The following is a 55,068-nucleotide window of genomic DNA, read 5'->3' on the forward strand; positions in this document are numbered from 1 at the left end:
CGACAAGCGTGGCCGGGTCATTGGTTTTGGTGGCCGCGTGCTGGGCGATGCCCTGCCAAAGTACCTGAACTCCCCGGAAACCGACATTTTCCATAAGGGCCGCCAGCTGTATGGCCTTTATGAAGCGCAGCAAGATAACGCTGAACCGCCGCGCCTGCTGGTGGTCGAAGGCTATATGGACGTGGTCGCCCTGGCGCAATACGACATCAACTATGCCGTCGCGTCGCTGGGCACCTCCACTACGGCTGACCATATTCAGCTGTTGTTCCGGGTGACCAATAACGTCATCTGCTGTTACGACGGCGATCGCGCGGGACGCGATGCCGCTTGGCGCGCACTGGAAACCGCGCTGCCGTATATGACCGACGGGCGGCAGCTACGCTTTATGTTCCTGCCCGACGGTGAAGACCCGGATACGCTGGTGCGTAAAGAGGGTAAAGCAGCATTTGAAGCGCGGATGGAGCAGGCACAGCCGCTCTCCACGTTTCTCTTTAACAGCCTGATGCCGCAGGTAGATTTGAGCACGCCGGATGGCCGTGCGCAGTTGAGTACGCTGGCCCTGCCGCTGATTACTCAGGTACCGGGCGAAACGTTGCGCATCTATCTGCGTCAGGAGCTGGGCAAAAAGCTGGGCATACTGGATGACAGCCAGCTTGAACGTTTAATGCCAAAACAGGCCGATAACGGCACGGCACGTGCCGCTCCGCAGCTAAAACGCACAACCATGCGTATACTGATAGGACTGCTGGTACAGAACCCTGAGCTGGCGCCCAAAGTGCCGTCGCTGGCGGGTCTGGACCACGATAAGTTGCCTGGACTTGGCTTATTTTCAGAATTGGTCAACACTTGTCTGTCACAGCCAGGTCTGACCACCGGGCAACTTTTAGAGCACTATCGCGGCACAAAAGCGGCTGCAACCCTTGAAAAATTGTCGATGTGGGACGATATAGCAGATAAGGATATCGCTGAAGAGACCTTCACCGATTCGCTCAACCATATGTTTGATTCGATGCTTGAACTGCGCCAGGAAGAGTTAATTGCTCGCGAGCGCACACACGGTTTAAGCAGCGAAGAGCGCCGGGAACTCTGGATGTTGAACCAGGAACTGGCGAAGAAATAAGAGAAAGACAAAAGTATTTAACGGCTTAAGTGCCGAATATCGATCGGGAAGCCCCCGACAGCCGCACTGAGAGGCAGCGGCAAAAATATAAGTACGCCCTCGCTTTAAATGTTGGCAGCCGTATTGCCGACACCAATCAAACGAATAAGTGTGGATACCGTCTTATGGAGCAAAACCCGCAGTCACAGCTGAAACTTCTTGTCCAACGCGGTAAGGAGCAAGGCTATCTGACCTATGCCGAGGTCAATGACCATCTGCCGGAAGATATCGTCGATTCAGATCAGATCGAAGACATCATCCAAATGATCAATGACATGGGTATTCAGGTGATGGAAGAAGCACCGGATGCCGATGATCTGTTGCTGGCTGAAAACTCCAACAACACTGATGAAGATGCTGAAGAAGCCGCTGCACAGGTACTGTCCAGCGTAGAATCTGAAATCGGACGCACGACCGACCCGGTTCGCATGTACATGCGTGAAATGGGTACCGTTGAACTGTTGACCCGCGAAGGCGAAATCGACATCGCAAAACGCATTGAAGACGGGATCAACCAGGTTCAGTGCTCCGTTGCCGAATACCCGGAAGCCATCACCTATCTGCTTGAGCAGTACGATCGCGTTGAAGCGGAAGAAGCGCGTCTGTCCGATCTCATCACCGGCTTCGTCGATCCAAACGCTGAAGAAGATATGGCGCCGACCGCCACCCACGTTGGATCTGAACTGTCTCAGGAAGAGATGGATGACGACGAAGACGAAGATGAAGAAGACGACGACGACAGCAGCGATGACGACAACAGCATCGACCCTGAGCTGGCGCGCGAGAAGTTTGGTGAACTGCGTACCCAGTACGAACTGGCTCGCGACACGATCAAAGCCAAAGGCCGCAGCCATGCTGCCGCTCAGGAACAGATCCTGAAGCTGTCTGAAGTGTTCAAACAGTTCCGTCTGGTGCCTAAACAGTTCGACTACCTGGTTAACAGCATGCGCGTGATGATGGATCGCGTACGTACCCAGGAACGCATCATCATGAAGCTGTGCGTTGAGCAGTGCAAAATGCCGAAGAAGAACTTCATCACCCTCTTCACCGGTAACGAAACCAGCGAAACCTGGTTCAACGCCGCTATCGCGATGAACAAGCCGTGGTCTGAAAAACTGCACGACGTGAAAGAAGACGTGCATCGCGGCCTGATGAAACTGCAGCAGATTGAAGAAGAGACCGGCCTGACCATCGAACAGGTGAAAGATATCAACCGTCGTATGTCCATCGGTGAAGCGAAAGCCCGCCGTGCGAAGAAAGAGATGGTTGAAGCAAACTTGCGTCTGGTTATCTCTATCGCCAAGAAGTACACCAACCGTGGTCTGCAGTTCCTGGATCTGATTCAGGAAGGCAACATCGGTCTGATGAAAGCGGTAGATAAGTTTGAATACCGTCGTGGTTACAAGTTCTCCACCTACGCAACCTGGTGGATCCGTCAGGCAATTACCCGCTCTATCGCAGATCAGGCGCGCACCATCCGTATTCCGGTGCATATGATTGAGACCATTAACAAGCTCAACCGTATTTCTCGCCAGATGCTGCAGGAGATGGGTCGCGAGCCGACGCCAGAAGAGCTGGCCGAGCGCATGCTGATGCCGGAAGATAAGATCCGTAAAGTGCTGAAGATCGCCAAAGAGCCTATCTCCATGGAAACACCGATCGGTGATGATGAAGATTCGCATCTGGGTGATTTCATTGAGGATACCACCCTCGAGCTGCCGTTGGACTCTGCCACTACCGAGAGCCTGCGTGCCGCAACGCACGACGTACTGGCTGGCCTGACCGCCCGTGAAGCGAAAGTGCTGCGTATGCGCTTCGGTATCGATATGAACACCGACCATACGCTGGAAGAAGTGGGTAAACAGTTCGACGTAACCCGCGAACGTATCCGTCAGATCGAAGCGAAAGCGCTGCGTAAACTGCGCCATCCGAGCCGCTCTGAAGTGCTGCGTAGCTTCCTGGACGACTAATCCAGGCACACAGCAAAAAGCTCCCAAACGGGAGCTTTTTTTTTGTTTTTTCCCTCGTCCCTGGAGGGGCTCTGAACGCAGAGGGCTCACAGCCCCCGCACCACCAGCGCCTCATCCAGCTCCCGATACGCCTCGACCAGCTTATCCAGCGTCGCACGGTTTAATCCACTCGGGTTTGGCAGCACCCAGACCTGCGTCACGCCAATCATCACGCTCTGCTTACCCCACTGCACCCCACGCTGACTAAAAGCCTGCTCGTACGCCTGCTTGCCCAGAATCGCCAGTGCGGCGGGCTGGTAGTCTTCCATTTTCTTAATCAGCTCGCGCCCCCCACTGCGCAGTTCATGCAAATTGACCTCGCTGGCCTGCACCGTGGGCCGTTCTACCAGCATGGTAATGCCGCAGCGTGTATCCAGCAGCCGTTGTTCCTCTTCCGGTTTGAGTTGCGTATCGGTAAAGCCTGCCTGGTGTATGACCTTCCAGAAGCGGTTACCCGGATGGGCGAAGTGGAATCCGGTATGGGCCGACGACTTACCCGGATTGATACCGCAGAACACAACGCGCAGGCCTGGCGCAAGAATGTCGTTGATCATTATTACTCCCGATAGATGAATCACTATAGAAGTATAAAAGATTGAAAATACGTTGTTTATAAAAACAGCAGGCAGGCGCGTATGGCTGGATTGCGGCGGGGAGTTACATTATAATCCTTCGCCACGGCCCCTTAGCTCAGTGGTTAGAGCAGGCGACTCATAATCGCTTGGTCGCTGGTTCAAGTCCAGCAGGGGCCACCAAATTTTAGCTTTAAAATCATGATCTTGAGCCACTCTAGCGAGTGGCTTTTTTATTGGGCTGAATCAGAGTGGCGATGAAATGGCGATGTATTTTTTTTACCGCCGCTCAATGCAGACGAAAACAATCAAGTTTTAGCTTTTATTTATCCCCTTAAAGGGATAATTGCGAATTTATACCCCGCAAGGAATATTAAAAAAAAACCCGCACAAGGCGGGAGTTTTTTATAACCAAGTAAACTGGCTTTGACCCGTTCGGGTCGGGTGAGGTGGTGCCGGAACGACAATACCCGGAGTGGCAATATATCGCTCAACTGACTCCATTGTGACAAATGTGCAGCTGCAATTAATATTTGTGCATTGGTGATATCGTTCTTTGGTATTTTCGCTTAGGTAACGACTACTGCGCGCATGTGCAGCGTGCTGACACTTCGGACAATGGAACATAATGCGCCTCGAAATTCACTTTTAGTGAATGTATGATACTCACTTTTTCACCATTTGAGAATGATTTTATTCCCTTGCCTCTTCCGAATCGTAATCGACATCCGATAATTTAACCTCAAGCTCTAGAGACGTCGTGAAACCACCATTACTGAGGGAGTGAGTTACTTTAGTGATTATCCACGATTGCTCGTCTATGACGCGCTTAAAGCCCGTAACCCTTACAGGCGTCTCAGGGTAGAGATCGGCGCGACCCATCGCGAGACTAATCGAAAACTCCGCAACGCCCCGCTGCAATTTATCCCACTTTGCCTGAGCCGCTCGCATGGCCTGTGCTTTGCTGGCAAAAATTGTTGTCAGCGCGAACACGTTATCGGCTTCCCCGGCCATGTATTCGCCCTCTCGCGCTTCCGGCTCCTTCGCGGGTGTCTTCGCTTTCGGGTGAGCAACGGCTCCGTTTTTCTTTTCCTTCTCCTTGCGCCTGAGTTTGACCTTTTGCGCCTGCGGTTTTGGGTCTTTTGTGTGCAGCCATTTTGCAGTTACGCCCGTATACGCGCCCCGGTCGGCTATCGAAAACTGGTGACGGTCGCCATCACTGCGCGAAATTGTCACCAGTGGGATAGCCTTACCGCTCGCCGTAACACCGCGCCCGGCTTTGAGTACAAGCAGCTTACCCGCCTTGACTGACACCTCGCCGCCGTTGCGCTCAGCGAGCCGGGTCAGAAATTTGACGTCAGACTCCTGCGACTGGTCAACATGCGGCACTGGTATATTTGCCAGCTCGGGTGCGACGCTCGACCCCAGCTTATTACGGGCGGCGATTGCCTCAACCACGCCGCCGAGCGTGGTGTCATGCCATGATTCTTCCCGGCGGGAGTTAAGGGAACCGCGAAAATCAGCACTACGCGCGCGAACAGTAACGGTATCGGGCGCGCCTCGATGTTCGACTTCATCAACGATAAAGCTACCTTTTCCCACCAGGGCAAATCCTTTCCAGCCGAGAAACAGCGTCAGCACCGCGCCCCGGATCGGCAGTTCGACCAGCCCGTCGGCGTCATCGAGCTCGATGTCGAGCTGGTCGGCTTCAAAGCCCCGGTTGTCGGTAAGCGTCAGGCTCTTTAATCTGTCACTGATATTTCCGGTAATGTCCTTGCTGTTTATCGTCAGCATAAACGCCGGGGTGAGCACCCCACCGGCGCTGTTTGTCAGTGCATCCAGCATTTCAAACCCCCATCATGCCTGTTACTTTGGTCGCCATTTCTCCCGCCTTACCGACAAGAGATTGCACCTGTTTACCAATATCTCCGTATAGCGCCGCCAGTGACGGATCAACGCGGGTGAGTGTCATCGTGAAATCAATTTTTCGTGCGGTGCCGTCAGAGAAAAACAGACTGCCCGTCTCACTGATTTTGTTAATGACGTACATCCCGTAAATTATCCCGCTACCATCAAGAAGCGGCCACGCTCGCCCCTCTTCGGCCATCAGCCTGACCGTGGTCATTGTCATCTTGCCGCCGGTCATTTCGGGATACAGCACCCCAGCAAGGGTAATTGTTTCCTCACCGTTCCCGAGAAACTGATAGGCGTCTCGCTGCCCTACACGTGGATTTGACGGCCAGCGGTATTCCGTATCGCGCTGAAGGGTCTGAAAGGGCAGGGTCTGGCGCATAAAGACAAACATGCCTAACGTGAGCATCATTCTGTTTTGCCTCCTTAGCCGTCGTGCATCATGCTGGCGCGGGTGCGTGCCCGTTTATCGCGCTCATGTTTTTCGAGCGCGTCCTGCAACTGGCGGTCAAGCTGGTTGCCCGGCGCAACGCCGCCCTGAAGCGTGATGTGATAATCGTTTGTACTCTGGTCAACGTATGAGCGACCGGCCGGAGCTGTGACAGGTTTATATGCCTGATAGCCTGCAGCCTGGCTGGTTGCCGGGATATAACCACCGCCCTGTGTTACAGCACTGGCTTTTGAGGCAGTCTGGTCAAGCGTGCCCGACTCCTTATTGATGACCCCGAGCTTTTCGAGCACCCAGTCGATCCCGCTTCGCAGCTTGTTAAAAGCATTGAGCGGAAACAGCAGCGCATCAGCCAGCGCTTTACCAAACATCACGCCTGTTTCCCGGCAACTGTTGAGGGTGTCCTGCGTCGATTTCACCGGCGCTATCAGGTTCGTGAACCATTGCCACGCCGCCTGAAGCTTTTGCCCCAGCCAGTCAAACACCGGCCTGAGCGGGGCGAACAAATCCGCGACCGGCGCGAATGCCACCCGTAACCCCTCAATGACGCCCCCGAAAAAGGCGCTGATGGGCTCCCAGTATTTGCGAATTAACAGCGCTCCGGCGACGATAGCCGCGACAACGGCCACCACCGGCCATGAGATCGCACCGATAGCCGTGACGATAGCGCCCCCGGCAATACTGAACCCGGTCGCGAGTAATCCCGCCCCTGCAATCAGTGCGTTGATACCCGCCATTACCGGCCAGATAACCAGCCCCACGCCACCGAGCACCGCCGCAAGCCCGGCGATCGCCCCGGCTATCATGACCAGATTTGAGGTCAGGACAGGATTAGCACTTACCCAGGCATTCAGCTTATCAAGCCATGCGCTGGCGCTTTTCGTCAGGTTGCGCAGGTGGGTATTCATCCCGGTAAATACGTTAAATCGCAGGCCTTCAAAAGACCCCTGCAGGCGAGCCACATCGCCCGAGAGGTTATCGCGCAGGGTTTTACCCATGCTTTCGGCTACGCCGCTGACGTCGCCGAGCTGGTTTTTAACCCCGGCCAGCGACCCGAGGAAAGCAGGTATCTGTTCAATCGATAAATCCTCTATTGGTGTGCCAAAGAGGGATATCGCCGCGTTTGCCCGTTTCGCCGGATCTTTTATGGCAAGCAGGCCTTTCGCCGTTTTCTGCATTGCCGCGCGCGCCTTGTCGCCGCCAGTGGCAATGTCGCGCGACATCTTCGCGGCACTGAGTCCGATTTGTTTATAAGCGGCCACGCTTTTTTTAGACATATCCGAGCCACGGATACTGAATTCCTTGATGGCATCGCCGGTTTTGTCGAGCGCGAACTTGCCCTGTTTCGACATATCGACCAGCAAAGACATCGCCTCCGCGCCGGTGAATCCCATGTTGCGGAAGTGGGTCGAGTATTCGTGAAGGATTTCAGGTAACTCGCCGCGCATTTCAGCGGATACGCGCTGCATACCCGAGACAATCAAATCAAGCGCCTCGTCGCTGTTGGCCGCAAGCCCGTTTTTCATCATGATCGCGGCAATCTGGATACTCTCGGCGGTGTCGGTGCCAAAAGTGGTCTGCATGTCCAGTGCCTTACGGGTGATGCGGTCGAGCTCTGCCTCACCCACGGTGCCGAGCGTACCGAGCGTGCTGCGTACCGCTGACACCGCCTCTGTGATTTTCCCGATATCCTCGCTTACGCCCGAGGCGTTGATACGCTGAATGACGTCGGTGTACTGCGTGCCTTTCGCGGCGTCTTCACCCTGACGGGCTGCAATCATTGCCCCGCTTTGCTGCGACTGAATTTCGGGCGCCATCAAACGACTACCGGCATACAGGACGGCGGTTCCCGCCCCGAGTGCGGCGGCGCTGACGTTTCGCACGCTCGCCGCCGCTGCCTTGCCGCGCTCGTACCGCTGGCTAACCGCGTTCAGCCTTTCCTGTTGCTGGCTGACGCGCGCCAGTGCCTCGCGCTGGCGGTCGATGCTGGCCGTCGTTGCCACGATGCTGTTTCGCAGGGTGCGCCCGGCGCTGGACAGGTTGCGGGTATCGATGCCGGATTGCTGCAGCTCGATACGCTGTCGCTGCACGGACTGGCGCAGGGAGTTATATTTTTCCTGCATACCCGCCGCGCTGCGTTTAGCGCTCTCAAAGGCTTTGACCTGCGCCGCCGTCGGGCTTGCCGAGTTTCGCATCTGTACGCCCAGCGCCTCGGCCTCTGCTTTCGCCTTTTTCAGCGCCTCGCCGGTGACGGCCAGTTGGCCACTGACGGTACGAAATCCCTCGATACGGCGCGCCTGTGCGTTCAGCTCCTTCAGCTCATTCTGTGAGCCACGGATATCACCCGCCAGCGTTTTGCTGGCGGTTTGCACCGCCTTAAAGGGTCGCGTCGCCTGGTCAACAGCCTTGAGTAATACCTGTAACTTAACGTTTTCACTCATTCGTGTGTCCGCTTCGCTGGAGCGCTTTATCGCGCCATGTGACGAGCTCGGTCAGGCTCAGGGGATACAGCTCTGATGGCGGCCAGTGGAAAATAACGGCTACATCCGCCATCAGGTCATCGACCGATAATTTTGCAGGGAAATCTAACGTGCCGAGCTCGGCGACAAAAAACCGACCACCTGACCGGCCAGCGCAACGAGGTCAGGCAACTCCATAGCGGCGACCTCCTGCTCGGTCAGCATCGGGGCAGTCATGCGGGGCAGCACTTTAATCAGTGCGTCCACTTCGGAGTTAGCGACGGCGGCAAGGCTGACGCCGCGCAGGGTTCCGGCATTGGGTTTAATCAGGGTAATTTCAGCAACCAGCTGGTCGCCACGTTTCAGGGGTTTTTCCAGGGTAACAACGTTTTCTTTGTTCATGATTATCTCGGTTCAGATTCGTGTGAGGTTAACCGGCCAGCACCGCTGACCGGCAGATTTTTACAGGCCGATATTACGGCGGTGCTGCTCCAGTCGGTCGACGCCGTTCACCTTCTCAATCATGTTGATGGTGTCGATTTCAACCAGCTCTTTACCGTTCATCGTCAGCTTGTAGTAAGTGCAGATAACCGGGATTTTTGACTCGGTATCTTCTCCCTGCTGACCTTCGCCGCTGTCGATTTCCTTCTGACGGCCACGCATGACCACTTCGACCGCGACAGTTTCGCCGGTGTCGTCACGCTGGTAAGAACCGGCGAAACGGATCGGCACGGCATCCGCACCCGTTGCGGCGTAGAACGACCAGATCACTTCATCCGGGAAACCGCCGAGTGACCACTCCATCGAGAGCGCATCGTCATCGAGACCGAGGTCAACCGGTGCCGAGCCATTCATACCCGCCCCGCGATAGTTTTCGAGCTTTCGGGTCAGCTTTGGCAGGGTGACGGTCTTCGCCACCCCCTGATAGCTGTAGCCGTCTAAAAAGACGTTCATCAGTTTGAGCTTGCGCGGCATTGCCATTTAGTCAGGCTCCTTATTTGCTGTTGACCGAAGACACCAGATTCGCCAGATATTTATCTGTAATGCGCTGGCGCAGGGTCAGGTTTTCGAGAGGGGGGACCGGCGTGTAGTCGTAATCGATAAACAGCTTTCCGGCCTTGAGCGTCTCCTTATCGTTGGCCTCTTCATCAAACCAGCAGGTAGCATCAACGATGTACCCGTTTGTTTTGAGTTCGCGGAATTTGGCATTGATGCCGTCAACGATGTCGCGAATTAACGTCGCGGTAATAGGTTTATCGACCGCCCACATGTGCGCATCGGCCATCGTGTCGGCGATAACCTGCGCGGTTCGGGTGTAGTTCTCAAAAAGGAATAACGGATCGTCTGAACAGGTGCGGTTGCCCCAGAAGCGGAAACCATCCTTTCGAATCAGCGTGGTGACGCCGGCCTCGTTGAGCAGGTCGGCATCGGTGCCCGGCTCCTGCAAATCCCAGAAAACTGATGCACTGATGCCGGTGACGCCATTCACGCCAACGTTTGACAGCGTTTTATGCCAGCCCTGCTCCTGGTCGATTTTGGCACGCAGACCCAGCGCGCGCGCCGTTGCATAGGCAGTAACCGTGACGTTAGTGACCGTATCCCATGCGAGGAAATCCGGCCAGATGACCATCAGTTCGCGCTGGCTGAAGTTATCGCGGTATTTAATGGCTTCAGACAGGGTTTTACATCCCCATGCACTGACGTAACCAAAGGCGCGCAGTTTCTGACAGACGGGCGCAAGCGCGGTTGCCACCTCCAGCGAATCCAGACCCGGCACGCCAAGAATGCGCGGCTTAACGCCGGTGACGGCTTCGGCAGTGAGCAGGGCTTTCAGGCCGGTATACTTTCCGCTTTCATCCGTTGTGCCGATGATGTTGGAAATCGTCTGCGCGAGCGCTTCTTCCGGGTCTTCGCTGTTACCTTCTTCAACACGTACCACAACGGTGACGGGTTTTGACTGGTCAGCAATGGCCTGTAACGCCGTGGCGAGCGTGCCTTTTTCCCCGGCTTTTGCGATGGCACTTTGCATGCCGGTAATCAGTACCGGTTCATTGAGCGGAAAGGTCGCGGGATCGGCATCGCTGGCCGTGCAGACCATGCCGACAATCGCGGTTGAGACGGTGGAAATAACGCGCGTGCCGTCGTTGATTTCGACAACCTGCACGCCATGATGAAAGTCACTCATCCATTTAACTCCGTAGTAAAGGGGTGAGTGTCATTCTCCTGATAGTGTAAATGACCGTCTAACCGTGAGGGTTCGGCGGTGTCTGGCACAACGACGAGGCGGGATTAGTAGCCGGGAATTTCCTGTAAAGCGTGGATATGCCTATGTCGAAAATCATCGCGACACGCTGGCGTGTTTCTCCAGCGGCAATCAGCCGCCCGGCCTGCGCCCATTGTTCGTGGGTTAATTTTGGCCGCCGTCCTCCGATGCGTCCCTCGGCACGTGCAGCCGCCAGTCCCGCACGAGTGCGTTCGACGATTAACTCGCGCTCCATTTCAGCCAGCGCGCCCATAACATGAAAGAAAAAACGCCCCATCGGTGTACTGGTATCAATGCTGTCGGTCAGGCTGCGAAAATTTATCCCGCGTTCCCGAAGTTCTTCAATCAAAATGACCAGATTTCGCATGCTGCGCCCAAGCCTGTCGAGTTTCCACACTATCAGCGTATCGCCCTCTGAAAGGGTTCGCAGGAGTTTTTTCAGGCCGGGGCGGTCGGCGGATTTACCGCTCATTTTATCTTCGAAAATTAGCTCACATTTTGCGCTCTCAAGCGCTTTTCGCTGTAGAGCTGTGTTCTGGTCATTTGTTGATACGCGTACGTAACCTATAAGCATCGTTAAACATCCGGTAAAAGGCTGTAATGATGCCATTTAAAAACCGAGTGATCATTTAATAAAGAGGTGGGGGGCAAACAAATATGATTAACAAGTTGCTTTGCAACCCACCAATATTAATCAACCTCCCTCATAATTTCGTCATTTTAAATTCATCTCTATCAAGGTGCACTCTATCAATTCTTATTGAGTGAGTGTGTAGTTTTTTGTATGCCCTTACTACATTGTGAATTTCCGAGATGCTGGATTCATCCATTTTTAGGCCACAATAAACGCGATGAAGTTGATTCTTACGAAATGGATATAAGCCTGCCGCCCCCAGCTTGAAACAGCGCATTTCCTGCTCATATGACCAGGCTGTGTCTTTCGTCAATATCATATTAAGCGCAATATCATGAGTAACTTCGCCATTTGAATCATATCCTACAGGCCTTTTTTTACTATAAAGTACCGGCAATGGATATAGAATATCTGAGCGGTCATATTCTTGTGCACCTAGCGCCTTGATAGTTGTGTTAACTTCTTCCGTTACCCTAAACTCAAGCACACAACCTTTGTGATTGTCAGCATAATGTGCCCATAAAGGAAGGATGAACGGAGATTTGCTAAAGCATGTAACAGACCAATTTTGCAACAACCCTGCGCGCATATTTTCAGCATTGATTATATTAATCAACCGTTTCTTTTCTTTGCCATATGCTTTTGGTTTAATACCAATGTGATTTAAGATCATTTTATAGTTTTTACTTCTTCCTTTTAACGGGAAGGTTGGCGCTATATCAAATGGATCATTAAAATGTAAGGGGTTTGAATAAAACAATGTCCCATTGCTTATGATAGATATCGCCGCCTCTTTACTTACATATTTGTAGAAAGAAAATACCTTATCCATTTCGTTCGCCGCATTAGTTATCATAAATACTTACGATAACCCGATATAACCCATAGAGTAAACTACCGATTACGAGCCATGCCTCACTCTCACTCTCAGAAACCTCGGTTTAAGAGAAGGCGCAACACTGGCCGCTTCAACCGTATCCCACGGAAATGCAGGCTACTCGATTGAGCCCTGTGCAGATGGGAGGGTAATTATCAAGCAATGGGGACAAGGGCTGGCTGGTACAGGGGGGTCGAGTGGAGAGGGGAACACGATACCTTTTCCGATTGCGTTTCCTACAGCGTGTGAAAATGTTATTGCGATATATGACAACGGCAGCACAACAATACCGGTCGCCGCAACCAGTGATTACACCAAAAATTCTTTTAAGCTGAGATGCTCAGCGCCAGGCGGCTCATTTAATTTTCGTTGGGAGGCACGGGGGTACTGATGGAAAATTATTACTACAGTCCGAAAGAAAACGTTTTTTACCCAACTTCAATCCGTACGCTGTACGAACGGGCTCGTTCATGGCCTTCTGATTGCTTTCCCGTTGATGATGCAATTTTTGAGGAATTCAGTGATATTCCGAAAGGTAAACAGAGAATTGTTGGTAAGGATGGGATGCCAGCTTTAATTGACATCCCAATAACGGAGTAAAATATTATCAACCTGGCATAGATGGCCAATCTATATCTGGCGCACTGGAAGTATCAACTGCTTCCAGCGCATCCAGATAATCCAGCCACTCGTTATATAGTTCCTTTTCGGCGTTAGTCAGTCTATCCAGAACCGCCTTACCAGGCAATTGCTTACTGTTAATATAATCATTGGCATCATCTGTAAGCCTTTTCTTTTCCGCATAAGCGGCTGCAATTATTTCTTCCTGCGTCGGGGGTGGATTGAGTATTTTCTCAACCTCCTCCTGAGTTACTGGCTTTTTATTACCAATAAACTCGTCCTGTGATCCATCTTCTTCGTAAGCAAAAATTTCCCCGCTTTCATCTCGAAAATATTTCATTTTTACCTCAACTCATTCCAGCGTAACAGACCAATCAAATTCGATACTCTATAAGTACTGCCATTTGGAATAACGGTCGGTACCGATGAGCCTGAGCCTTGCCCTCCAGTGAGCGCTGGGCTTGAGTTAAAACCTGCCTCAACACCATCGACATCAACAGAAATACGTGTCGCAGTAGGATTAGTTGCCTCGGCATAAGCTGTAGGGACAATGAGAATTGGTTTGCCCGTTGTGTTTGTGTAAGTTACGCTGGCCTGACGCTGTCCTGTTACATTCGTCCATTTCTGCCCAACCCCCAGACTGTTAAATGCAGCCTCTCCCAAACCGAGGTATTCGAGAATCCCGGCAACTGACTTACCTGACAGGTCTGTTAGTGTGCTATTTAGTGGCTGCTTTCCTGCGAGGGCTTTATTCATCGTCGCGGCAAAGTTCGGATCATCACCCAGTGCGGCAGCAAGCTCATATAACGTATCCAGCGCAGCGGGTGCAGATTCAACGAGTGCAGCAATCGCTGCTTTGACAAAGGCTGTTGTCGCAATCTGCGTATCATTAACCGTCTGCGCCGCTGTTGGTGCCGTTGGCTTTCCTGATAAGGCTGGATTAGCAAGCGGGGCTTTAGGTGCTAAAGCTGCCTGCACAAAAGCTGTGGTCGCAATTTGGGTACTATTGTTACCTGCCGCCGCCGTTGGTGCTTTCGGCGCACCTGTAAGGGTCGGGCTGGCCTTTGGTGCATATTGCGAATGCGGGTCAGCCGCCGCAAGGTGCTTCTCCATAAGGTCATCAACATACAGTTTGAGCTCAAGAACCTTATCTTCGACATATTTGCGCGTCGCCAGCACGATGGCCGGGTCGATTTTCAACGTTACCGCTGAGGTACTCGATACAATCAGAATCATACGGATGGTTTGCGTTCGTCCACTCCCCTCCTGTAATTTCGGCTTATACGTTTCCGGGCAGTTCGCCACCGCAATCAGATCACCGTCATCGTCGTAGAGACCAATTTCACGTATCCAGAAACCGCCCTCATTTTCGGGAATGATTTGCTCAGCGATAATCTGGCTGGCGTTGTCAGGGTCAACACTCAGCTGATTCAACGGCGCGATACGTTTCTGATTCACGAGCTTTGTTTGTGCCGGGTCTGGCGTAGGCAATGCGCCATTACCGTCACCGACCGCTAATTGTGTCAGGTTCAGCTTAGTTCCGAGCGCGGTCGCATTCGCCAGTTTTGCCGCGCCGTGATTGGTCAGTATGGCGAGATATTTCGCTGTCATGCGTTAACTCTCAGGTTATCGATTAAATGAATGGCCGAGGCCGGGAAATAATCACCACCGACGACAATCTCCTCGGGGGTGTAGGGGTAAACCGTCAGCGTTTCGCCGAGATAGCAGCCTGCACCGAAATACATCTCTCCTGATGTACTGAGACTGATAGCAAGCCCGGTTAAATGTCGGCTCGCGGGTTTAGCGTCGTTAATCAGGCGCTCAAGCTCCTGATACATTTCGTCTGTAATGCCGTTATCGAGCACCCCAACAACCAGGCGGAAAGTACCTGGCTCCTCGTTGAGTTGCCACCACTCCCGCACATCAATCAGAAAGCCGAGTGGCTCGACCACACGGCGCAATGCACTAATGGTGCCCTTGTGCTGATGGACGTAAAACGAGGAGGCGATGACGCTGCGCTTTGTTGCTTCCGGCCAGTTGAAATCCCACCGGTCAACGGACAGCGCCCACGCGAGATAGGGCAAAAGGTTTACCGGGCAGGTTCGCCAGTTCCACAGAGTGCGCAGTGGTACCGGCACGCGGCTAATTTCAGCCGCCGCTTTCGCTGCGGCCACTTCCAGCGCAGAGGAGCCAACCGGCAAAAGGCGGGAATCACTCATCAGTACCCCCTGCAGTAATCAGGTAATCCGTACAAAAGGAGGCCTGATGCTGACCGAGCACGATGTCGCTGACAGGGCTAATCAGCTCGACGCGCTGCACGCCCTCAACGTGCAGGGCTGCATAAATGGCAGACTGGCGGATATCACGCCCGAGCCGGTGCTGTGTGGTGATGTAGTTTTTTAACTGCAGTTCTGCAGCCTGGCGGATTGGCTCTGCTTCCGGACCGGGGTAAAAGTAGAGCAACGCATCAATCTGATACGGTACGATTTCAGCGGCCTGAACGGTCACGCGATCCCCTACGGGTCGTACGTCGTCAGCATTCAGCGCTTTTTCAACCACGGCCAGCAGTTCAGGGCTTGCCGTGCCGTCGCTTTCACGCGACAGCACCGTGATGGTCACGCAGGCTGGTGAGGGGCTGAAAACTGAAATATCAGCGACTCTCCCGTCTGCACTACGCCCGTGATACTCATACGCGCCAGTCGGACCGGCCACGCTCAACCCCTCAAACGCCTGTTGCGCGCGCAGGCGTAAATCGGTGTCAGACTCCATCACCGCCGCCGTGGGGGGGATAGTGCTGTCATCAGCCGGGGTAATGGTCAGACGCGCGGTATTGTTGTTCCCGGCCATGTTGTCGAGGTCGTTTTTAATGGCATAGGCCAGCATGTTGGCGCGTGCGGCATCATTAACCCTCTGACGCCAGATAACCTCCCGGTAAGCATTTTCTTCCAGGTATTTGACCAGCGGATCGGATTCAAGCGCCAGCGTGCGTGCAACGGCTTCCTGTTGCTCTTCAGGAAAAAGAGAAATCAGCGTGGCCTTTCGCTCGGCGAGAATGATTTCGAAGTCGAGCTCTTCGACAACATCCGGCGCGGGGAGCTGGCTGAGATCGATAATTGGCATGGCATTACCTCACAGGAATGGTTAGTGAAAGAGGCTCGCCGGTGTCGGCGTTCTCGCCTGTCAGATTGACCACCATTTTTCCGTCAGGCTGGCGCACGGTCTCCACTGCTGTCAGGCTTACGCGCGGCTCCCACTTCAGGACGGCCATATAAACCGCGACCTTGATTTGCAGCTCAAGCGCATCGGTCTGCGGCTGGTCAATCATGTCGAACAACAGCGAGCCATATTCACGACGCATGACGCGCGAGCCGACAGGCGTGCGCAGGATGTCGCTGAGGCTCTGGCTGATGTGTTCGGTATCGGTAATTGTCCGGCCATCGATTCGGCTCATGCCGATATAACGGGCTATCATAATGGGGCTCCAGTCTCACCGCCGCTGTCGCCGGGATGTTTATGGGTATGCAGCACCTTGCCATTTGAAGACAGATTGCCGCCGCTGTGCTCGATGTTGCCCTTCATCGTCCCGCCTTTCTTCACCTCAATCGAGCCGGTGATCAGCTTGTTAGTGCAGACTACTTCCGGCGTATCCAGTGTGATGCGGGTGCTCGCTTTGACCAGTACCAGTGGTACGGTTGTCGTAATGGATTCAGATGCCGTGATGTCGGCGGTTTTAATACCGCTGACGGTCAGCGCGCTCGTCTCTGGTTCGTACTCGATAACTGCTCCGTCAGGGAAAGCAATATGCAGGGCATCAGCCGAGGCAGACGGCGCGGGGTAGTCATCCGAAAAAATGGCTGGCAGCACGAAAGCGGTATCGAGCTCACCGCCCACAGCCAGAATAATGACCTGCTCGCCCACCGAGGGCGCCCACCACGTGCGCGAGCGCCCGGCGCGTTGAGTCAGCCACTGAAGCCAGTCGGTCTGTATTCCACCCGTCTGCACACGACAGCGCCCGGCATCAAGGTCAGTTTCGACAATGACACCGGTGCGAATCATGTTACGCAGAGTGCGCGCGAGTTCCTGAAGAGTTGCGAGAGTATTCATGACGGAAAGGATGCCGCCGGGGAGTTCCGGCGGCAATCGGGGCGGGTTTTACCACGGCTGGCACAACGTTAACCGGCGAGGTATTTGATAATCATGCTCTCGACGAGCTGTTGGTCATTGTCTGAAAAGCCGAGTAACTGGCGCTCCGGATACTGCACGGCGGGGCTACTGCGCCCCGGCTTATCCTTAAGCCCTGACTGGTGAACACGCGCAATGCGTTGCACCTTCCCGGTAAACTCCACCGCCGCCGAACTGTCATCGCCGCTGGCTTTCATGTACCGACTTGTACGCAGCTTTGCGAACATCTCACGTTTGACGCGGCCTTTTTTGCCCTTAATCGGCTGACGTTTTCTCGGCGTGTACGCTGAGCCATCCGGCGCCGTCTGCGATTTGATGCGCTGCTGTTGTCGCTGGCGCATCTCCTTAGCAATATCAGCCGTCAACCGGCGACGGCCAGCCGGTGACAGTGACGCGATTAATGCCTCCAGACGCTTTTCAAACGGTGTCAGGTCACTCATCCCACTTACTCACCAGTTCGCCATTGATATAAAGCTCCATTGGACGGGTGACAGGTTCGGGCGGCGCTGGTTCCGGGATGTTTTCTACGTGTAGCGCGCTCTCAACCTGTTTAACAATGGTGCGCTCGGTCAGCAACAGACTGATGCTGACATCGAAGCTGTTATCCATATTGATATCCGCATACCACGTAAAGCCTTTTTTGCGACCTTCCTCAGACGTCATGATGTCGGGCTGATGCTCGCGCAGCCATGCCAGCACCGGCACGAGCAACAAATCAAAATCACCTGTGAAATCCGTTACCACCACGTTGAGTGTGTACTGCTTTTCAAAGGACAGTGAAGCGGCCAGCGTGGAATTGATTTTCCCGTTATCGATAAACAGGCGTAGCGTTTCCGGGTTTTTGCTCAGCACCGGCACCGATTCGGTCAGGGCTTTGCGCAGGCTGTCGGGTTTCAGCATTGAGTTCGTCCTGGCATTGTTTGACGGTTTCAACCTGTAGCGCGCAGCTCTCTAACGCGCGCTCAAGGTTGCGGATATCGGCGCTTAAGTCACCGTTGGTTTTCGGGTCGCTTCCCGGCATCGGGCAAAGGCTGACTCTCGGGCACCCGTTGTAGACAATCACCGGCTGAGGCGCAGGCGTTTCGGACGTGCAGCCGACGCACAGCATCAGGCAGGTCAGCGCTATACCAGCGACGAAAGACTTCATTTTCATTAAGTAACCTCGTAACAGTTTGTTCCCGCAACGCTTCACGCTCTCTGGCCGCGTTCAGCTTCTCTCGCAGCTGAACCTGCGCCATTTCGTTTTTATCTGCCCTGGCATTCGAGACGCTGAGCTGATTTTTCAGCATGCCGATGGTTCTCTTTTGCGTACTGGCGACGTCGTTTGCCTTGTCAAAAGATGACTTCAGATTGCCGTTTTCATGCCGCATCCACAGCAATCCCAGTACGGCGAGCACCAGTAACACCACCAGTGTCTTCATACCGCCACCCCGCCAGCGCTGCGCCAGACCGTCACCAGTTTTTCAAGGCTGTGCTCATGCTGGCCATAACCGGCACCGGGCAGAGACGCCCAGATATTGCGGCAGCGGGAAATCGCACGTTCGATTCGCCCCTGTCGTAAGTCTTCCAGCGCGCCACGCTCACGAATCAGCTGTATAGCGAGCTTATCCTGAGACAGTGGGCTGAAATCAGGCAAATCGAGCTGTTGCTGATAGTGCGGCCAGTACAGATAGAGTTGCTGGTATCGCCCGGATGCCGTGGATTTCTCGCCGCGTCGGTTGAACACCTTTGCCGGGCGACCCTGCGCAAAGGGATGATCACGGTAATCCGTGAAGACCTCTGGCTTGCCATCCATCCCGGTGACAATGACGTCATAGCCGCGATTTTTGGTCAGCGGGTGCGTGGCCGTTCCTTCGGCATAAGCCAGCATGTCGAGGAATGCCGCGATATTCTGGTGAGTATTAATGACCGGCATCGTTGCCCCCTTTGAGCGATTTAATTTTTCGCTGGATAGCGATTTCAACCACCTGATAACCGGCAATACCGAGCATCGAGCCAATCCCACATACCGCCGTAAGCGGCATATCAGGGAATTGCACCAGCACCACCCCCGCCACCATCGATACAAAACCTCCGAGCAACATGCGCCCGATAAAAAGGCGAGGCGTGACGGGCTCACCACCCGCTAACACTTTGCCCACCACTATCATCACGCCGATCACGAACAGTGACAGGACGCCTTTTTCACCTTCAGTCATTTCTCACTCCCACAGATTGATAGTTTCAGCGACGGGGGAAGACTGCACGTCAGGCAGCTCGACGGCGGTTCCATGCGGCAGAATCGCGCCCAGCTCCGCAAGCCCCGGATTCGCATTGAGCACCGTCTCAACAGCCCCCTCAGTGCGCCCGTAATACCGGGCGCAAATGGCGTCAAGGGTGTCTCCCTGAAGTGCGCGAATCAGCATCAGATTTGCCCCACGATACAGCGCGACTTGCTCTGAATGCTGGCGACAGCCCAGCGCATATCCCGCCACATTTCATCGATAGTGCTGTCGATGCTGTCGGCTTTTTTGTCACCTTTGGCGCTGGCATCCACGCCCCTGTAACGCTCGTAAAGCGTTGCGGCCGTCATCGAGCAAACGGCGTTGAAGTAGTGGAAGACCCGCACGCTTTCGCCGTCGAGCTTATCGGTCGGCACGTCTTCCAGACGCTGATAGCCGGTGTCCTGCTGGTACTCGCGCCACGCGCTCAGCTCGGCGTTGGTTTCGGCCATGGCGGTCTTAATCGCGCGGCGCAGGCGAACCGCCGAAACGGTTTGTTCAAGGCGCATTTCATCCCGCACCCGCTTCGGATCGATGTCAGGGAAAAACGGTGTGTTCTGGATGATTTGCTCTTCTTCTGGCACAGGCGGAATAACCAGCTGCTCACGCTGTTGCGCCGGGGTATTTATTACAAGTGTCGTCATGACAACCTCGGGTAATAGGTGGGCGGTGGACGCCGGTCGCAGTCAGGGCAATCAATACCCGCATTGACCGGCGTGCCGCCCGGCTCGGGGAGCGTTCGGTTAACCTGCGGCTTTTGCCGCTTTAGGTGGACGTCCGCGCCGCGCCGCTGGCTTAGCGGCTACTTTGCGCGTGCGTGTTTTAGTCTGTTTTGGCGTGGTCCCGGGCTTTGGTTGCAGCGCCCGAGTAAGTTGCTCGATATCCTTGCGCACCCCGATAGCCCCCTCAAGCTGAATGGCGCGTTGCAGATGGGTCAGCGCGTCAGCCTGACGCCCCGCATCGCGCAGCACATAGCCGGTAATCTTGTGCAGCTTCGCGCGCACGATATCCGGCATATCTGCTTTCTCTGTCAGGTCGATGGTATCGAGGAGCCAAGTCAGTGTTACCGGCTGGTTTGCGGCTCTTTGTCGATGGGCGGACAGTGCTACTTCCTCAGCCAGCACATAGGCCGCGTGCCGTTTCCCTGTCGGCATGGTCAGGCCGTACTGCATGGCATAACGGGCAATTTCCAGTGCGCCGGGGATATCGTCTGCATCGAGTCGCCAGATCATGACGGTCATGACGATATCGTCCTGCGCCCCCTTGCCGCCGTTCAGGACGCCGTTCACCCACGGCGAATAGAACGGCAGGATCTCGCGTTTTTTATCGGCTTTACGCTCTTTTGAATGGATCGCTGATAGCGTCCGACGGTCTGCGGCCAGCTTAACCAGCATCTGCTCGTAAGCATTTGCATTGCGCAGCGGGGCAGCATCCCGCCGCGCATTTTCAGTGGCCGAGACCCGCATCATGTGACGTGCTGCGGGGCTCATCATGGCTTACTCTCCGTCGGTCTGCTGGGAAGGCACTCCAGCGCTTTCTGTTTTGGCAGTCGCGGCGAATTTACCCAGGGTGATATTTTCAATCAGGCAACCGGCGGCGTACGCTTCAACTACGTAATCGATATTCATTGATTCGTAGTTCTCGATGCGGTCTTTTTTCGGCTCCTCAATGATGGCGCGGCGGTGCGCGTCATCCATGAAGTAAATCGACAGGTTATCGAGACGCGTCACCATCAGCGCATTAGCCGGGAAATACGGCACGCGCACGGCTGGCAGGTTGCCGATTCGCTTCTGACTGATAATGATGTCTGCTGCCAGTGACTCGCTGTTGTCCTGCGACTTATTGACGATTGGGAAATATTTATCAGCCAGCAGTTTGCGACCGGTGATAACCACGAGCTCCGGGTCATCCTGATAAATCTCGTCAATCAGGTTGGTTGTTGCATCCATCACCAGCGCATCAAGGTTTTCGTAATCACCCTTTTCACCCACGCGGATCACTTCCGAAACGACGTTGCCATCATCATCGGTCACTTTTGACATAACGCGTTTTGGCGCGTCGCTGCGGTATTTCTGCAGCCAGCCCACCGCGACATCCTGCAACATCGGGTTTTGCTTACGGTTGGATGTTTCAGCACGTTCAACCCCGTTGAAACCAGCCATGATGAAATCGAGCGACTGGCGCTTGATAATCGCGTCACGAATACGGGTCTGGAAGTCCTGGAATCGCGCCCACAGATCGAGCTGCTTGTAGCGGATATGGAAATCAAAGTTAATCTGTGCGCACTCGTATTTATTGGACTCCAGCGCGGTAAAGTCGGCGGTTTTACGTTCGTCATCGCCTGCGGTATCGGCGGTGCTGGCAATGGTGCCGTTTACACCCACGCCGACCTTCTCGCCCTTCAGTTCGTCGACCGGCACGATGTTGATTTTGGTCAGAAACGCGGAGGACATCTGCAGGGTGTTCATCAGAGTCTGCGTGACCGACGGCTCGACGGTGAATTTCTTCGCCACGTCGTCGGTAGAAACGCCGTTCAGCTCCGCGACGCGGCTCAGGTAGGCATTGAATTTAAAGCGGGTATCTTTACGCATTGTTATTCCTTGTATTCACAAAATGGCTATGCCCGGACGCCACGCGCCCGGCGCGTTATCAGCAGTTAGTCAGCAGCTCATCGCCGGTGCCGCCCTTCGATTTCTCGCGGCGCGGCTGGCTCAGGCTTTCGGTGTTATCAAGGGAGCTTTTCAGGGAGCTAAACGCCTGCGCGTTTTCTTCAGCCTTGCTGGTGACGTCCTTTTTGAGCTGTGCAAAAGCGGTCTCCAGCTCGGTGACGCGTTTGTCGGTTTCGGTGAGGTTGGTTTGCACCTGCTCGGTGACGGTCATCACCGCTTCATGCACATCGTTGAAACGCGCGTCGTCGGTGGCCTGCTTACGGCTGAAAATCGCTTTTACCGCGTCGGTCAGGCTGCTGAGCATGGTGTCGGGAACGTCTTCAAATTCCAGCGTCGCCAGAGAGGCAACAGAGAAAACGTCATCCGGGTGAGCTTTTTTACCGGCCAGCGGATTCTTTTTGGCGCGGCCACAGAATTCCAGATACTCAGTGCCGAGGCTTGCCGGGTCGTCGGTCACGGCCAGCCCAACGAGATAGCACTTGCCGCTGTTAGCGAAGTTCGGGCGGATCTCCATCGAGGTGTAAACCTTCTGACCGGCCTCAACCATGCTGACCAGCTCAGGAAGCGGCGCAAGCTTGCCATACAGCGCTTTTTTGCCATTCAGGGCAGAATCATCACTGATAATTTCAGCTTTGAGCGCCGTTACATCACCATAACGTTTGAGAACGCTGTCGGGCAAAATGCCGCGCAGGTGCTCAAGGTTGATACGGCAACCGTAGACGCGCGGGTCGAACGTGTCGGCCATATCCTGAATATCATCGCCGCCGATGACACGGCCATCGCAGGTGTCGCCCTCGACGCCGATGCGAAACCATTTAGTAACTTTCTTTGCCATTGTTCAGTGTCCTGATGTTGGGTTGTTCGGTTCGGGTGTAGTTTCCCGACTCCGACCCACATCAGCCACCGGTTGCAGAAGTGCAATCCCTGACACAACAGTCGCTTAGCGATTAAGCTGCGCCATTTCCTTAGCCTTGCCTCGTAACAGTGGAAACGAGGCACCTATGACCATTTCAACAGACCTTTCACTTTTGAATGACCCGCGACGACAGGCGCGTCTGCTTTACTGGCAGGGGTTCGCCGTGCCGCAAATATGCGACATGCTCGGCCTTAAACGCCCGACGGTGCAGAGCTGGAAACAGCGTGATGGATGGGAGGAAACCGCGCCGATTAATCGCGTTGAATCGACGTTAGAGGCGCGGCTGATTCAGCTTTATGCCAAGACAGATCTGACACCGCATGATTTTAAGGTTGCCGACTTTTTGTCGCGCCAGATGGAGCGCCTTGCTCGGGTGAACCGTTACAACCAGACCGGAAACGAGGTGGATTTAAACCCCAGTATCGCCAGCCGTAACAAGGGGAATCGCAAAAAGCCGAAACGCAACTATTTCAGCGAGGAGGCAATAGAGAAGCTGGAAGAGATTTTCCTCGACCAGTCCTTTGAGTATCAGCTCAACTGGCACAAGGCCGGGCTTGAGCACCGTATCCGCCACATCCTCAAGTCGCGTCAGATTGGCGCAACGTTTTATTTTGCTCGCGAGTCGCTGCTGCGCGCCCTGAAGACAGGCCAGAACCAGATTTTTCTTTCGGCCAGTAAAACGCAGGCTTACGTATTTCGCAAATACATCATCGCCTTTGCGCGTCTTGTTGATGTCGACCTTTCAGGCGATCCGATTGTCATCGGCAACAACGGGGCAGAGCTGATTTTTCTCGGTACCAATTCCAACACGGCGCAGAGTCACAACGGCGATTTGTATGTCGATGAAATTTTCTGGATACCCAATTTCCAGCGGCTGCGCAAAGTGGCTTCGGGCATGGCCTCGCAGTCACACCTGCGCACAACCTATTTTTCGACGCCCTCTACGCTTGCGCACGGTGCGTATCCGTTCTGGTCGGGTGAACTATTTAACCGGGGGCGCAGCAGTGCGGCCGAACGGGTCGACATCGATATCAGCCATCAGGCGCTCGCCGGTGGCATGTTATGTGCCGATGGCCAGTGGCGGCAAATCGTCACGATTGAGGACGCGCTCGCAGGTGGCTGCACCCTGTTTAATCTTGACCAGTTGAGGCAGGAAAACAGCGCAGACGATTTCCGCAACCTCTTCATGTGCGAATTTGTCGACGACAAGGCGTCAGTATTCCCGTTCGAGGAGCTGCAGCGCTGCATGGTCGATGCGATGGAAGAATGGGAAGATTTCGAGCCGTTCGCCGATCGTCCGTTCAACTGGCGCCCGGTCTGGATTGGATACGACCCTTCACATACAGGAGACAGTGCAGGCTGCGCGGTACTGGCTCCGCCAGTTATTGCCGGTGGCAAGTTCCGCATCCTTGAGCGTCATCAGTGGAAAGGCATGGACTTTGCCGCGCAGGCCGAGGCCATCCGGTCACTCACAGAAAAATACACCGTTGACTATATCGGCATCGATGCGACCGGTATCGGCCAGGGTGTTTACCAGCTCGTGCGCTCATTCTTCCCGGCCGCGCGCGCCATCCGTTACACACCGGAAATGAAAACCGCAATGGTGCTGAAAGCGAAAGACACCATTCGCCGCGGCTGTCTGGAATATGACGCCGGTGCGACCGACATCACTCAATCATTTATGGCTATCCGCAAAACCATGACCAGCAGCGGCAGGAGCTCGACTTATGAGGCCAGCCGCAGTGAAGAGGCCAGCCACGCGGATATAGCCTGGGCAACCATGCACGCACTGTTAAACGAACCGCTTTCAGCCGGTAGCGGAATGCAGTCTCATTCAATTCTGGATATTAATTAAAATGAAAAAAAGAAAAAACAAAGCAGCCAGTAAACCCGCCGGTTTGACCGCCGCCGCTCCGCAAAAAATGCAGGCTTTCACATTTGGTGAGCCCTCGCCGGTACTCGATCGCCGCGATATCCTGGACTATGTCGAATGCGTGCATAATGGCCGCTGGTACGAGCCGCCGGTCAACTTCTCCGGTCTGGCGAAAAGCCTACGCGCCGCCGTGCACCACAGCTCACCAATTTACGTTAAACGTAACATCATTGTCAGCACCTACATTCCACATCCGTTGCTTTCACGTCAGGACTTCAGCCGTCTTGTGCTTGATTATCTTGTGTTTGCAAATGGCTACCTTGAAAAGCGCATGAGCGTCACCGGTCAATTGCTCAAGCTGGAAACCAGCCCGGCCAAATATACCCGCCGTGGCGTGGAAGAGGGTGTTTACTGGTATGTACCTAGCTTTAACACGCCGCACGAGTTTGCACCCGGATCCGTTTGCCACCTGCTAGAGCCTGACATCAATCAGGAGCTTTACGGCATGCCGGAATACCTGAGCGCACTCAATTCCGCCTGGCTGAATGAGTCCGCCACCCTGTTTCGTCGCAAGTATTACCAGAACGGAGCGCATGCGGGTTACATCATGTATGTGACTGATCCGGCACAAAGCAGCACGGACGTTGATGCGCTGCGCTCGGCCATGCGTGATTCAAAAGGACTCGGCAACTTCAAAAATCTGTTTTTCTACGCACCCAATGGCAAGCCTGACGGCATCAAGATTGTGCCTTTGAGTGAAGTCGCGACGAAAGATGATTTTTTTAATATTAAAAAGGTGAGCGCCGCTGACCTGCTTGATGCACATCGCGTGCCGTTCCAGCTTATGGGGGGCAAGCCTGAAAATATCGCATCGCTCGGGGATGTTGAGAAGGTGGCAAAGGTGTTTGTTCGCAACGAATTATCACCACTGCAGGAACGCTTTAAAGAGATTAATGACTGGCTGGGAATGGAGGTGATCCGTTTTAAAGACTACAGCATCGAATCCGAAGCTGAATAACCCGCCCAAAATTGCCGCCTCCGGGCGGCATCTTTATACGCGCAACCACAGCCTCACAGAGACACGCAATACTCACCACTTCACATAGCAACACTCTAAACGAAACAGTGGCGCCACGACGCGTATAGGCGCGTAAAAAATAAATTAATTTACGCCGTCAGCGCGCAATGCTCTCCCCGCCACGCCTGCCCGCTTAAGGGGTCGCTTTTCATGCGGGTGCATTTGGAGCGCAGGCCTCGCCAGTCCTGGAACTGGTTAGAAAATCCTTTCATATAAAATGAATGCAAACTAATGCACCTAAGCCGTGCGCTAACAATTTCTCATCTTGATGAGCTTAACTATCCGGTATGTTCTTTCATTATGGGGTGCTAATATTGTGGAAATTTGTCTTCTTCGGAGAAAGATATGACTTCCCCGCAAAACTACACCTTCAAGCCTCTAGATTCATTGATTTTAGACCCATTGAATCCGCGTCTGCCAGAGGCTGTTGCAAGAACACCTCAATCAATGCTGGACTACATTGCTCGTAGTACTTCGATTGAAGACCTGATGAATGCCATCGCTGAAAACGATTTTTTTGCAGGTGAACCTTTGATCGTAATGCCTGAAGTTAATCGAAGCGGTTCTGAAACAGGCAAATATATAGTAATTGAAGGCAACAGACGCCTCACGGCTTTAAAGTTAATCCAAGACCCAACTCAATGTACAAAACCTACATTGAAGATGATGGATATCGCTCAAAATGCCGAACATAAGCCTACAAACATACCTGTAATAATTGAACAAAACCGAATGGATGTGCTTCCATATCTTGGCTTTCGACATATTACAGGTGTTAAACAATGGGAACCATTGGCTAAGGCCAGATACATGGAGCAAATATTCCATTTAACTGATCCTGCATTATCGCCCAATGACAAATACATTGAAGTTGCAAGAACCATAGGCAGCAGAAAAGATCATATAAAGAGAAATTTAGATGCCCTAGCTGTTTTTAAGTTAATCGATGAAAATGGATATTTTGATATCCCTGATTTAGATGAAGAAAGTATAAAATTTGCAGTATTATCTACTGCCTTAGCTGATGAGCGAATTGGAGGGTTTGTAGGTGTATCCTCTCAATCATCTGGTGCACCTGTTTCTAATGACCCAATTGTCAATCAAAGTGTTTTGAACTACGAGCATGTTAGAGAACTTACAAAATGGCTGTATGAAAAAGACAGCAAAGGCAGAACAAAAGTAGGCGAATCTAGGAATATCAAGGATCTCGCTGCTGTTATAACAAATGATAGTGCGTTAACTCATTTTCGAAATGGTGCATCTTTAAAACTTGCTTATGAGATGACGGGTAAGACTGCCGAAGACTTCATGGAACTGATGCTCAATGCTGAAAACAGCTTGCGTGAAGCGGCTGGCTTGGTTGCGACAGTGCAATACGAAGCTAACGCTGTTGAATCGGCAAAACGTATGAATGCCCATATCAAACTCATTCACTCTGCATTAATGGGTAAGCTGAATGACATCGATGATCTCGTTTAATATAGGTGAACTGCAAGTTGGCACTCCTCATTTGATGGCTGATTTAGCAGAACTATTACTTTTACTCGACTTTAACGGTCGAAAAACTATCCATCGTAATGAGCTGTTATCAATCATTTCGCAAGAGGCCAAAAGTGTTGAGACTATCGATGCAGACCTCTTAGACGAAGCAAGGGAACATGATGCCGAAAGCCATGATAGTCTCGAGCGCAAAATAGATTTTATATGGAGTCAATTGGAGTTTAGAGAGTCCACCCTCGGTGACGCTTATCCTTACATTGTTGATGGTGATGAACTAATCATGCTGGATACATTGACTGATATGCAGAAGATATACTGTTTTCTTACATGTTGTTCAAGATTACGCTCTTTTAGTGCATTCAGTCATCTCGGAAGTATTAATCAAATCTGGGCAAAATACTTTACTTTTCTTTGTAAGGAAGCCGCAAAAGCTTTAGCTCCAGCAGGTAAACGTACTTCTGTAAGAATATTCGATGTTGGGTCACCTGATAGAGCAATATATTACGGAAGTGACTTGAGATTAGCCCTGACTACCCTAGGTAGGGATCTTGGGGTCATCAGTAAAAATGATGCAAATTGTAATCAAACAAGTTCAGGTGATGGTGGCTTTGACATTATTGTTGATTATGGATTTGATGATTGCCTTACCTCCAATTACGGCATTTTGGGTCAATGTGGTGCACAAGAAACCGAGTGGCCAACTAAGACATTGGAATCTCACTCTTATAATCTTAGGCATTATTTTCATACTAACTATGATTTGCCTGCAGTAATGTTTACACCTGTGTTTTATAAACAATCTAATGGACGTTGGGTCAATGAGCGTCATACAAATGCCGTACTGTTATTAGACAGACAAAGGATTTTGAATCTCATATTAGACATGTCATTAGAAAAAAGCATTACGCATTCTCCTTGGTTTATAAAATATGAGATATCCTTATCTCAAATGCACTATTCGATATATTAGTCCCAAATATCCGGTAATGACTTTGCAACCGCCTCAAATAAAGGAGGCGGTACTGCATTTCCGACCACTGTATACTTCATATTCATCGAAGCTCGTTCAGTTTCAGGGAAAACCATATCTCCAAAACCTTGCAAGCGAGCAGCTTCACGAAAGCTAAATCTACGAGCAGGGGAATTGGATGTGAAATGCCATTTATCAGGCCCGAGCTTTTCAAGGACGGGGCTAATCGGATGTAATGGCATATGCCTTGGATTGGCTACTATCGTTTTAGATATCTGATCCCAATCCTGCCGACGGTTACGGGATAAATAATACCAGTGAAAATCAGCGTCATAGAACTCACCAGTAGGCCACTCGGGCATAGACCCAATCGCATCTCTAATTGTAGTTAGCTCTTTTAATCCCATACCATGGGTTGCCAGAGGGAACGTGTAATCAGTTCCAAATTGCTCATGAATTCCTACGATGAAAATTCGTTTTCGATCTTGGGCTACCCCAAAATGCGAGGCATTCAGGATTTGCGATTTGACATTGTAACCAGCCTCTTTAAAGACCTTAAATTGATCCTGAAGAAGATGTTCAAAGTTACTACGAACCATTCCAGAAACGTTTTCAACTATAAAAGCTTTAGGCTTAATTGCTCTTAATGCCCTGGCAAACTCTAAATATAGTGTATTAATTTTTCTATCTGCTTTTCTCACTCCCCCCTGGCTAAATCCTTGGCAAGGATAACACCCAACCAAAAGATCCGCAGAAGGAAACGCCTCGATAGTCGAGACATCACCCAACACGTAGTTAGTTTCCGGATGGTTAGCCAAATAAACATCACGGGCATAAGGCAAGATGTCATTAGCCATGAGCACGTCGAAACCTGCCCTCACGACACCTGCATCAGAACCACCACATCCAGAAAAAAGCGAAACGACTGTTGGCATTGACCCCTCCTAAAACCGACCGCGTATTATAACGAAAGCTCTCTTAGAAAAAAGCGAGATTTCATTCAGGACTAATGATCGCATTTTTGCGGGCACATGGCCATAGATTTGATTTAGTAGAAACATATATGTCATTCAATAACTTACATAAAATATCACACTAAAAAGTAACTGTTTTGAAGATATTTATAAGTGGACTTGCCGACTCGAAAATCCCGTTTCGATCGGCAGCATTTACTCTTTAGTGCCAGCTCTCGTCTTCCCAAACTTCCTTGATGATTCCGTCCAAGCGTTCCCGGTCTGAGTCGCTCGGGAAGCCCTTAATCTCAACCCCAGTCATTGAGCCTTTCTTGACCCTAACTTGAGATAAAGGAAATGTGTTTTTAACTCTGCGATTAAGCTCACTTTCGAAGGCCTCAACCATCTGCTGACCCATATTTTGTGTTTTATCCAACGTGATGTGTATTCTCACTTCATTTTCTCTTTTTAATCGTTGTTTACACGGTCTGGCCGAGACAACCACAGAATAAGATTCTCTCTTCAGCAAGTTCTCATGTGCCAGTTCAGCAATTAAATTCAATGCAATTTCACGATCTCTTTCCTGACAAACACCCTCTGTTGTCAGACGTGCTATCAATTCCACCCTTTCAAGCATGACATGCTTGCTCAGCTCTCTATCCACGCGCCCTCCTATTCGAGATACTGTATAAATAAACAGTATCATATTAGGATAAAAAGAGGGAAGCAAAAAATTTGATGGCTACAGCAACGTATGTGCATGAAATGAAGACGATTTAGTTAAGCACTAAACTTAATGCCTGACGCCAGCCGCGCTACTCTGCCAAGTATCTTTTTAGCTTTATATTCATGTGAAGGCGCAGCCCTGAAGACCTCTCCGCTAGATGAACCACTAAACCATTTCTCGTTAAAACGGCTCTTTCCACCGGCCATCAAATGCAGAGCTTCTCCCCTGCTTATGCTGATGCCGGTATTCATTTGAACTTTATAAATAGTCTTGGCTATCGCTTCGCTTTGCTCTTCCGTTCCGTACACAAAATCGCGACGTCTACCCAGTTTTTTAACCCGTAGCCGGTTCGTCAGCTCTCGTTTTTCTCGTCGGCTAAGCGGTTTCGATAAATCCAGCTCAGGGGGATCGCTTTCGCTCCCCGTACAGTTATTGACAGAACTCCGAGAGGGCGCAGTCGCGCCCTTAACGTCAACGGCCAAATCAAGGGCACGCTTCGGCACAATCTTCCACTCGGTCAGGCGAGTTAGAATAGGCGAACCAGCACCAATTGACGTGTCATAAACTCCCCGGACACAGAGAACCTCCTCGCCGTATTGATTAAACTCGGCACGAGGCTCACGCAATGTGCGCACTTGTAAATCATCACGACGGACGAACGGCCCACCCTGAGCATTCACATACTCATTCCAGTGACCATAATGCGCAGCGTCATGCACTTCAGCAAATTCAACACTTAAAGCGCGGGCTGCTTCAGGATCTGCCATTTTGCGTAGCTCGCGGTAAATCGTTACTGGAGCTCCACCGATAAACTGAAACTGACGTATATGCCATCGAGCCGCCCACGCAGAAACGGCAGGCGCTGAATCTTTAAGACGCTCCCCGCTTTCATCGTCGATTTCATCATCGAGTGCATACCCATCAATATTTTTTGATATGTATTTAGCAACGTACCCTGTAGCGCTCCCTTTATCGGGATCGATGGCTTCAGCATGGAATCGTGCTTTTTTAGCTTTATCACTTTTAAGTTCGTGACCGTCTTCCTGCCACGCATAATCACGAATAATGAGGCGAACTCGCTCGACATCCTCAGGCAGCATAAACATCAGCATATGCCAGTGAGGGGTTCCATCATGATGAGGTTCGGCAACGCGGATACCAAAAATGCGAATTTCTTCACGGTGCAGCTTAGCGCGGATACGAGACCAAATATTGGTTAGATAGTTTTGAGTCTCAGAAGGATTAGCGCCCTTCCACTTGGTGTTGCGGTATCCCGCTTTGGTAGTTGCGTGAAACTTAGATGGTGCCGTGATTGTGTAAAACTCACCGACATAGCCAAGCTCATTGCAAATGTCTTCAAAACCTCGAATGCGGTTCATCAACTCGCAGCGGCGAATTGCAGGATTAGCGACCGAGCCGTCATATTTTTCAATCAGACTAATTCGGTTTCCTTCTTCATCTTCGAGCTCAAGCCCTTTGAGAAATTCACGTGTCCGGCGCCTTTGCTCGCGCCAGTCGGTTACACAGCTTTTGCTCGCGTAAGCATGCTTTTTCTTACTGACATTCCCAACAGCAATTTGAAGATGTTCGCGCCATGCAGACGCAACGCGCCGCAAACGGCTGCGCCACCACGTTTCAGTAAACATGCGAATCACAGCGGGTGCGGCGTCTTCTTGGCTGAAAAACTTAGTCGTCATTCGCTCCCAGTGAGGAGGGATGACGTTAAATTGTTGGGAGATAATTCCGGCGTGCATATACCAGGTATAAAGCGTTTTAAGCTCACCGAAACCGGCATCATCGATATTTGCCAGCTCTGCGCGGATGAAATTAGCGATGTCTGCGGCCAGCAGGTCAATATCCGCGCGTGACATATCCGGGAGCCGGTTATATCTGGCTATCAAATTCACCATACGTGATGCCAGATATTGCATTAGCTCAGTATCAAAATGTCCGCCAAAGACAGCATTTGAAACATTAGTTTTGATGCCGGTGCATTCATATTTTTTTGCGACCAGTTCAAGGCGCGGCAATGCCTTTTTGCAAAAGCTGATTAAAAAGTCATTGGCTCGCTGACTGCCCTGCGCTTGCTCCAGTACCGTTGCTGTGCGGTTAACTTCGAATCGCACGCATTCTGGCTGATGCGCCAGCGCTTTACGCGCATGCAGCAAAGCCGCGAACTTACGATCGCGGCGATACAGTTGCTCATAGGTAATATATGGGCTGGCTATTGCCGACCGTGGAGCATTCCACGGGTATGCAAATGTATATTTCGTCATGCGATAGCCAACTCAAGCTGAAGCGGAGCCAACCCTTTTGATAGCCAGCTTTCAATTGATGGAGGGGATACGGCCTCAATAGTATTTTTCAGAATGGCGCAACGGCGTTTGAGAATGACGGCTTTAAGTTCATCTTCAGAAAGGTTTTTCGCATAATCGGCTACGCGAATTGCTTTTGTGAGCTCCGGGTATTTGACTTCGAATTTCGGCACATTACAGGCAAGGTTTGTGCTATCGGCAGTCGCCAAAGGATAGTTACCCAAAACCCTACCATCGAGCATGCGTAGCCCGTGCACCTGCGTTGAGAAACTATGTTTGCCGTAAATGGTTTCAAACGCTTCTGACATCCTGCGATGCCAGAGCTGGGTTCTGATAGTTGCGTACTCACCTGACGACCCAAAGCACACACGTGGCCACTCCCGGCAAAGCTCAACCAGACGGTGCAATGATTCATGCAGATGCCAGACTGGCGCAGCTTTGTCCTTGAAACAGCGTGGTAACTTGGCGATAAGGGCGTCATTGTCAGCTTCGCCACCTTCAACCACATCAGGAATAACAAAAAATGACAGCTTGGGATGGTGATAATAAGGAATCAGCCATTGATAGAATTGCTGCCAGTCAATAACAAGGCCGCGTTTCCACGCTGAAAAAGCTCCATTATCTATAGCAACAGAGAGGGCGTATTTAATTGATGCAGCTAATTGGTCAGGACGTGCATACGATACAAATGCGCCAGCACCGGTGACCGCAATACGGTGAACGTTGCCGGCATCACCCCATACAGGTGTTCCGTGGTAATGAGTAACGTCTGCCACGCCCTTAACCATATGTTATTTCCCTATCCCAGCATGAAAGGCTGACTCACATAACATCCCCAACCGCTCAATTTCTGAGGAAATGTCTTTCAGAGTTTGAAGCTCCGAGTTATGGATGTAGTGATGTGCCAGACCGGAAATAAGCTGATTGATTTTCGGGTAATAGCCGATTGTGGCGAGCCATTCCTCGCCAGCTTTTTTACCTGCTTTGACAACCTTCTTTTCATTCAGGATGAATTGAAACTGATCGCTGGTGATAACCCATTTGTCACCAATTTCGATGCGAATGCTCATTAGTGCAGCTCTATTGATTCGTTTTCAAAACGAGCGGCTTCCCCGCGCAGGAGTTCAGCCACTTCAAAGCATGTCATTCGCTTGTTAGTGATATGTACAGCAAGAGCCTCAAGGCGAATGGAAACAGCAGCGGCGCGTGCTTTACGCTCTTCCTTTTTGGCGATATCAATAACGGTCATCAGTGGATCGCTTTCGGCCAAAAACACGTTTGTAATTTCTTTCTGCATGATACTTCTCCTGATTTCGGGCAAAAAAATGCCCGGCGGGTTTACGCCATTTAATTACTTGGGTTAATTAGCTATAACCGATAACGCGGACTGGTTTTTCTTTCAGTTGGGTGACCATTTCTGCCTGTAAATTCAGGCGAAACTCTTTGCAGCACTCCCAGTTAGGATCAACACGGAAAATTGCACCGTCACGGGTTTTTATTTCAAAACCCTCTTCCATATTTGGAATAACAGCGCCGAGGATAATTCTCAATTCATCACGAGACATGGTTCACTCCTTTCAGAATAGAACGAGCAATACGAATAATTAAAAAAACTGGTTTTGTGGCTTTTTTACTGGTCAGCCCTTTTAACAATTCGGACTGATCGCGGCTCGGGTGCCAGCGCTTGCCATCTTTTCCCATAATCCATCCATGACCGCAGTGCATGGCCGGGCTTTGCTTAACGAGCAGGGATGCGAAAGACGGTTCATTTTTCAACATACCCACCTCACATGAGCCCGAAAGAAGAACCGAGGCCGCTAACGGTATCAACCGCGCTGGCCATTGCGGGGCTACCTTGTAGCCTGGCCTGTAGTGCTAGGGCAGTAAGTGACAGCATGCGAATGCCAGCGTTTACGCTCTCAATCATGTTGCTTTTACGAGACGGGGTAAGACGCTCTGTCGATACCGCACCGCTCGCCAGCTCGCCCAGTTCACCCATGGCACGCATGACATAAGTTTGCAGCTTCTCTTTCGCCAGCTCGTTAACTGGCACACACGGTAGACAATGAATCTGAGCGAGAAAGCCATCGACTAAGGTCGAGTCTTCGGTCAGGTCTGTAAGCGTCCAAATTTCAAGAGGGGTCAACTGGTGCGGTTGCTCCGGGTTGAGTTTGTTACGTAACGTTTGAACGTTCATGACCGCACGCTCGGCCAGCTTCGCCATGTTGTGACGCTGCGCGAAAGTGCGACACGCTTCGTCATAGTGGGAATGTTTGGAAACCTGAAAATCAAACATGCAGCATCCTTAGAATTCACATAATGTGAATTACGCGCCAATAACGAGCTGAAAACGGGAATGACCCAACGCCTTACGTAGCTGCTCTTCTTTAAAGCGCGCGTAGTAGATGCGGACCATACCGCTTGCACGCTTACGGCCAGGCTTGATGACGCGCGGCTCGATTGGTAAGCAAGGATTATCGCCAGTAGTCCAACGACGAACGGTAGCAATAGACACTCGCTCTAAAGCTGCAAACTCATGAGGGGATACGATCTCACTTGGAATTTTCACAATTGTAATTTCAGAAGCCATATTGCATGATTCCCAGTTTATAAATAATTGTCATTGATGCTCTTCGATTGTCAGCGATTGTCATCAATGCGCCACTTACAATCCGCATACTAATGCCAATCTTAGTATCGCGCAACATATGGATGCTAATTTTAATGTTGGATACCAACTTCGATAACACAGAATTGCTTAACAGGATTTGTGAGGTTTATGGATTCACGCAGAAATTGCAGCTAGCCAATCACTTCAAAATTGCGCCCAGTTCCTTGCAGAACCGCTACACGCGAGGCAACTTGTCATATGATTTTGCTGTGCATTGCGCACTGGAAACAGGGGTAAGCCTGCGCTGGCTTTTCACTGGACGAGGCCCACAGTATGAAGGTAATCCTTCGCCTACAGACCCAAAAACAATCACCTCATTCATTTTAAGTGACGGAATTCTTTCCGATGATTCCACATTGAGCATTGACGCCAATTTTTTCAGCAAGCAGATGTCGAATGGCATTGCGGTCCGCGCTGATAGGAATCTGTTTTTTGTAGAGAAAGACTCGGCCTTAACCGATGGAACGTGGCTTGTTGATATCGAGGGTTCTACGAGTATTCGTGAATTAACGGTTTTACCTGGCAGAAGGCTGCATGTTGCAGGTGGAAAAGTGCCTTTCGAATGCGGCGTAGATGAAATTAAAACATTAGGTCGCGTAGTGGGTGTGTACAGCGAGGTTAACTGATGACCGTACGGAAAAATCCCTCGGGCGGCTGGCTTTGCGAGCTTTACCCAAACGGGGCTAACGGCAAGCGTATAAGAAAAAAATTCGCCACTAAGGGAGAGGCGCTGGCTTATGAGCAACACACTGTACAGAATCCGTGGAATGAAGCACAAGAAGACAGGCGCACATTAAAAGAGCTGATTGATTCATGGTATAGAGCTCACGGCATAACCCTCAAAGATGGCCTCAAGCGTCAGCTTGCTATGCACCATGCTTTCGATTGTATGGGAGAACCTCTTGCACGTGATTTCGACGCACAAATGTTTTCACGTTACCGGGAGAAACGCTTAAAAGGCGATTACGCTCGCTCCAATAGGGTGAAGGTAGTTTCCCCCCGCACACTTAATCTTGAGCTTGCCTATTTTCGAGCTGTATTCAATGAGCTAAACCGTCTCGGGGAATGGAAAGGGGAAAACCCATTAAAAAATATGCGCCCTTTCCGTACCGAAGAAATGGAAATGGCCTGGCTAAACCAAGAGCAGATCGCACTACTGCTTTCTGAATGCAAACGCCATGACAACCAAGACTTAGAAGCGGTGGTGAAAATTTGCCTAGTTACCGGCGCTCGCTGGGGTGAGTCTGAAGGGCTAAAAAAGACACAACTATCTAAATGTAAAATCACCTTCACAAAAACTAAGGGCAAAAAAAACCGAACCGTACCGATAAGCCGAGAGCTTTATGACTCATTGGTCGAAGCTAAGAAAAACGTGAAGGGGCAGCTTTTCAGTGAATGTTATGGCGCATTCCGTTCTGCTCTGGAAAGGACCGGAATTGAGTTACCTGCTGGACAGCTTACCCATGTCTTACGGCATACCTTCGCGAGTCACTTTATGATGAATGGTGGTAATATTTTGGTCTTACAGCGCGTACTCGGCCATACAGACATCAAAATGACGATGCGCTATGCCCACTTTGCACCCAGCCATTTAGAAGATGCAGTTAAACTGAACCCACTGGCGGCAAGTGGCGATAAAATGGCGATGGAAATGAGTAACACTGATAATCATTGATAGTTTTTGATAATCTAAACGTCTGTTTTTAAACGCAAACTATTGATTTTCGGTTGTTCCGCTAAGAACTCATAATCGCTTGGTCGCTGGTTCAAGTCCAGCAGGGGCCACCAAATCTTAGCTTTAAAATCATATAATTAAGCCACTCAATTGAGTGGCTTTTTTGTTGCCTGGCTCCAGATTAGCGGCAAAGAACCCCCCTGCGACGTTTTATCTGGCAAGTCAGATCAGACAGCTCCTGCATTAATGCACTAAATACGGCTCCTGCACATAATCCCTGACAATATAAACCATGTCATGTAGCAGCCCGGCAAGGTCATCCGCCACCGGTTTTGCCAGCGTGTTACCCAGCAATGCCTGCGTTAATGACTGGAGATATCCCACTGTCAGGCAGGTGTCATGCCACAGATCCGGCATGCTGCTGGGAAGCAATTCATCGGTAGTGAGACGGATAACCAGTTCGGGCGGCAGGTCATCGTCGCAGAGCTGTGCCATTCGGGTGAACGCCTGGGATAAGCGGCCCAGGATCGCTATACGCTCGGCGGGGTCATTAGTTTCAAGCAACACATTCACAAAGCCGGTACAGAAGTCGGTGACCTCGAACAAATTGGCCGAAGCAGGTAACGGCGTCGCGAGCAACTGAACGGTAAAGCTGTCGCGGCAAGGGATGTAAAGCAGATTGGGGATGGTTGTCATTTTGTTGTCTCCGTTGAGTATTAAGAGCCACAACCTGAGTTCCTAAGCACAGGAGAGTGGCAGCGCTGACAGGGTTAGGAACCGGAACTCAACGAAAACCGGCCAGCCTTTCGGCTGCCCTGCCAGCGCCACCAAAGATTTTACAGAGGTGTACGCTGGCCCGATACATAAACATGTACCACCGTTGAGTAGTTCGGGTTCCTACGCCCGGTTACAGATTCTCTGCAACGCCTTCACCCTACTCCCGCCTTTCCCCTGTAAAAAGCGAAATCCACCGCCATGTTTCCCTTCTGCGAGCCCTCTTCCGTAATGAATGTAACGGATTCATCACTCAGGCGAAAAAACCGTAAAAACTAAAGAAATCCCCCATCGCGCCGATCATCATCCGTGTGTATTATTTCCTGTAGCTCTTACCACAATTACCCTTAACTCAAATACTTAAGCGCCAAAGCGAAAGGCATCATGAGCACTCCGATAAAACGGCTAGAAATCATCAAAAATGCCATTGAACTGGAAGACGACGACATCATCCTGAGCCAGCTCGCCAGGCTGAAAAGTGAAGCGTTTGACGATGAGCTACAGGCAATCGTCGTGGCGCTTGAGCAGAAAAATTATACCGCCGCGATGGCCGCCATCACCGCCTGGCTGCAGAGCCAGCGCGCCGTCACCCCGTGGCGCGATCCCCAACTGGCGGCCAGTAAGCTGGAATTGAAAGCGCTGGAAGAGCGCCTGCGCGATCTGATTGACCGTCGTAACGCCCGCGTCCAGCAGCTGGATGAGTTTAACGACAGCTATTTCTCTCGCCTCGGCCCCCTGATGACCCAGATCCTCGCCCTGCGTAAAACTCTGGCGGAGCTGAATCTGCGCCGTCAGCAGGCGGAGGCGCGTCGGCGTGAAGAGGATTATCGCCGCTGTCAGCACTATATGGCTCAGGCGGTCGAAGTGCTGGCCACCCTGACCCAGCGCTGGCGCGACCTGCCGGCAGACTCGCTGCAGGCCGCCGAGGCGCGTAAACAGCTGCAGCAGCAGAGTAACCTGATTGCCAATCTGCTGGCCGAAGCGCAGGAGCTGGAGATCGGTTTAACCCGCGAAGAGGAGCCTGCCCGGCAGGCTCGGGATGAGGCCAACGACGAGTATGAAAAATACCGCGAACAGCATCACGAAGCCGAAGTGCGGCTGCGTAAGGGTAAGGACTTATCAGAAGAGGATAAGAACGAGTTAAAACGCCTCTGGCGCCAGGCCAGTAAGCTCTGCCATCCGGACCTGGTGGCGGACGATCTGAAAGAAGAGGCGAATGCCATGATGGTGCAGCTCAATCAGGCTAAACAGCGGGGTGACGTGAAAGCCATCCGTTCGCTAGTGGCGCGCCTGCAGCAGGGCTTTGAGCCACTGATGGCCAGCGACAGACTGAACGATCTGGAACGTATCCGCAAAAAGATGAACCAGGTGCGCGAGCAAATCGACACGCTGGTGAACGAGCTGGCAGAGCTGGAAAAAGAGGAGTCCTGGCTGCTGGTCTCTTCCCTGAGCAATATGGAGGCCTACTTCGCCCAACAGGAGAAAGCGCTGAACGACGTCCGCGCCTCGCTCGAACATCAGGTGAACGAAGCGCAGTTGGATTCAGCGGCCTGACTATTTTGCGTGCCAGTATGCGCTGGCACGCACCAGCTGTTGATCGATGGCATCCGTTTCAAACTGACGGCTCAGGTTTTTCACCATCTTCCCTTCCCCGGTCAGCCAGATAAAGTAATCCGCCGCGGGCACGCTTAAGGTCGCCAGCGTGTCGGCAACCGCCTGCTCGTTATGCCCCACTACCCAGTGAATGTTAAACGCACTCAGGTGCGCCAGATACTCTTTATACACTTCGTCACCCACCGTCACTACCGCGTGGATCTCCGGGCGTACCGGCAGCGCCGCAATGGCTTCAAGACGACGACGCAGGGCCGGCATGCCCGATTCATCGCACACGTACAGCTGCCAGGCATAATCTTCCGGCACAACCAACGAACCGCGCGGGCCGCCGATGGTCAGCTTATCGCCCACTTTGGCCTGCGCCGCCCAGTCGCTGGCGAGACCGCGTTCGTGGATGAAGAAATCGAGCGCCAGTTCATGGCGCGCCGCATCGTACAGGGGGGTGTAATCGCGCGCCTGCGGGCGCACGCCCTCGCCCCAGTCGATCCCCTCTTCCGTGACGACCGGCGGCACAAAGGTCGTCCCCGGCTCAGGGAAAAAGACTTTGGTATGGTCGTCAAAACCGCGTGAGCTAAAGCCTTCCAGCGCCTCGCCGCCTAAAACAATGCGCTGAAATCCGCTGCTGATGCGCTCCACGCGCAGCACGTCCAGTTCGCGAAAACGCAGCGCATTGCGCACGCGTTGTGGGTATCGGGTCGATGTCATTTTTCTGCCTTCGTGATAATTCACGATATATCTAAATTAATTTTAAATGATAATGATTGCTAATAACCAGGATTGCAAGTTTTTTTTGATAGCCTTTTACTTCTCCCTGACACGAATCCACACCCATAAAATAAATCATTTTAATCATTGAGTTAGGAACAAATTGGCGTGAACACTTGCAAATCAGAACACTTTAGATATAAATTAGATATATCAAAATAAGGAGCCAACTCTATGCGACACGCACATCCTGAGCGCGACCACGATCATCACCCCCACGGCGGCGGCGGACGTCGACAGCGATTCTTCGGACACGGCGAGTTACGGCTGGTCATCCTGGACATTTTGACCCGCAATGCCAGCCACGGTTATGAGTTGATTAAAGCGATCGAGAGCCTGACCCAGGGCAATTACACCCCGAGCCCGGGCGTGATCTATCCGACGCTGGATTTCTTGCAGGATCAGCAGTTTATTACCATTACGGAAGAAGAGAACGGCCGCAAAAAGCTGGCCATCACCGTGGCCGGGCAGCTGTGGCTGGATGAAAATCTGGAACAGCTGGAGCAGATTCAGACGCGTATCAAAGCGCGCTGTGTGGGTGCCCAGTTACGTAAAAACCCGCAGATGAAGCGGGCTCTGGATAATTTTAAAGCGGTGCTGGATTTACGTGTTAACCAGGCCCCGCTCAGCGACGCGCAGCTTAAGCAGATTATCGGCGTGATCGACCGCGCGGCGCTGGAGATCTCCCAGCTGGATTAAGCCACGGCTTCATCACGCAGGCGGAAGATTTTCACCATCTCTTTCAGGTGTCGGGCCTGATCGTTCAGTGCCGATGCCGCCGCAACGGACTCCTCTACCAGCGCAGAGTTCTGCTGGGTAGTGGAGTCAATCAGGCCGATGGCGCTGTTGATCTGGGAAATGCCTTCCGTCTGTTCGCGGCTCGCCTGGCCAATCTCGCGCAGAATGGCATCCATCTCTTCCACGTTCCCCACCATGCCGTTGATCAGAGCGCTGGCTTTCTCAACCAGTTCCATGCCTTCCTGCGTCTGGCTGGTGGAACTCTCAATGAGCTGGCGGATCTCACGGGATGACGAGGCGCTTTTCTGCGCCAGCTGACGTACTTCCCCGGCCACCACCGCGAATCCGCGCCCGTGCTCGCCCGCGCGTGCCGCTTCTACGGCGGCATTCAGCGCCAGAATATTGGTCTGGAAGGCGATGGCATCGATCAGGTTGATAATGTCAGACATGCGGTTAGAGGTGTCGTTAATCAGACGCATTTTTTGCGTCACCTGCTTCATCATTTCACCGTTATTTTTCACCACCAATGCCGCATCGGCAGAGAGGTGAGTGGCATCGCCCGTGTGGGCTGCGGTGTTCTTCACCGTCACGGTGATCTGCTCCATCGACGCCGCCGTCTGCTCGACGGAACTGGCCTGCTCTTCAGTCCGGGCTGCCAGATCCTGGTTGCCTGCCACAATCTGCGCCGCCGCGCTGGAGATGCTCTCGGAGCCGGACTGCACCTCCTGCACAATCTCCTGCAGACGGGTTTTCATGGTCATCAGCGCGTTCAGCAGAACGCCGGTCTCGTCACGGGAGCGGCTGACCACCGTTCGGGTGAGATCGCCCTCGGCGATAGATTCCGCCAGCGAGACGGCCTGGCCCAGCGGATGGGTGATTGAGCGGGCGATAAACCAGCCGATCACCGACGCCGCCAGCACGCTTCCCAGCGCCAGCAGGACCAGGATCATACGGTTCGATTTGAAGTCGCGCTCAACGTCGGCACCGCCCTTCTGCATCTCGCGGTTCTGCACCGCAATCAGCTCCTGCACTTTCGCTTTATAAGCTTGCTGCAGCGTCAGGGTCGTTGTCATCATCTCGGCCACCGCCCCCGGACGGTCATTATTTTGTATGGCTTTCAGGATACGGAAGCGGGACTCAAGATATTGCTGGCGTATCTGGCTGAAGTCGGAGAGGATTTTTTGCGATTCTTTGTCGTTAAGCCTGTTGGTCAGGTCAGTAGAAATGCGCGTGATATTTTCACTTATCGCCTTCAGATGCTGCTCCGACGTGGCGGTGTAGGTGCCCTGGTCATCCAGCAACATGAGCTGCTGGGTACTGACAAATTCCTGGAACTGTTCGATTAACTGATTGGCTTTTACCGTGGTGGGATAATCCTCAGAAATGATGGTCTGCATACCGCTATTAGCCCGACTCAGGCTCAGTAAGGAGAGACCGGAGCTCACTATCATGAGTAAAATAATGAACCCAAACGCCAGAAATAATTTCGTGCCGATCCTTACGTTATTTAAAGACATATTAACTCCGTCGATGTGATTATTTCTTTGACGAGGGGGTTATCGGTCGGTCTTTAGCTAACTTTATGACTTTGATCGCTTTTTTATTAGAAACCACTATCAAAGAATAGGTATCGCCTATTAAATGCGGGTAATCGATCGTTTTAGCGCCTGTATTTAAGTGAATTGACTTCTGCGCAAGAATAAGCGCGCATTATTTCTGGTTATTATTTCAGCGGGAACTTTAATTATTTAATATAAAATTAACATTCCCTGCGGCTTTACCGCGGAATAAAAAAAGCCGCTTACTTAAAATAAATAAGCGGCTTTTTCTTCTGCGGGACCTTTAGTGTAAAACGGTGACCGCATCCTCCAGGCGTTTCGCCCGGTGCTTCACCATGGCGGAGACATGCGCGCTCTCTTCCACCAGCGCGGCGTTTTTCTGGGTGATGCCATCCAGTTCTGCCACGGCACGGGTCAGCTCGGATAAACCGGTAGCCTGTTCCGAGGTCGAGTGGCTAATCTGGGCAATCAGGCGGGTGACGTTCTGGACCTGCTCAACGATATCATCCATGGTCTGGCCGGCGGCATGCACCTGCTCCGAACCGGACTGGACCTTACTGGAACTGGCATCAATCAGCTTACGGATATCATTGGCCGCGCTGGCGCTGCGGCTCGCCAGATGGCGCACTTCGCCAGCCACCACTGCAAAACCTTTCCCCTGCTCACCCGCACGGGCCGCCTCAACCGCAGCGTTCAGCGCCAGGATGTTGGTCTGGAAAGCAATGTCATTAATCAGTTTAGTGATTGAGCCGATGCGCTGGGTACTGTCGGCGATCTCATCCATCGTCCTGACTACCGTCTGCATCGCGCTGCCCCCTTCGGTGGCCGCGCCGCTGGCCGCCATAGAGAGCTTATCGGCGGCGGCGGCCGTCTCTGAGTTGCTCTGCACCGATGCCGCCATCTGGTTCATGGTGGTCACCGTCTGCTGCACGTTGGCCACGGTCTGACGGGTGCGATCGTTCAGATCTTCGTTGCCCTTCGCCAGTTGGTCACTTCCGTCGCGCACGCTCACCACCTGGCTTGATACGTCATTGATCAGCCAGCGGCACATCAACCCTAACTGCCCCACCGCACGCAGGGTCAGCCCCAGTTCGTCGCTGCGGTTGAGGTGCTCTACGCTATTGCGGGCCCCGGTCGCCACGTTTAGCGCCTGGCGCGCAACGTTCTCGATCGGGCGTACAATCTGCTGCTCAAACAGCAGGGTGCCTGTCAGCATGATGAGGGCACTGGCCGCCAGCGGCGCCCAGCCTGCAGAGGTGGCCAGCAGCACCGCGGCAAGCACCACAAACAAACCGGCCATCACGCTACGCACCCGCCAGCGCAGCGGCAGAGTGGGCAGCTTGCCAGACCAGCCTTTACGCAACACCAGCCCTTTATGCAGCCGTTTGTTACTGCGTCCTTCGTTCAGCGCTTTGTAGAGCGGCTCTACCGCGGCAATCTCTTCCGGCGTGGCCTTCGCGCGAATCGACATATATCCCGTCACCTGCCCGTTACGCACCATCGGCACGGCGTTGGCGCGCACCCAGTAATGGTCGCCATTTTTGCGGCGGTTTTTCACAATGCCGCTCCACGGCTCGCCCTGCTTCAGCGTGTACCACATATCGGCAAACGCGGCTTTTGGCATATCCGGATGGCGCACCAGGTTGTGCGGCTGGCCCAGCAACTCATTCAGTTGGTAGCCGCTGACCTTCACGAAAGTATCGTTAGTGTGGGTCATGTAGCTGTTGAGGTCAGTGGTGGACATCAGAGTGGTGTCATCGTCCAGAGGATACGCATTCTGGGTGACATACGATTGAGAAGACATGTGAGCATCCCTTGCAGGTTATTTGAATGTTAATTTCGGGGGTTAATCTCTTTTCGGCGGTAGGGAATTTATCTTTAGTTGTTAAATTCGATCGAGATCGCAAATCATCCCTAAACCGCACGTTTAGTACGCTTTTCTAATCTATTGATTCAAAATACTTTCATGGTGAAATTACTCACAAAGCCTTACCCGTTAAGGCCTACTTAAGTAGCGTGCGCCGCACCACGTCAGTGCAATTGACGAAAATGAGTGCAACGCAATGGCCCGACACCCCACGCCAAAACCGCCTCCGCTGCGTCTCACATGATTAAATATTGTGCAACATTACTTTAACCTGGCGTTTATCCCGATTTTCGTCGGGTCATCGGAAGTGGCGCAATCCCTGCAATAATTAACTCAGTATCATGTGATACGCGATCCCCGGGAGCACATCTTGAACAGGTTACCCTCCAGCGCCTCGGCTCTTGCCTGTACCGCGCACGCACTGAATCTCATTGAAAAGCAAACGCTTGATCATGAGGAGATGAAACAACTTAACCGCGAGGTGATTGATTACTTCAAAGAGCATGTGAATCCGGGATTTTTAGAGTATCGAAAATCTGTGACCGCTGGCGGGGATTACGGAGCCGTAGAGTGGCAGGCGGGGAGTTTGAATACGCTTGTCGACACCCAGGGACAGGAGTTTATTGATTGCCTGGGTGGTTTTGGGATTTTCAACGTGGGGCACCGTAATCCAGTTGTCGTTTCCGCCGTACAGAATCAACTCGCTAAACAACCTCTTCACAGTCAGGAACTCCTCGACCCCCTGCGGGCGATGCTGGCAAAAACGCTGGCGGCCCTGACCCCCGGCAAACTGAAATACAGCTTCTTTAGCAACAGCGGCACGGAGTCGGTCGAAGCGGCGCTTAAGCTCGCCAAAGCGTACCAGTCGCCGCGCGGAAAATTCACCTTTATCGCGACCAGCGGTGCCTTCCACGGCAAATCGCTGGGCGCCCTCTCCGCGACGGCAAAATCGACCTTCCGTAAGCCGTTTATGCCGCTGCTGCCGGGCTTTCGCCATGTGCCGTTCGGCGACATTGCTGCTCTGCGCCTGCAGCTCAGCGAGTGCCGTAATACCGGCGATGACGTGGCGGCGGTGATTCTGGAACCTATTCAGGGTGAAGGGGGCGTGATTCTGCCTCCGCAGGGCTATCTGCCTGCCGTGCGTCAGCTGTGCGATGAGTTTGGCGCGCTGCTGATCTTCGACGAAGTGCAGACCGGTATGGGGCGCACAGGCAAGATGTTTGCCTGCGAGCACGAGAACGTGCAGCCAGACATTCTCTGCCTGGCGAAGGCGCTGGGCGGCGGCGTAATGCCGATTGGCGCCACGGTGGCGACCGAAGAGGTATTCTCGGTGCTATTTGATAACCCGTTCCTGCACACCACCACCTTCGGCGGTAATCCGCTGGCCTGTGCAGCTGCGCTGGCGACCATCAACGTATTACTGGAGGAGAACCTGCCTGCGCAGGCCGAGCAGAAAGGCGACATGCTGCTCGATGGTTTCCGCCAGCTAGGGCGTGAATACCCGGACCTGGTGCAGGACGCACGCGGCAAAGGGATGTTGATGGCTATCGAGTTTGTTGATAACGCAATCGGCTACAACTTCGCGAGCGAGATGTTCCGCCAGCGGGTGCTGGTAGCCGGCACGCTGAACAACGCCAAAACCATCCGCATTGAACCGCCGCTCACGCTCACCATTGAGCAGTGTGAGCAGGTGCTGAAAGCTGCGCGTAAAGCGCTGGCGGCGCTGAGAGTGAGCGTCGAAGAGGCGTAAAAAGCGCCGGGCGGCCCTGCGCCTGCCCGGCCGTTTTTTTCCGCTACGTCAAAGCCTTTTTAACGGTAAACCGCCGCACATTTCTCCTTTACTGACCCCGCTCTGTTTTTGCCAACGCCTGGCTTACCGGGACGATATCGGCTTCCGGCCTGGTCAATACCTTGTCTTTATCCTTGTTGGGTCACAACCATGGTATAAAACCGTCAACAGAGGTTACGCCGTCAGTAGCCTCGCATCTTGCCGTGATGGCCCCTGCTTTATTTTTGTTAACGCGATGACGACGGCTCAGGTTCACCGCTGGCGCTTTAAGAGGAGAGACGATGTTTCACGGATTAAGTGCATTTCCGTTGACCCCCCTGAAAGAGGGAAAGATCGACGAGCAGGCTTTCACAACCCTTCTGCGCCCACTGGTGGATGCGGGCGTAGATTCGCTGGGTATTCTTGGTTCCACGGGCAGCTACGCGTACCTCACCGTTGCAGAACGGACCCAGGTAACACGCTGTGCGGTTGAGCATGCGGGCGGGATCCCTGTGATGGTGAGCATCGGCGCACTTCGGCTGGACGATATTCTGCGTCTGGCCGACGATGCGCAGGCGGCCGGGGCGGCCGGCGTGCTAATGGCCCCGGTCTCGTACCAGCGGCTGACGGCGGAGGAGGTCTATTCGCTGTATGAGCGGGTTACCCGCCAGCTCTCCGTTCCGCTGTGCGTTTACGATAACCCGGCCACCACCGGCTTTACATTTAGCGATGAGCTGATGTTTGCCGTAGCGGCGCTACCGAACATCGGCTCCGTGAAATTTGGCCGCGTGCCGGAGGATATCGCGCAGGTACGCTCGCGCCTTCCGGACAACGTTACCATGGGCATCAGCGGTGACTGGCAGGCAGCACCAGCCCTGCGGGCCGGGTTCGATGTCTGGTACTCGGTTATCGCAGGCGTGTTCCCACAGACCGCGCTGGCGATTGCGCGTTCAAAAGAGACGACGCAATCTGAACGGCTTGAGCCGCTGTGGGCGCTGTTCCGCCGTTATGGCAGCCTGCGCGTCATGGCAGCCGCAGCCGAGATGATGGGAAAAGTCACGGTGCCCGCACTGCCGTTTCCCCTGCAGGCGATCCAGGGCGAGCCGCGTGAAGCGCTGGCGAGACTGATTATCAGCCTTGAGCTGGCCTGAAATACCCGCGGGCGCTCCGTGTACCCGGCAAGCGGGATTTACACTCCACAGGCCCGGTCCGCGTTGCGCCACCGGGCAAGGCCGCTATTCCGGCAACAACCCGACAAAACAGCGTTTTTTACGCGGCTCCGACATCAGTTCCTCGAGCTTATCCACGCAGGCCAGATAGTGCGGCGTCTGCTTGTGCGCTAATACTGCCTCTTCGTCTTTATAGGCTTCATAGATAAAGAACCGGGTTTTCACCCGCGGGTCCTGCAGTACATCAAAGCGCAGATTGCCCGGCTCCTGAATCGCCCCTTCATGATTGGCGCGAAACACCTCCAGAAACTCATCTACCCGTTCGGGTTTGATATTGATCTCTACCAGCGTCACATTCATTTTGCTTCTCCCTGTTTCTCTTCCTGCCAGAACTGGAACGCGTCCCGCGCGCGCATGTTCTCGTGGACCACTTTTTTCACCGCCTTCAGCATGGCGAGCGGCGCGCTGGACTGGAAGATATTGCGCCCCATGTCCACGCCGGATGCCCCCTGGTCGATGGCGCGCCAGCACATCTCCAGCGCCTCGTTTTCCGGTAGCTTCTTGCCCCCGGCGATGACAATCGGCACCGGGCAGCTGGCGGTCACTTTCTCAAAGCCCTCGTCGACATAATAGGTCTTAACGAACTGCGCCCCCATCTCGGCGGCGATGCGGCTGGCGAGCGAGAAATAGCGGGCGTCGCGCGTCATCTCTTTGCCCACCCCCGTTACCGCCAGCGTCGGCATGCCATAGCGCGCGCCCGCGTCCACCAGCTTGATGATGTTGTTGATGGACTGGTGCTCAAATTCACTGCCGATATAGACCTGCGCCGCTACCGCGCAGACGTTCAGGCGCAGCGCGTCCTCCATCGCGACCGCCACGCACTCGTTGGAAAGCTCGCCCAGAATCGAATTTCCCCCGGAGGCGCGCAGCACCACCGGTTTGTTGGTGGCCGCGGGCACCTGGCTTCGCAAAATGCCGCGGGTGCACATCAGCACGTCGGTCTCGCCAAACAGCGGGGCAATGGAGAGATCGATACGTTCAAGGCCGGTGGTTGGCCCCTGGAAGTAGCCGTGGTCAAAAGCCAGCATTACCGTGCGGTTGCTTTGCGGGTTGAAGATGCGTGAAAGCCGGGACTGCATGCCCCAGTCCAGCGAACCGCAGCCCTTCAGGGTGTAAGGTACGTTGACCTGCGGCGTACCGATACCAAAATCCTTGCCGTCTTTGATGTCGTCTAAATCAGCCATGTTCTCCCCCGTCAGAAGTCGTACTTATCAATGTTCTCTTTGGTGAACACCACCCGCTCCGGCAGCAGCACGATGCCATTGCCCTTCGCCTCATACTGGTAGCCCTGCACGCTGTTCGGTTCAACCTTCAGCGTCCCAATGTCTTTAATCTCTACGCTGTCGCCAACGTTAACATCGCCCTTTTTCAACATATGATCGGCGACGTTGACCGCAATTTTGCCCTGCTGCACCACATCCCACAGGCCAAAGGCTTTTACCGTGCCGCGCTCAACGTAGGGGCGCATTACGTTCGGCGTACTGAACCCGACGATCGCGACCCCTTCCCGCTTCAGGTTTTCTGCCGCCTGCGCTGCCGCCGGCAGGGCGTTAGCGTCCGGGGCGATGATCGCATCCAGATCCGGATAGGCTTTTAAGATCCCTTCGGCGGTTTGCAGGGATTTGGTGGCATCGTTATAGCCAAACTGGGTGGTGACGACCTGCCACTGGGGATGATCTTTCTCGATTTTGGCCTTCGCCTCTTTTACCCACTGGTTCTGGTCGGTGACGGTCGGGCTGGAGTAGAAGAAGGCGACTTTGGCATTCGGTTTGGTGACCTGCTTGCCGGCCATCTCTACCAGCAGGCCGCCGAGCTGTTCCGGTGTGCCCTGGTTGATGTAAATGCTGCGGCACTCCGGTTTGGTGTCGGAATCCCATGTCAGCACCTTCACGCCGCGCTGCATCGCGCGCTTCAGTGCCGGGCAGAGACCGTCCGGTGACACGGCAGAGACGATAATGGCGTTGTAGCCCTGGTTGACGAAGTTGTTGATCAGCTGCACCTGGCCGGAGACGCTTGGCTCGGTCGGGCCGTCGTAGGTCACGTCCACGCCGAGATCTTTACCTGCCTCTTTCGCGCCGTTACCGCCGCTGGTAAAGAAGCCGACACCCACCAGTTTCGGGATAAAGGCGATGCGGTCTGCCGCCTGCGCCGAGGCGAAGCTGAGGGCCATCGCCAGCACTATCAGTTTTGTTTTCATCGTACGCTCCGGGTAGTTTTCAGGAAGATATTGCGCACCCATTCACGGTGCAGACTCAGCGAACGTCCCATCACCACCACAACCAGTAGCGCCCCTGATAGCGCGCTCGACACCTGGTTGGGGATGCCGACCATCTGTAACCCCTGTTGCAGGTAGCCCACCAGCAACGCCGCCAGCGCCGTACCCACAACCGAACCTGACCCGCCGTAGATATTCGCCCCGCCGAGCACGGCGGCGGTGAGGGCCGGCATCAGTAAATCGCGCCCGAGATCCGAACGCGCCGAACCGAAATAAGAGACCATCACCAGGGCGGCAATCGCCGAAGCTACGCCCACCAGGCCATACAGCGCGTAAGGCATGCCGTTTACCGACAGCGCCGCATAGCGTGCCGCGCGGGGGTTCTGGCCGATCAGGAACAGATGCCGGCCAAAGCGTCCGCGATGAGTGATCAGCCAGAAGAAAAGAGTTACGACGGCGAAGAGCACCAGCGGGATCGGCAGGCCGAAGAGCGTCAGGTTAGCGAAGGCGGTAAAGCTCTCCGGGAAGCCGCCAATCCCCTCATAGCCGGTCGCCCCTGCCATGCCAGAGAGCAGCAGTGCCCCGCCGCCGTAGAGGTAGAGCGTGCCGAGAGTAATGACCAGCGGGCTGATACCGGTGTAGTGAATCAGCGCGGCGTTGAGCAATCCGCACAGCAGACCGAGCAGCAGCGTCAACGGAATGGCGACGGCCATTGGCCATCCCGCCTGCGTCATCACCCCCAGCGCAATGGCGCACAGGCCGATAGTCGACCCCAGCGAAATATCAATCCCACCGCTGATGATCACCAGCGTCAGCGGCAGCGCCACAATGCCGATGCAGATAAAGTCGCTGGTGCTGAACAGCAGCATGTTGATATCGAGCATCCGCGGGTTAATGGCGCCAAAGAGCAGGATCTCCAGCACCAGCAAGATCAGCAGCGCGCTTTCCCAGTTAAGCTTCATTTACGCCACCTCTTTTTTGCGTTTTGGAAAGGGGGTGACGTGTTTTCCCCCTTTGTTGCCCGGCTGGAAACGGCTGTATTTCAGCGCCCGCTGATGTCGTGCCAGCGCCTGACGCAAGCGCCCGTCGAGCACCAGCACCCCCAGCAGCACCAGCCCGGCGATAAAGTCGTTCCACCAGGCCGGGAGCCTGAACAGCACCAGCACGGTGTCAATTTGGGTCAGGAAGAAGGCGCCGAGCAGCGCGCCAATTAGCGTGCCCGTCCCGCCCAGCAGCGAAATTCCGCCAAGCACGCAGGCGGCGATGGCTTTCATCTCCAGTCCGCTGCCGGTCTGGTTTGGCACAAAGCCAATCTGCGCAGCAAAGATAATGCCCGCACAGGCCGCCAGCATGCCGTTCAGAGTAAAAGCGAGCATGCGGGTGCGGTTTACCGCCACGCCCAGCTGGCGTGCGGCGGCGAGGTTGTCGCCCACCGCATAAAAATCACGCCCAAAAGCGGTGCGCGACAGGATCCACGCCCCCACGGCGGCGATAAACAGCACCACAAAGCCCAACGGTGAAATCCCGAGGGCGACCGGCGCTGAGAGGCCTTTCAGGGCCGGAGGCAGCCCTTCTATCCACTTCCCACCGGTCCAGAGCAGCATGCCACCGCGATAGAGCCCCAGCGTGCCGAGGGTGGCCACAATCGCCGGGATACGTAGCCCCACCACCAGCAGACCATTAAACGCACCGGCCAGCGCGCCTATCATCAGCGCAAAGAGCATAGAGACCGGCAGGCTATAGCCGTTATTTAGCGCCACGCCTACGGCAATGGCGCAGAGGCCGACGGTCGATCCCACTGAAACATCAATATTACGGGTCAGCATCACCAGCGCCGCGCCGATCGCCAGCAGGATCAGGATCTGCGCGCTGGCGAAGATCATTCCCAGCGTCTGTAGACTTAAATAGGTCGGATTCAGTGCCACCAGTACGGCAAACAGAGCGAGGATCGCCAGTAAAGCGCTCAGCTCACGGTTCTTTAATAAGGTCTTCATGCCTGGCCTCCGAACGCCAATGCCATCATGCGATCGAGGCTGACCGCCTGGCGGGGCAACTCGCCGCTGAGCCTCCCCTGGTGCATCACCAGCACGCGATCCGCCAGACCGGGAAACTCATCAAGATCGCTTGAGATCATCAGCACCGCCACGTTTTGTGCCGCCACGCTCTTAAGCAGTTGATAGATATCGGCGCGCGCCGAGACGTCTACGCCACGCGTCGGTTCATCGACGATCAACAGCAGTGGGTTGGCCTCCAGACAGCGTGCCAGCAGGACCTTCTGTTGATTACCGCCGGAGAGGGTGCGCACGGTTTGATCCGCATGGTTGAGTTTGATCCCCAGCGCCCGGTGATAACGCTCCACCACCGCAGATTCCCGCTTGCGCTGTTGCCAGACAGAGGGCTCGTTCAGCGCCACGGTGTTCCAGCGGATCGGCGCATCCAGGAACAGACCCGATACCTGCCTGTCCTCCGGCAGGTAGACCAGCCCCTTCCCGAGGCGGGCCGAAACGGTATCGTGGCCGATCTCCTGGTTCTCCAGCCAGACGCGCCCTCCGCGTGCCGGACGCAGGCCATAGAGGGTTTCAGCAAACTCCGTGCGCCCGGATCCCACCAGCCCGGCGAGGCCGACAATCTCGCCGGCGTAAATTTCCAGGCTGAGATCGATAAACCCTTCCCCGGTGAGATCGTCTACCCGCAGGACCGGGAAATCCTGCGCCTGGGTACGGCGGTTTCCCGGCAGGGCCAGCCACAATTTTTGTGTATCGCTTAAGCTGCGATCCCGGCTGACCGGGGTCATGGCAGCGATCAGCGCATTGTCATCCAGCTGCGCGGTTTCGCCGCTGAGTACCACCGCGCCGTCACGCATCACCGACACGTGGCTGGCGAGCGCGCGGATCTCCGGCAGTTTATGAGAGATAAAGACAATGCCGACCCCCAGCGCCTGGAGCGCGCGGATCTGGCGGAACAGCCGCTCGGTTTCCCCGGGCGTGAGCGATGCGGTAGGTTCATCGAGGATCAGGATCTGCGCCTCGCGCATTAACCCGCGCAGGATCTCCACCATCTGCTGGTCTGCCACCTCCAAAGTGCTGGCGGCCGCGTCGAGATTTAGCTGGCACTGCAGCTGCTGGAGCTTATCGGTCAGGCGTGTATTAAGGTCGTTGCCGCGCGGCAGGCGGAAAAGAATGTTTTCGCGCACCGTGAGATTGGGAAACAGCATCGGCTCCTGCGGCACCAGATAGATGCCAAGCCCGTGCGCCTGGCCGGGCTTAAGGCGCGCAAATGCGTGACCGGCCACAGAGAGTTCACCGCGATCGGGCGTCTCAACCCCGGCAATGATCTTCATTAGCGTCGATTTTCCCGCGCCATTACCGCCCATCAACGCATGCACCTGGCCTGACAGCAGTGTGAAATCAATGCCTTTCAACACCGGAACGCCAGAGAACTGCTTATGGATATCGCGTGCCTCTAAGAGTGTTTTCATCATCACGCCGCCATTGAACAAAAGATTTTTAGATTTAATAATGTTCAAAAGCGTAGACCCTGAACTATATTTACAACCGTGCAGGGATCACAGTTTTATGGTTTCAGATCCAGAGATTACCCAAACACATTAAAAGATCCGTTTTGTCGCGTGGCTCACATTTTCGCGGCGCAACATCACGAACATATGATCTAAATTTTTATAAGAGTTCATCTATGAGCGAGAAACGCATTGTCGAAGAGAGCCGGTTTGCCGGACTGGCGCTGTCAGAGGAAGAGCTGGTGGCTCGCGTGGCCTGGTGTTACTACCACGACGGCCTGACCCAGAACGACATAGGCGAACGGTTAGGCCTGCCGCGCCTGAAGATCTCCCGCCTGCTGGAGAAAGGGCGTCAGTCGGGGGTGATCCGCGTACAGATTAACTCGCGCTACGAGGGGTGCCTGGCTCTGGAAACCGAGCTGCAACAGCGTTTTGGCCTGAAGCTGGCCCGCGTGTTACCGGCCCTGAATACCCCAGCGATGAGCGTACGCCTGGGCATTGGTGCCGCCCAGTCGTTAATGGGGGTACTGGAACCCGGGCAGCTGCTGGCAGTGGGATTTGGTGAAACCACCATGAGCTGCATCCAGCACTTAAGCGGTTTTATTGGTTCACAGCAGGTACGGCTGGTGACCCTTTCGGGCGGCGTCGGGCCCTATATGACCGGTATTGGCCAGCTGGATGCGGCCTGTAGCGTGAGCATGATCCCCGCCCCGCTGCGCGTGTCGTCAGCATCCGTTGCCGGGATCTTAAAGCGTGAAGCCAGCGTAAGGGATGTGATCCTCGCCGCCACGGCCGCCGATGCAGCCGTAGTCGGTATCGGATCGGTGAACCAGCGTCGCGATGCCACGATTTTACGCTCCGGCTACATCAGCGAGGGAGAGCAGTTGATGTTCGCCCGTAAGGGCGCCGTGGGGGACATTCTCGGTTACTTCCTTAACGCCGGCGGCGAGCGGGTTGAGGATCTGGAGATTCATCAGGAGTTACTCGGCGTGACCCTCGAAGAGCTGGCGCAACTGCCCACTATCGTTGGTGTGGCCGGTGGCGAAGAGAAAGCCGATGCGATTTATGCCGCACTGAAAGGTCGCCGTATCAATGGCCTGGTGACGGAAGAGACCACAGCCCGCGCGGTGCTGGCCCTGGCAAAATAGGGGCGTAGCTCGTGCAAACCACGAGGCATGCTCATGAGTTACCTTTTAGCGTTAGATGCAGGGACAGGCAGCGTTCGCGCCGTGATTTTCGATCTACAAGGCAACCAGATTGCCGTCGGCCAGGCTGAGTGGAAACACCTGAGCGTGGAGAATGTGCCTGGGTCGATGGAGTTTGACCTCGATACCAACTGGCGGCTGGCTTGCCAGTGCATTCAGCAGGCGCTGACGCGCGCGCATCTGAACGCGGCGGATATTCAGTCCGTCGCCTGCTGCTCGATGCGCGAAGGGATTGTGCTGTATGACCGCAACGGCGAGGCCATCTGGGCCTGTGCCAACGTCGATGCCCGCGCCAGCCGCGAGGTAGCCGAACTTAAAGAGATCCACGATTACCGTTTCGAATCCGAGGTGTATGACGTTTCCGGCCAGACCCTGGCCCTCAGCGCCATGCCGCGCCTGCTGTGGCTGGCGCACCATCGCCCGGATATCTATCGCAAAGCCGCCACCATCACCATGATCAGCGACTGGCTGGCGGCAAAACTCTCCGGCGAGCTGGCGGTCGATCCGTCCAATGCGGGGACCACGGGCATGTTAGATCTCTTCTCCCGCGACTGGCGTCCGGCGCTGCTCGACATGGCCGGGCTGCGCGCCGATATTCTCTCTCCGGTGAAAGAGACGGGGACCGTGCTGGGGGCCATTACCCACGAAGCCGCGCAGCAGAGCGGCCTGCGCGAAGGCACGCCGGTGGTGATGGGGGGCGGCGACGTACAGCTGGGTTGCCTGGGATTAGGGGTGGTGCGCGCCGGGCAAACGGCGGTATTAGGCGGCACCTTCTGGCAGCAGGTGGTAAACCTGCCGCAAGTGCGAACCGATCCTGATATGAATATTCGCGTTAACCCGCACGTCATCCCCGGTATGGCCCAGGCGGAGTCGATCAGCTTCTTTACCGGGCTGACCATGCGCTGGTTCCGCGATGCCTTTTGCGCGGAAGAGAAGCTCATTGCCGAGCGGATGGGGATGGATACCTATAGCCTGCTGGAAGAGATGGCGAGCCGCGTGCCGGCGGGATCCCACGGTGTGATGCCGATCTTCTCCGATGCGATGCACTTTAAGCAGTGGTATCACGCAGCACCG

General features: G+C 53.7%; 64 protein-coding genes and 1 tRNA gene (2 of these 65 cut by a window edge). 17 read left to right on the plus strand and 48 right to left on the minus strand.

Translation table 11 applies throughout. The features are described 5' to 3' along the window. Positions 1-1,120: the 3' portion of a DNA primase gene (dnaG, locus tag WFN75_RS16910; protein ID WP_046885829.1), read on the plus strand. Its footprint begins 626 nt before the window's first position; the window shows 1,120 of its 1,746 coding nt (coding positions 627-1,746); the start codon falls outside the window, past its left edge; its stop codon occupies positions 1,118-1,120. A 122-nt stretch (positions 1,121-1,242) separates the two neighbouring features. Further along, positions 1,243-3,129: an RNA polymerase sigma factor RpoD gene (gene rpoD / locus WFN75_RS16915; protein WP_281069593.1), complete on the plus strand. Its 1,887-nt coding sequence runs from the start codon at positions 1,243-1,245 to the stop codon at positions 3,127-3,129. A gap of 86 nt (positions 3,130-3,215) precedes the next feature. On the opposite strand, the gene mug is transcribed toward rpoD, so the two are convergent. Next, a complete protein-coding gene (gene mug, locus WFN75_RS16920) occupies positions 3,216-3,722 on the minus strand; it encodes a G/U mismatch-specific DNA glycosylase (protein WP_040073960.1) in 507 nt (168 codons plus the stop codon). 125 nt (positions 3,723-3,847) lie between these two features. On the opposite strand from mug, the gene WFN75_RS16925 reads away from it, so the two are divergent. Beyond that, positions 3,848-3,923 (plus strand) — tRNA-Ile (locus WFN75_RS16925). 222 nt (positions 3,924-4,145) lie between these two features. Here the strand turns inward: WFN75_RS16925 and WFN75_RS16930 are convergent. The 10 genes from WFN75_RS16930 to WFN75_RS16975 form a co-directional block, all read right to left on the minus strand. Then, positions 4,146-4,367 carry a DNA-binding transcriptional regulator gene (locus WFN75_RS16930; RefSeq protein ID WP_336996539.1) on the minus strand — a complete coding sequence of 74 codons (222 nt, stop codon included), beginning with the start codon at positions 4,365-4,367 and terminating at the stop codon, positions 4,146-4,148. A gap of 66 nt (positions 4,368-4,433) precedes the next feature. Then, positions 4,434-5,585, minus strand: a complete 1,152-nt coding sequence (locus tag WFN75_RS16935; protein ID WP_336996540.1) for a phage late control D family protein — start codon at positions 5,583-5,585, stop codon at positions 4,434-4,436. A 1-nt stretch (position 5,586) separates the two neighbouring features. Then, on the minus strand, positions 5,587-6,063 hold the full coding sequence (locus tag WFN75_RS16940; protein ID WP_336996541.1) for a phage tail protein: 477 nt from the start codon (positions 6,061-6,063) through the stop codon (positions 5,587-5,589). A 14-nt stretch (positions 6,064-6,077) separates the two neighbouring features. Further along, a complete protein-coding gene (locus WFN75_RS16945) occupies positions 6,078-8,540 on the minus strand; it encodes a phage tail tape measure protein (RefSeq protein ID WP_336996542.1) in 2,463 nt (820 codons plus the stop codon). Then, a complete protein-coding gene (locus tag WFN75_RS16950) occupies positions 8,533-8,652 on the minus strand; it encodes a GpE family phage tail protein (protein WP_052452722.1) in 120 nt (39 codons plus the stop codon). Before WFN75_RS16950 ends, WFN75_RS16945 begins: the two co-directional genes overlap by 8 nt. Positions 8,653-8,684: 32 nt before the next feature. Beyond that, the gene (locus WFN75_RS16955) at positions 8,685-8,960 is read right to left on the minus strand and encodes a phage tail assembly protein (protein WP_336996543.1); all 276 of its coding nucleotides are present in this window, start codon (positions 8,958-8,960) and stop codon (positions 8,685-8,687) included. A gap of 60 nt (positions 8,961-9,020) precedes the next feature. Continuing rightward, complete coding sequence (locus WFN75_RS16960) at positions 9,021-9,539, minus strand: phage major tail tube protein (protein ID WP_040074394.1); 519 nt, start codon at positions 9,537-9,539, stop codon at positions 9,021-9,023. A gap of 13 nt (positions 9,540-9,552) precedes the next feature. After that, a complete protein-coding gene (locus WFN75_RS16965; protein WP_336996544.1) occupies positions 9,553-10,743 on the minus strand; it encodes a phage tail sheath protein in 1,191 nt (396 codons plus the stop codon). Between the two features lie 58 nt (positions 10,744-10,801). Continuing rightward, positions 10,802-11,395, minus strand: coding sequence for a recombinase family protein (locus tag WFN75_RS16970; protein ID WP_336996611.1), 594 nt, complete (start codon positions 11,393-11,395; stop codon positions 10,802-10,804). 130 nt (positions 11,396-11,525) lie between these two features. Continuing rightward, positions 11,526-12,287, minus strand: a complete 762-nt coding sequence (locus WFN75_RS16975) for a DUF2971 domain-containing protein (RefSeq protein WP_336996545.1) — start codon at positions 12,285-12,287, stop codon at positions 11,526-11,528. A gap of 199 nt (positions 12,288-12,486) precedes the next feature. On the opposite strand from WFN75_RS16975, the gene WFN75_RS22700 reads away from it, so the two are divergent. Beyond that, positions 12,487-12,723, plus strand: a complete 237-nt coding sequence (locus WFN75_RS22700) for a gp53-like domain-containing protein (RefSeq protein ID WP_442913315.1) — start codon at positions 12,487-12,489, stop codon at positions 12,721-12,723. Continuing rightward, a complete protein-coding gene (locus WFN75_RS16980; protein ID WP_336996546.1) occupies positions 12,723-12,932 on the plus strand; it encodes a phage tail protein in 210 nt (69 codons plus the stop codon). Before WFN75_RS22700 ends, WFN75_RS16980 begins: the two co-directional genes overlap by 1 nt. Before the next feature lie 7 nt (positions 12,933-12,939). Here the strand turns inward: WFN75_RS16980 and WFN75_RS16985 are convergent, their stop codons facing one another. The 17 genes from WFN75_RS16985 to WFN75_RS17065 form a co-directional block, all read right to left on the minus strand. Then, positions 12,940-13,293: a tail fiber assembly protein gene (locus WFN75_RS16985; RefSeq protein WP_336996547.1), complete on the minus strand. Its 354-nt coding sequence runs from the start codon at positions 13,291-13,293 to the stop codon at positions 12,940-12,942. Positions 13,294-13,295: 2 nt separating this feature from the next. Further along, positions 13,296-14,564 carry a phage tail protein gene (locus WFN75_RS16990; RefSeq protein ID WP_336996548.1) on the minus strand — a complete coding sequence of 423 codons (1,269 nt, stop codon included), beginning with the start codon at positions 14,562-14,564 and terminating at the stop codon, positions 13,296-13,298. Further along, the gene (locus WFN75_RS16995; protein WP_336996549.1) at positions 14,561-15,172 is read right to left on the minus strand and encodes a phage tail protein I; all 612 of its coding nucleotides are present in this window, start codon (positions 15,170-15,172) and stop codon (positions 14,561-14,563) included. The genes WFN75_RS16990 and WFN75_RS16995 overlap by 4 nt, the downstream gene beginning before the upstream one ends. Further along, entirely contained in the window at positions 15,165-16,073 is a 909-nt protein-coding gene (locus tag WFN75_RS17000) for a baseplate assembly protein (protein ID WP_336996550.1), read from the minus strand. The genes WFN75_RS16995 and WFN75_RS17000 overlap by 8 nt, the downstream gene beginning before the upstream one ends. A gap of 4 nt (positions 16,074-16,077) precedes the next feature. Next, positions 16,078-16,425, minus strand: coding sequence for a GPW/gp25 family protein (locus WFN75_RS17005; protein WP_336996551.1), 348 nt, complete (start codon positions 16,423-16,425; stop codon positions 16,078-16,080). Further along, positions 16,422-17,057, minus strand: coding sequence for a phage baseplate assembly protein V (locus WFN75_RS17010; RefSeq protein ID WP_336996552.1), 636 nt, complete (start codon positions 17,055-17,057; stop codon positions 16,422-16,424). The genes WFN75_RS17005 and WFN75_RS17010 overlap by 4 nt, the downstream gene beginning before the upstream one ends. A gap of 68 nt (positions 17,058-17,125) precedes the next feature. Next, positions 17,126-17,575: a phage virion morphogenesis protein gene (locus WFN75_RS17015; protein WP_336996553.1), complete on the minus strand. Its 450-nt coding sequence runs from the start codon at positions 17,573-17,575 to the stop codon at positions 17,126-17,128. Continuing rightward, on the minus strand, positions 17,568-18,035 hold the full coding sequence (locus WFN75_RS17020) for a phage tail protein (RefSeq protein ID WP_336996554.1): 468 nt from the start codon (positions 18,033-18,035) through the stop codon (positions 17,568-17,570). The genes WFN75_RS17015 and WFN75_RS17020 overlap by 8 nt, the downstream gene beginning before the upstream one ends. Further along, positions 17,944-18,243: an Rz1-like lysis system protein LysC gene (gene lysC, locus WFN75_RS17025; RefSeq protein ID WP_336996555.1), complete on the minus strand. Its 300-nt coding sequence runs from the start codon at positions 18,241-18,243 to the stop codon at positions 17,944-17,946. Before lysC ends, WFN75_RS17020 begins: the two co-directional genes overlap by 92 nt. Further along, positions 18,125-18,556, minus strand: coding sequence for an Rz-like lysis system protein LysB (lysB, locus tag WFN75_RS17030; RefSeq protein ID WP_336996556.1), 432 nt, complete (start codon positions 18,554-18,556; stop codon positions 18,125-18,127). The genes lysC and lysB overlap by 119 nt, the downstream gene beginning before the upstream one ends. Beyond that, a complete protein-coding gene (locus tag WFN75_RS17035) occupies positions 18,553-19,050 on the minus strand; it encodes a glycoside hydrolase family 24 protein (protein ID WP_336996557.1) in 498 nt (165 codons plus the stop codon). Before WFN75_RS17035 ends, lysB begins: the two co-directional genes overlap by 4 nt. Then, positions 19,037-19,333, minus strand: a complete 297-nt coding sequence (locus WFN75_RS17040) for a phage holin family protein (RefSeq protein WP_058688163.1) — start codon at positions 19,331-19,333, stop codon at positions 19,037-19,039. Before WFN75_RS17040 ends, WFN75_RS17035 begins: the two co-directional genes overlap by 14 nt. 3 nt (positions 19,334-19,336) lie before the next feature. After that, a complete protein-coding gene (locus WFN75_RS17045; protein ID WP_336996558.1) occupies positions 19,337-19,540 on the minus strand; it encodes a tail protein X in 204 nt (67 codons plus the stop codon). Next, positions 19,540-20,040 (minus strand): head completion/stabilization protein, encoded by a 501-nt coding sequence (locus tag WFN75_RS17050; RefSeq protein ID WP_336996559.1) that lies wholly within the window; start codon positions 20,038-20,040, stop codon positions 19,540-19,542. The genes WFN75_RS17045 and WFN75_RS17050 overlap by 1 nt, the downstream gene beginning before the upstream one ends. A 99-nt stretch (positions 20,041-20,139) precedes the next feature. After that, complete coding sequence (locus tag WFN75_RS17055) at positions 20,140-20,889, minus strand: phage terminase small subunit (RefSeq protein ID WP_336996560.1); 750 nt, start codon at positions 20,887-20,889, stop codon at positions 20,140-20,142. A gap of 3 nt (positions 20,890-20,892) precedes the next feature. Next, complete coding sequence (locus WFN75_RS17060) at positions 20,893-21,987, minus strand: phage major capsid protein, P2 family (protein ID WP_336996561.1); 1,095 nt, start codon at positions 21,985-21,987, stop codon at positions 20,893-20,895. Positions 21,988-22,045: 58 nt separating this feature from the next. Next, positions 22,046-22,900: a GPO family capsid scaffolding protein gene (locus WFN75_RS17065; protein WP_336996562.1), complete on the minus strand. Its 855-nt coding sequence runs from the start codon at positions 22,898-22,900 to the stop codon at positions 22,046-22,048. Positions 22,901-23,066: 166 nt separating this feature from the next. Between WFN75_RS17065 and WFN75_RS17070 the strand changes: the two genes are divergently transcribed. From WFN75_RS17070 to WFN75_RS17085, 4 genes are all read left to right on the plus strand, one after another. Next, on the plus strand, positions 23,067-24,836 hold the full coding sequence (locus tag WFN75_RS17070) for a terminase ATPase subunit family protein (RefSeq protein ID WP_336996563.1): 1,770 nt from the start codon (positions 23,067-23,069) through the stop codon (positions 24,834-24,836). 1 nt (position 24,837) lies between these two features. Next, positions 24,838-25,872: a phage portal protein gene (locus WFN75_RS17075; RefSeq protein ID WP_336996564.1), complete on the plus strand. Its 1,035-nt coding sequence runs from the start codon at positions 24,838-24,840 to the stop codon at positions 25,870-25,872. Between the two features lie 405 nt (positions 25,873-26,277). Next, entirely contained in the window at positions 26,278-27,411 is a 1,134-nt protein-coding gene (locus WFN75_RS17080) for a ParB N-terminal domain-containing protein (RefSeq protein WP_336996565.1), read from the plus strand. Further along, positions 27,389-28,402 carry a hypothetical protein gene (locus WFN75_RS17085; RefSeq protein WP_336996566.1) on the plus strand — a complete coding sequence of 338 codons (1,014 nt, stop codon included), beginning with the start codon at positions 27,389-27,391 and terminating at the stop codon, positions 28,400-28,402. The genes WFN75_RS17080 and WFN75_RS17085 overlap by 23 nt, the downstream gene beginning before the upstream one ends. Here the strand turns inward: WFN75_RS17085 and WFN75_RS17090 are convergent. The 10 genes from WFN75_RS17090 to WFN75_RS17135 all read right to left on the minus strand — a co-directional run bounded on the left by WFN75_RS17090 (position 28,399) and on the right by WFN75_RS17135 (position 34,987). Continuing rightward, on the minus strand, positions 28,399-29,337 hold the full coding sequence (locus tag WFN75_RS17090) for a DNA cytosine methyltransferase (RefSeq protein ID WP_336996567.1): 939 nt from the start codon (positions 29,335-29,337) through the stop codon (positions 28,399-28,401). The two genes, WFN75_RS17085 and WFN75_RS17090, sit on opposite strands and share 4 nt — an antisense overlap. A gap of 241 nt (positions 29,338-29,578) precedes the next feature. Further along, a complete protein-coding gene (locus WFN75_RS17095) occupies positions 29,579-30,019 on the minus strand; it encodes a DinI-like family protein (protein WP_336996568.1) in 441 nt (146 codons plus the stop codon). A 116-nt stretch (positions 30,020-30,135) separates the two neighbouring features. After that, positions 30,136-32,358, minus strand: a complete 2,223-nt coding sequence (locus tag WFN75_RS17100; protein ID WP_336996569.1) for a replication endonuclease — start codon at positions 32,356-32,358, stop codon at positions 30,136-30,138. After that, a complete protein-coding gene (locus WFN75_RS17105; protein WP_336996570.1) occupies positions 32,355-33,185 on the minus strand; it encodes a hypothetical protein in 831 nt (276 codons plus the stop codon). The genes WFN75_RS17100 and WFN75_RS17105 overlap by 4 nt, the downstream gene beginning before the upstream one ends. A 3-nt stretch (positions 33,186-33,188) precedes the next feature. Beyond that, positions 33,189-33,467, minus strand: coding sequence for a DUF5405 family protein (locus tag WFN75_RS17110; protein WP_336996571.1), 279 nt, complete (start codon positions 33,465-33,467; stop codon positions 33,189-33,191). After that, positions 33,467-33,694 carry a DUF2732 family protein gene (locus WFN75_RS17115; RefSeq protein ID WP_442913314.1) on the minus strand — a complete coding sequence of 76 codons (228 nt, stop codon included), beginning with the start codon at positions 33,692-33,694 and terminating at the stop codon, positions 33,467-33,469. The genes WFN75_RS17110 and WFN75_RS17115 overlap by 1 nt, the downstream gene beginning before the upstream one ends. A gap of 67 nt (positions 33,695-33,761) precedes the next feature. Further along, the gene (locus WFN75_RS17120; protein ID WP_336996572.1) at positions 33,762-33,962 is read right to left on the minus strand and encodes a hypothetical protein; all 201 of its coding nucleotides are present in this window, start codon (positions 33,960-33,962) and stop codon (positions 33,762-33,764) included. Next, a complete protein-coding gene (locus WFN75_RS17125; protein WP_336996573.1) occupies positions 33,952-34,176 on the minus strand; it encodes a phage filamentation protein Fil family protein in 225 nt (74 codons plus the stop codon). Before WFN75_RS17125 ends, WFN75_RS17120 begins: the two co-directional genes overlap by 11 nt. 7 nt (positions 34,177-34,183) lie before the next feature. Beyond that, entirely contained in the window at positions 34,184-34,693 is a 510-nt protein-coding gene (locus tag WFN75_RS17130) for a phage regulatory CII family protein (RefSeq protein WP_336996574.1), read from the minus strand. 30 nt (positions 34,694-34,723) lie between these two features. Beyond that, positions 34,724-34,987 carry a hypothetical protein gene (locus tag WFN75_RS17135; protein WP_144883292.1) on the minus strand — a complete coding sequence of 88 codons (264 nt, stop codon included), beginning with the start codon at positions 34,985-34,987 and terminating at the stop codon, positions 34,724-34,726. A 134-nt stretch (positions 34,988-35,121) separates the two neighbouring features. Between WFN75_RS17135 and WFN75_RS17140 the strand changes: the two genes are divergently transcribed. Further along, positions 35,122-35,694: a phage repressor protein CI gene (locus tag WFN75_RS17140; RefSeq protein WP_336996575.1), complete on the plus strand. Its 573-nt coding sequence runs from the start codon at positions 35,122-35,124 to the stop codon at positions 35,692-35,694. Continuing rightward, the gene (locus tag WFN75_RS17145; protein ID WP_336996576.1) at positions 35,694-36,743 is read left to right on the plus strand and encodes a phage integrase; all 1,050 of its coding nucleotides are present in this window, start codon (positions 35,694-35,696) and stop codon (positions 36,741-36,743) included. The genes WFN75_RS17140 and WFN75_RS17145 overlap by 1 nt, the downstream gene beginning before the upstream one ends. Positions 36,744-36,986: 243 nt before the next feature. Here the strand turns inward: WFN75_RS17145 and WFN75_RS17150 are convergent, their stop codons facing one another. Further along, on the minus strand, positions 36,987-37,439 hold the full coding sequence (locus WFN75_RS17150) for a hypothetical protein (protein ID WP_336996577.1): 453 nt from the start codon (positions 37,437-37,439) through the stop codon (positions 36,987-36,989). Between the two features lie 462 nt (positions 37,440-37,901). Here WFN75_RS17150 and WFN75_RS17155 point away from each other — a divergent pair, with 462 nt between their 5' ends. Beyond that, entirely contained in the window at positions 37,902-39,071 is a 1,170-nt protein-coding gene (locus WFN75_RS17155) for a DNA repair protein (RefSeq protein ID WP_046885826.1), read from the plus strand. On the opposite strand, the gene WFN75_RS17160 is transcribed toward WFN75_RS17155, so the two are convergent. After that, positions 39,072-39,836 (minus strand): siderophore-interacting protein, encoded by a 765-nt coding sequence (locus tag WFN75_RS17160; protein WP_336996578.1) that lies wholly within the window; start codon positions 39,834-39,836, stop codon positions 39,072-39,074. It lies immediately after the preceding gene. 234 nt (positions 39,837-40,070) lie between these two features. Between WFN75_RS17160 and WFN75_RS17165 the strand changes: the two genes are divergently transcribed. Continuing rightward, the gene (locus tag WFN75_RS17165) at positions 40,071-40,595 is read left to right on the plus strand and encodes a PadR family transcriptional regulator (RefSeq protein ID WP_040073953.1); all 525 of its coding nucleotides are present in this window, start codon (positions 40,071-40,073) and stop codon (positions 40,593-40,595) included. Here WFN75_RS17165 and WFN75_RS17170 read toward each other — a convergent pair. Together WFN75_RS17170 and WFN75_RS17175 are read right to left on the minus strand one after the other, a co-directional pair. Beyond that, the gene (locus tag WFN75_RS17170; protein ID WP_040073952.1) at positions 40,592-42,151 is read right to left on the minus strand and encodes a methyl-accepting chemotaxis protein; all 1,560 of its coding nucleotides are present in this window, start codon (positions 42,149-42,151) and stop codon (positions 40,592-40,594) included. The two genes, WFN75_RS17165 and WFN75_RS17170, sit on opposite strands and share 4 nt — an antisense overlap. A 325-nt stretch (positions 42,152-42,476) precedes the next feature. Beyond that, positions 42,477-43,997, minus strand: coding sequence for a methyl-accepting chemotaxis protein (locus tag WFN75_RS17175; RefSeq protein WP_040073951.1), 1,521 nt, complete (start codon positions 43,995-43,997; stop codon positions 42,477-42,479). Positions 43,998-44,430: 433 nt separating this feature from the next. Between WFN75_RS17175 and ygjG the strand changes: the two genes are divergently transcribed. Together ygjG and WFN75_RS17185 are read left to right on the plus strand one after the other, a co-directional pair. After that, positions 44,431-45,810: a putrescine aminotransferase gene (ygjG, locus tag WFN75_RS17180; RefSeq protein WP_336996579.1), complete on the plus strand. Its 1,380-nt coding sequence runs from the start codon at positions 44,431-44,433 to the stop codon at positions 45,808-45,810. A gap of 320 nt (positions 45,811-46,130) precedes the next feature. After that, complete coding sequence (locus WFN75_RS17185) at positions 46,131-46,979, plus strand: dihydrodipicolinate synthase family protein (protein WP_336996580.1); 849 nt, start codon at positions 46,131-46,133, stop codon at positions 46,977-46,979. Between the two features lie 84 nt (positions 46,980-47,063). Here WFN75_RS17185 and lsrG read toward each other — a convergent pair whose 3' ends face one another. The 6 genes from lsrG to lsrA are packed head-to-tail and all read right to left on the minus strand — an operon-like array spanning position 47,064 to position 52,750. After that, entirely contained in the window at positions 47,064-47,357 is a 294-nt protein-coding gene (gene lsrG / locus WFN75_RS17190; protein WP_022649458.1) for a (4S)-4-hydroxy-5-phosphonooxypentane-2,3-dione isomerase, read from the minus strand. Continuing rightward, positions 47,354-48,241, minus strand: a complete 888-nt coding sequence (gene lsrF / locus WFN75_RS17195) for a 3-hydroxy-5-phosphonooxypentane-2,4-dione thiolase (RefSeq protein WP_040073948.1) — start codon at positions 48,239-48,241, stop codon at positions 47,354-47,356. The genes lsrG and lsrF overlap by 4 nt, the downstream gene beginning before the upstream one ends. Positions 48,242-48,252: 11 nt before the next feature. Continuing rightward, entirely contained in the window at positions 48,253-49,254 is a 1,002-nt protein-coding gene (lsrB, locus tag WFN75_RS17200; RefSeq protein WP_040073947.1) for an autoinducer 2 ABC transporter substrate-binding protein LsrB, read from the minus strand. After that, positions 49,251-50,234 (minus strand): autoinducer 2 ABC transporter permease LsrD, encoded by a 984-nt coding sequence (lsrD, locus tag WFN75_RS17205; RefSeq protein ID WP_263617659.1) that lies wholly within the window; start codon positions 50,232-50,234, stop codon positions 49,251-49,253. Before lsrD ends, lsrB begins: the two co-directional genes overlap by 4 nt. Next, positions 50,235-51,266: an autoinducer 2 ABC transporter permease LsrC gene (lsrC, locus tag WFN75_RS17210; protein WP_040073945.1), complete on the minus strand. Its 1,032-nt coding sequence runs from the start codon at positions 51,264-51,266 to the stop codon at positions 50,235-50,237. Next, entirely contained in the window at positions 51,263-52,750 is a 1,488-nt protein-coding gene (gene lsrA, locus WFN75_RS17215) for an autoinducer 2 ABC transporter ATP-binding protein LsrA (RefSeq protein WP_207292439.1), read from the minus strand. Before lsrA ends, lsrC begins: the two co-directional genes overlap by 4 nt. Positions 52,751-52,965: 215 nt before the next feature. Here lsrA and lsrR point away from each other — a divergent pair, with 215 nt between their 5' ends. Both lsrR and lsrK read left to right on the plus strand, forming a co-directional pair. Next, positions 52,966-53,937 (plus strand): transcriptional regulator LsrR, encoded by a 972-nt coding sequence (gene lsrR / locus WFN75_RS17220; RefSeq protein ID WP_040073944.1) that lies wholly within the window; start codon positions 52,966-52,968, stop codon positions 53,935-53,937. 33 nt (positions 53,938-53,970) lie between these two features. Further along, a protein-coding gene (gene lsrK / locus WFN75_RS17225) for an autoinducer-2 kinase (RefSeq protein WP_336996581.1) crosses the window boundary here: on the plus strand, positions 53,971-55,068 show its 5' portion. The gene runs 537 nt beyond the window's last position; 1,098 of the gene's 1,635 nt are visible here — the first part of the coding sequence; the start codon lies at positions 53,971-53,973; its stop codon lies off the right edge, out of view.

Source organism: Leclercia sp. UBA7405, from assembly GCF_037152215.1.
GTDB lineage: Bacteria > Pseudomonadota > Gammaproteobacteria > Enterobacterales > Enterobacteriaceae > Enterobacter > Enterobacter pneumoniae.

Bases quoted from the DNA above. Each gene is read 5' to 3' on its own strand.
- mug (WP_040073960.1), bottom strand. From the start codon at position 3,722: ATGATCAACGACATTCTTGCGCCAGGCCTGCGCGTTGTGTTCTGCGGT.
- WFN75_RS16930 (WP_336996539.1), bottom strand. From the start codon at position 4,367: ATGTTCCATTGTCCGAAGTGTCAGCACGCTGCACATGCGCGCAGTAGT.
- WFN75_RS16935 (WP_336996540.1), bottom strand. From the start codon at position 5,585: ATGCTGGATGCACTGACAAACAGCGCCGGTGGGGTGCTCACCCCGGCG.
- WFN75_RS16940 (WP_336996541.1), bottom strand. From the start codon at position 6,063: ATGATGCTCACGTTAGGCATGTTTGTCTTTATGCGCCAGACCCTGCCC.
- WFN75_RS16945 (WP_336996542.1), bottom strand. From the start codon at position 8,540: ATGAGTGAAAACGTTAAGTTACAGGTATTACTCAAGGCTGTTGACCAG.
- WFN75_RS16950 (WP_052452722.1), bottom strand. From the start codon at position 8,652: ATGGCGGATGTAGCCGTTATTTTCCACTGGCCGCCATCAGAGCTGTAT.
- WFN75_RS16955 (WP_336996543.1), bottom strand. From the start codon at position 8,960: ATGAACAAAGAAAACGTTGTTACCCTGGAAAAACCCCTGAAACGTGGC.
- WFN75_RS16960 (WP_040074394.1), bottom strand. From the start codon at position 9,539: ATGGCAATGCCGCGCAAGCTCAAACTGATGAACGTCTTTTTAGACGGC.
- WFN75_RS16965 (WP_336996544.1), bottom strand. From the start codon at position 10,743: ATGAGTGACTTTCATCATGGCGTGCAGGTTGTCGAAATCAACGACGGC.
- WFN75_RS16970 (WP_336996611.1), bottom strand. From the start codon at position 11,395: ATGCTTATAGGTTACGTACGCGTATCAACAAATGACCAGAACACAGCT.
- WFN75_RS16975 (WP_336996545.1), bottom strand. From the start codon at position 12,287: ATGGATAAGGTATTTTCTTTCTACAAATATGTAAGTAAAGAGGCGGCG.
- WFN75_RS16980 (WP_336996546.1), top strand. From the start codon at position 12,723: ATGGAAAATTATTACTACAGTCCGAAAGAAAACGTTTTTTACCCAACT.
- WFN75_RS16985 (WP_336996547.1), bottom strand. From the start codon at position 13,293: ATGAAATATTTTCGAGATGAAAGCGGGGAAATTTTTGCTTACGAAGAA.
- WFN75_RS16990 (WP_336996548.1), bottom strand. From the start codon at position 14,564: ATGACAGCGAAATATCTCGCCATACTGACCAATCACGGCGCGGCAAAA.
- WFN75_RS16995 (WP_336996549.1), bottom strand. From the start codon at position 15,172: ATGAGTGATTCCCGCCTTTTGCCGGTTGGCTCCTCTGCGCTGGAAGTG.
- WFN75_RS17000 (WP_336996550.1), bottom strand. From the start codon at position 16,073: ATGCCAATTATCGATCTCAGCCAGCTCCCCGCGCCGGATGTTGTCGAA.
- WFN75_RS17005 (WP_336996551.1), bottom strand. From the start codon at position 16,425: ATGATAGCCCGTTATATCGGCATGAGCCGAATCGATGGCCGGACAATT.
- WFN75_RS17010 (WP_336996552.1), bottom strand. From the start codon at position 17,057: ATGAATACTCTCGCAACTCTTCAGGAACTCGCGCGCACTCTGCGTAAC.
- WFN75_RS17015 (WP_336996553.1), bottom strand. From the start codon at position 17,575: ATGAGTGACCTGACACCGTTTGAAAAGCGTCTGGAGGCATTAATCGCG.
- WFN75_RS17020 (WP_336996554.1), bottom strand. From the start codon at position 18,035: ATGCTGAAACCCGACAGCCTGCGCAAAGCCCTGACCGAATCGGTGCCG.
- lysC (WP_336996555.1), bottom strand. From the start codon at position 18,243: ATGCTGTGCGTCGGCTGCACGTCCGAAACGCCTGCGCCTCAGCCGGTG.
- lysB (WP_336996556.1), bottom strand. From the start codon at position 18,556: ATGAAGACACTGGTGGTGTTACTGGTGCTCGCCGTACTGGGATTGCTG.
- WFN75_RS17035 (WP_336996557.1), bottom strand. From the start codon at position 19,050: ATGCCGGTCATTAATACTCACCAGAATATCGCGGCATTCCTCGACATG.
- WFN75_RS17040 (WP_058688163.1), bottom strand. From the start codon at position 19,333: ATGACTGAAGGTGAAAAAGGCGTCCTGTCACTGTTCGTGATCGGCGTG.
- WFN75_RS17045 (WP_336996558.1), bottom strand. From the start codon at position 19,540: ATGCTGATTCGCGCACTTCAGGGAGACACCCTTGACGCCATTTGCGCC.
- WFN75_RS17050 (WP_336996559.1), bottom strand. From the start codon at position 20,040: ATGACGACACTTGTAATAAATACCCCGGCGCAACAGCGTGAGCAGCTG.
- WFN75_RS17055 (WP_336996560.1), bottom strand. From the start codon at position 20,889: ATGATGAGCCCCGCAGCACGTCACATGATGCGGGTCTCGGCCACTGAA.
- WFN75_RS17060 (WP_336996561.1), bottom strand. From the start codon at position 21,987: ATGCGTAAAGATACCCGCTTTAAATTCAATGCCTACCTGAGCCGCGTC.
- WFN75_RS17065 (WP_336996562.1), bottom strand. From the start codon at position 22,900: ATGGCAAAGAAAGTTACTAAATGGTTTCGCATCGGCGTCGAGGGCGAC.
- WFN75_RS17070 (WP_336996563.1), top strand. From the start codon at position 23,067: ATGACCATTTCAACAGACCTTTCACTTTTGAATGACCCGCGACGACAG.
- WFN75_RS17075 (WP_336996564.1), top strand. From the start codon at position 24,838: ATGAAAAAAAGAAAAAACAAAGCAGCCAGTAAACCCGCCGGTTTGACC.
- WFN75_RS17080 (WP_336996565.1), top strand. From the start codon at position 26,278: ATGACTTCCCCGCAAAACTACACCTTCAAGCCTCTAGATTCATTGATT.
- WFN75_RS17085 (WP_336996566.1), top strand. From the start codon at position 27,389: ATGACATCGATGATCTCGTTTAATATAGGTGAACTGCAAGTTGGCACT.
- WFN75_RS17090 (WP_336996567.1), bottom strand. From the start codon at position 29,337: ATGCCAACAGTCGTTTCGCTTTTTTCTGGATGTGGTGGTTCTGATGCA.
- WFN75_RS17100 (WP_336996569.1), bottom strand. From the start codon at position 32,358: ATGACGAAATATACATTTGCATACCCGTGGAATGCTCCACGGTCGGCA.
- WFN75_RS17105 (WP_336996570.1), bottom strand. From the start codon at position 33,185: ATGGTTAAGGGCGTGGCAGACGTTACTCATTACCACGGAACACCTGTA.
- WFN75_RS17110 (WP_336996571.1), bottom strand. From the start codon at position 33,467: ATGAGCATTCGCATCGAAATTGGTGACAAATGGGTTATCACCAGCGAT.
- WFN75_RS17115 (WP_442913314.1), bottom strand. From the start codon at position 33,694: ATGCAGAAAGAAATTACAAACGTGTTTTTGGCCGAAAGCGATCCACTG.
- WFN75_RS17120 (WP_336996572.1), bottom strand. From the start codon at position 33,962: ATGTCTCGTGATGAATTGAGAATTATCCTCGGCGCTGTTATTCCAAAT.
- WFN75_RS17125 (WP_336996573.1), bottom strand. From the start codon at position 34,176: ATGTTGAAAAATGAACCGTCTTTCGCATCCCTGCTCGTTAAGCAAAGC.
- WFN75_RS17130 (WP_336996574.1), bottom strand. From the start codon at position 34,693: ATGTTTGATTTTCAGGTTTCCAAACATTCCCACTATGACGAAGCGTGT.
- WFN75_RS17135 (WP_144883292.1), bottom strand. From the start codon at position 34,987: ATGGCTTCTGAAATTACAATTGTGAAAATTCCAAGTGAGATCGTATCC.
- WFN75_RS17140 (WP_336996575.1), top strand. From the start codon at position 35,122: ATGTTGGATACCAACTTCGATAACACAGAATTGCTTAACAGGATTTGT.
- WFN75_RS17145 (WP_336996576.1), top strand. From the start codon at position 35,694: ATGACCGTACGGAAAAATCCCTCGGGCGGCTGGCTTTGCGAGCTTTAC.
- WFN75_RS17150 (WP_336996577.1), bottom strand. From the start codon at position 37,439: ATGACAACCATCCCCAATCTGCTTTACATCCCTTGCCGCGACAGCTTT.
- WFN75_RS17155 (WP_046885826.1), top strand. From the start codon at position 37,902: ATGAGCACTCCGATAAAACGGCTAGAAATCATCAAAAATGCCATTGAA.
- WFN75_RS17160 (WP_336996578.1), bottom strand. From the start codon at position 39,836: ATGACATCGACCCGATACCCACAACGCGTGCGCAATGCGCTGCGTTTT.
- WFN75_RS17165 (WP_040073953.1), top strand. From the start codon at position 40,071: ATGCGACACGCACATCCTGAGCGCGACCACGATCATCACCCCCACGGC.
- WFN75_RS17170 (WP_040073952.1), bottom strand. From the start codon at position 42,151: ATGTCTTTAAATAACGTAAGGATCGGCACGAAATTATTTCTGGCGTTT.
- WFN75_RS17175 (WP_040073951.1), bottom strand. From the start codon at position 43,997: ATGTCTTCTCAATCGTATGTCACCCAGAATGCGTATCCTCTGGACGAT.
- WFN75_RS17185 (WP_336996580.1), top strand. From the start codon at position 46,131: ATGTTTCACGGATTAAGTGCATTTCCGTTGACCCCCCTGAAAGAGGGA.
- lsrG (WP_022649458.1), bottom strand. From the start codon at position 47,357: ATGAATGTGACGCTGGTAGAGATCAATATCAAACCCGAACGGGTAGAT.
- lsrF (WP_040073948.1), bottom strand. From the start codon at position 48,241: ATGGCTGATTTAGACGACATCAAAGACGGCAAGGATTTTGGTATCGGT.
- lsrB (WP_040073947.1), bottom strand. From the start codon at position 49,254: ATGAAAACAAAACTGATAGTGCTGGCGATGGCCCTCAGCTTCGCCTCG.
- lsrD (WP_263617659.1), bottom strand. From the start codon at position 50,234: ATGAAGCTTAACTGGGAAAGCGCGCTGCTGATCTTGCTGGTGCTGGAG.
- lsrC (WP_040073945.1), bottom strand. From the start codon at position 51,266: ATGAAGACCTTATTAAAGAACCGTGAGCTGAGCGCTTTACTGGCGATC.
- lsrA (WP_207292439.1), bottom strand. From the start codon at position 52,750: ATGAAAACACTCTTAGAGGCACGCGATATCCATAAGCAGTTCTCTGGC.
- lsrR (WP_040073944.1), top strand. From the start codon at position 52,966: ATGAGCGAGAAACGCATTGTCGAAGAGAGCCGGTTTGCCGGACTGGCG.